This is a genomic window from Rubellimicrobium rubrum (assembly GCF_006152115.1).
Lineage (GTDB): Bacteria > Pseudomonadota > Alphaproteobacteria > Rhodobacterales > Rhodobacteraceae > Rubellimicrobium > Rubellimicrobium rubrum.
On record NZ_VDFU01000003.1, the window covers coordinates 54,797 to 110,882 of the forward strand.

Genomic DNA, 56,086 nt, shown 5'->3' on the forward strand with positions numbered 1-56,086 from the left:
TCGAGGCGGCCTTGGCCTCAGCCGCGCGGGCCCAGAAAGAATGGGCGGCCCTGCGGGGCGTGGAGCGGGGGCGGGTGCTCCGTCGCGCCGCCGACATCATCCGCGAGCGGAACCGCGACCTGTCCGTGCTGGAAACCTACGACACCGGCAAGCCCTTGTCGGAAACCCTGGTGGCCGACGCCATGAGCGCGGCGGACGCGCTCGAATACCTTGGCGGCCTCGCGGCGACCCTGTCGGGAGAGCACATCCAGCTCGGCTCCGACTTCGTCTACACGCGACGCGAGCCGCTGGGTGTCTGCGTCGGCATCGGCGCTTGGAACTACCCGACCCAGATCGCCGCCTGGAAGGGGGCCCCGGCGCTCGCTTGCGGCAATGCGATGGTGTTCAAACCATCCGAGACCACGCCGCTCGGCGCGTTGAAGTTGGCCGAGATCCTGATCGAGGCGGGGGCCCCGGCGGGTCTCTACAACGTCGTGCAGGGCATGGGAGCCGTAGGCTCGGCCCTGATCGCCGATCCGCGCGTGGCCAAGGTGTCGATCACCGGGTCGGTGCCGACCGGGACCAAGGTCTACGAAGCCGCTGCCCGAGGCATGAAGCATGTCACCCTGGAGCTTGGCGGCAAGTCGCCGCTGATCGTGTTCGAGGACGCCGACATCGACAATGCCGTGTCGGGCGCGATCTTGGGCAACTTCTACTCCTCGGGGCAGGTCTGCTCCAATGGGACGCGGGTCTTCGTCCAGCGCGGGATCAAGGACGCCTTCCTGAGCCGCCTGAGAGAGCGCCTCGACGGCGTCGTCATGGGCGACCCGCAGGACGAGGCCACGAACTTCGGCCCCATGGTCAGCCAGCGCCAGCGTGAGATCGTCGAAGGCTTCATCCGGACAGGGATCGAGGAGGGCGCGAGGTTGGTCGCCGGCGGAGGGCGGCCCGACCGTCCCGGCTTCTGGATCGAACCCACGGTGTTCGCTGACGTGACCGACACCATGGCCATCGCGCGGGACGAGATCTTCGGGCCGGTCATGTCCGTTCTCGACTTCGACACCGAGGAGGAGGTGCTGGCGCGGGCCAACGCCACCGAGTTCGGGCTTGCCGCCGGGGTGTTCACGCGCGACCTCGCGCGCGGGCACCGGGTCGCGGCCGGGTTCGAGGCCGGAACCTGCTTCATCAACGCCTACAACCTCACGCCCGTGGAGGCCCCGTTCGGGGGCATGAAGCGGTCCGGGATCGGCCGTGAGAACGGCAAGGCCGCCATCGAGCACTATTCGCAACTCAAGTCCGTCTATGTCGGCATGAACCGCGTAGAGGCGCCCTTCTGATGTTGGAAGCGGATTACATCGTCGTCGGCGCGGGAAGCGCGGGCTGCGCCATCGCGTACCGCCTGTCGGAGGCCGGACGCTCCGTGCTGGTCATCGAAGCCGGAGGCTCCGACTGGGGCCCGTTCATCCGGATGCCCGCCGCGCTGTCCTATCCCATGAACATGGCCCGCTATGACTGGGGCTTCCGCACCGAGCCCGAGCCTCATCTGGGCGGGCGCGTGCTGGCCACCCCCCGGGGTCGGGTGATCGGCGGGTCATCCTCGATCAACGGCATGGTCTATGTGCGCGGCCACGCCAAGGACTACGACCACTGGGCCGAGAGTGGGGCCACGGGATGGTCCTATGCCGACGTGCTGCCTTACTTCCGGCGCATGGAGAACTGGCACGGGCAGACCGGCGATCCGTCATGGCGCGGTCAGGACGGTCCGCTGCATGTCACCCGCGGTCCGGCGGACAACCCGTTGGCGCAAGCCTTCCTCAAGGCCGGTCACGAGGCGGGCTACCCTCTCACCGACGATCCGAACGGCCACCAGCAGGAAGGGTTCGGCCCGATGGAGGCGACCATCTGGCGCGCCCGCCGCTGGTCCGCCGCCTGGGCCTATCTGCGTCCCGCCCTGCGTCGGGTGAACTGCGACCTTGTGAACGGCATTGCGCGCCGCGTGGTGATCCGCAACGGGCGCGCGGTCGGCGTGGAGATCGACAGCTTCAACGGGGTGCAGACCATCAAGGCGCGGCGCGAGGTCATCGTGGCGTCGTCCTCCATCAACTCCCCCAAGCTCCTGATGCAGTCGGGCATCGGGCCCGGACGGCACCTGCAGGACCTGGGCATTCCCGTCGTGGCGGATCGGCCCGGCGTGGGACAGAACCTTCAGGACCATCTGGAGATCTACGTCCAGCAGGCGGCGACACAGCCGGTGTCGCTGTTCCGCTACTGGAGCCTGCACGGCAAGGCGATGGTTGGCGCCCGGTGGCTGTTCACCGGCAGCGGCGTCGGCGCCTCGAACCAGTTCGAGGCCGGCGCCTTCATCCGCTCGCGACCCGGGGTGGAATATCCCGACATCCAGTTCCATTTCCTGCCTATCGCGGTCCGCTACGACGGACGGGCGGCGGCCGAGGGGCATGGATTCCAGGCGCATGTGGGACCGATGCGGTCCCCGTCGCGCGGCTCTGTCACCCTACGGTCGCCCGACCCGACCGCCGCGCCCAGGATCCTGTTCAACTACATGTCCACCGAGGAGGACTGGCGCGACTTCCGGACCTGCATCCGCCTGACCCGCGAGATCTTCGGGCAGGACGCGTTCAAGCCCTTCGCAGGCCGCGAGATCAGCCCCAGCGCCGACGTGGTGAGCGACGAACAGCTCGACGGGGTCATCCGCGACCATGTGGAAAGCGCCTATCATCCCTGCGGGACCTGCAAGATGGGCGCGGTGGACGATCCCATGACGGTCGTGGACCCGGAATGCCGCGTCATCGGGGTGGACGGGCTGCGCGTGGCCGACAGTTCCATCTTCCCGCGCGTGACCAACGGCAACCTCAACGCGCCCTCGATCATGACCGGGGAAAAGGCCGCCGACCACATCCTCGGGCGGCAAGCCTTGCCCCGAGACGAGCGGCAGCCCTGGATCGATCCCGATTGGTACGCAGGGCAGCGGCCCCTGCGCCGTCCCAGCGCAGCCGCAGCCGAGTAGCTCAGCCCAGAGCTCCTCGGGCCGCTGGGTTTCTCGGCCTGAGCCGTCGTCTTTGGCGCAGATCCGCAGGCTCGCTTGCCTCCAAGCTGTCCCGCTGAGCAGAGTACTGGCTTGCAGATTGCAGCGCGCCGGTGGCAGACGTCTGAGGTCATAGTGCCGTTCGGCCCACCTTGGTCGCCTCGAACTGGCTTGCGCCACTATCATTTGCGGAACCATTCGCGCTCTGGACCGCGGGTCCATAAATTTGGAGCATCGGCCGCTGACGTGGGACCGACCACTCCAGATCGAACTGCTGCAAGGTGAGGGTCGGAGCTAAGCGACCCCCACTGGGTCCAGGCCGAAACAAGGCAGGGGTGTGATGGGGCGGGCAGGGATGTGACCCGGCCCGCTGCCTCCGATTGACGGCTTCAGGTCCGCCTCAGGCGTGGATCGCCCCGTCGCCGCAGGCCAGAGCCGCCTCGCGCATCGCCTCCGAGAACGTCGGGTGAGCGTGGCAGGTGCGGGCCAGATCCTCGGCCGCTGCACCGAACTCCATGGCCACCGCGACCTCATGGATCAGATCGCCGGCCATCGGGCCGATGACATGCGCCCCAAGGATCCGATCTGTGGCCTTGTCCGCCAGGATCTTGACGAAGCCATCGGCCTGGAAGACGGCCTTGGCGCGGGCGTTGCCCATGAAGGGGAACTTGCCGACCTTGTAGGCGCGTCCCTCGGCCTTGAGTTGCTCCTCGGTCAGCCCCACCGAGGCGACCTCGGGCGTCGTGTAGATGACCGAGGGGATCACGGCATAGTTCACATGGCCATGCTGCCCCGCCAGGACCTCGGCCATCGCCATGCCCTCGTCCTCGGCCTTGTGGGCGAGCATGGGACCTTCGCGAACATCGCCGATGGCATAGACACCCGGGATGTTCGTGGCGAAGCGTGCATCGGTGGCGATCTGGCCGCGCTGGGTCATCTGAATACCAAGCGCATCGAGCCCCAAGCCATCGACATAGGGCTTCCGGCCCGTGGCCACGAGGACGACGTCGGCCTCGATCCGAGCTTCCTCCTCGGACTTGCGAGACTTGTGGACGACGATCGCGCCGGTGGCGGTGCGCTCGACCCCCTGCACTGCGGTGCCCAGGACGAAGGTCAGGCCCTGCTTCTGGAGGATGCGCTGAAACTGCTTCGCGACCTCTCCATCCATGCCGGGGGTGATCTGGTCGAGGTATTCCACCACCGTCACCTTGGCCCCGAGGCGGGCATAGACCGACCCCATCTCCAGCCCGATCACCCCCGCGCCGATCACCACAAGGGTCTTGGGGATGGCCCCAAGGGTCAGGGCACCGGTCGAGGTGATAATGACCTCCTCGTCCACGGTGACGCCGGGCAGGGTGGAGGACTGTGACCCGGAGGCGATCACGATGGCCTTAGCCTCGTGCACGTCGTCGCCGACCCTGACCTGGCCGGGGGACGGGATGCTGGCGAAGCCCTTGATCCAGTCGATCTTGTTCTTCTTGAACAGAAACTCGATCCCGCCGGTGTTCCCGGCGATGACCTCGTCCTTGTAGGACAGCATTCTGGCCCAGTCGACCTGGGGCGGCTGAACCATCAGGCCCATCTTGGCAAAGTTATGGTTCGCCTCGTGTAGTTCGTGGGTCGCATGAAGAAGCGCCTTTGAGGGGATGCAGCCTACATTGAGGCAGGTGCCGCCCAGGGTCGCCCGCCCTTCGGCCACGCCGACCTTGAGCCCCAGCTGCGCGGCACGGATCGCGCACACATAGCCACCCGGGCCCGCGCCGATCACGATGAGGTCGTAGGTGGCCATCAGTTCACTCCAAGTCAGAAAAGGGCTGCCAGGATCATCAGCAGCGTCGAAACCCAGCCCACGCCCCAACAGGCCGACCTGAGCCGGGCCAAGCCGAGGACGTAAGCCGGCACATAAAGGACGCGCGCGATCACATAAAGCCACGCGCAGACCGCCGTTAGGCGGCTGGTCTCTTCGCCCAGCGACACCACAACGACCGCTATGGCGAAAAGGATCAAGTTCTCGGTGTGGTTCGACATGGCCCGCTGGGCGCGTGCAGCCCGGCCCCGATGAGGCGGAGGCTCGTCGCGGTTCGACACCTGATAGTCGATGTTGCCCTGCTGGCGTACGAAATAGCCGAACACGCCCAGTTGCCCGAACTGGACGAGTGCAGCGAAGGCCAAGGCCGTGAGTTCCGCCGTCATGTCAGACCGTTTCCAGGAAATGCGCCGTCATCGGCCCGCCGAACCCCTGCTCCTTGCGAAGCCAGACCTTTGCTCGCGCCACGTCGCCGACCTCGAACAGCATGAGCACGCGGCTCCGGGTGTCCGAGTCCCGCCACATCTGGAGCAGGGTGAGCCCTGCTTCCATACGTTCAGTGCGCTCAGAGTCGAAGTCACGCTTCCAGCCGCTGAAGTCGGATGTGTCGAGCTGGCACAGGAGCTGCATCATGGCGTCATCCTTCCGGAGTTTGGGTCACGCCAACCATGTAGGTTGCGTGACCCGAGCCTCCATCAGAGGTCCATGAGCAGGCGGCGCGGATCCTCCAGCGCGTCCTTGACGCGGACGAGGAAGGTCACGGCGCCCTTGCCGTCCACGATCCGGTGATCGTAGCTCAGGGCCAGGTACATCATCGGGCGAATGACGATCTGACCACCGACCACGACCGGGCGGTCCTGGATCTTGTGCATGCCCAGGATGCCGGACTGGGGCGGATTCAGGATCGGGGACGACATCAGCGACCCATAGACGCCGCCGTTCGAGATGGTGAAGCTGCCACCTTGCATGTCGGCCATCGACAGCTTGCCGTCGCGCGCCCGGAGACCCAGCTCGGCGATCTCCTTCTCGATCTGGGCAAAGCCCTTCTGGTCGGCATCGCGCACCACGGGCACGACGAGGCCAGTGGGCGTGCCCACGGCGACCCCCATGTGGACGTAGCGCTTGTAGACTACCTCGTCTCCGTCGATCTCCGCATTGACTTCGGGCACTTCCTGAAGGGCGTGGACGCAGGCGCGGACGAAGAAGGACATGAAGCCGAGCTTCACCTTGTGCTTCTTCTCGAAGGCGTCCTTGTATTCGTTCCGGATCGCCATGATGGCCGACATGTCGGCCTCGTTGTAGGTGGTCAGCATCGCCGCGGTGTTCTGCGCCTCCTTGAGGCGACGGGCGATGGTCTGGCGCAACCGGGTCATCTTGACCCGCTCCTCGCGCCCGACGTCCTGGGCGGCGGTGGGTGCGCGGGGCGCCTGCGAAACAGGAGCCGGAGCAGCCTTGGGCTGATCGAGGGCGCGCAAAACGTCCTCCTTCATCACACGCCCATCACGGCCGCTGGCCTGGACGGCGTCGCGCGACAGGTCGTTGTCGGCCATGAGCTTTTTGGCCGACGGGGCATCTTCCGGCGCGCGGGGTGCGCCAGCACTGGCTGGGGTCGTGGGCTCCGGGCCGTAGTTGGCCGGGCCCGAGGGCGCGCCGACCGGAGCCGGATGCGTGGCGGGCGAATCCTGAGGCGCAGTGGCGACGCCCGCAGGTTCGGCCGCCTTGGAGGGGGCGGCACCCGCCCCTTCCGAGATCGTCGCAAGAAGCGCATTGGGACCGACGGTCGTCCCCTCGGCTGCGACGATGTCGCCCAGCGTGCCAGCGGACGGAGCCGGAACCTCGACCGTGACCTTGTCGGTTTCCAGTTCACAGAGCATCTCGTCCGCGGCGACCGTGTCGCCCGGCTTCTTGAACCAGGTCGCGACGGTCGCTTCGGTGACGCTTTCGCCCAGCGCGGGCACGCGGACTTCGATGGCCATGTGACTTACTTTCCTTCGATGGTCAGCGCTTCGTCCACGAGCGCCTGTTGCTGGGCCTTGTGCGAGGAGGCGAGACCGGTGGCCGGGCTCGCCGAGGCCGGACGGCCGACATAGGCCGGCCGCTTGTGAGCCGCGTCGATGCGGCCGAGGACCCATTCGATGTTGGGCTCGATAAAGGTCCAGGCCCCCTGGTTCTTGGGCTCTTCCTGGCACCAGATCATCTCGGCGTTCTTGAAGCGCGACAGTTCCTTGACGAGGCTCTGGGCCGGGAACGGATAGAACTGCTCGACGCGCAGCAGATAGACGTCATCGATGCCGCGCGCGTCCCGTTCCTCCAGCAGGTCGTAGTAGACCTTGCCCGAGCAGAGCACGACCCGGCGGATCTGGTCATCGGACTTGAGGGTCGTGGCCGAGTTGCCCTTCTCCGCGTCATCCCAGACGATCCGGTGGAAGCTGGAGTTCGTCGTGAAATCCTCGGCCTTGGACACGGCGAGCTTGTGCCGCAGGAGCGACTTGGGCGTCATCAGGACCAGCGGCTTGCGGAAGCCGCGATGGATCTGCCGCCGCAGGATGTGGAAGTAGTTCGCGGGGGTGGTGCAGTTCGCGACAATCCAGTTGTCCTGGCCGCAGGACTGGAGGAACCGCTCCAGGCGCGCCGAGGAGTGTTCGGGCCCTTGCCCCTCGAACCCGTGGGGCAGGAGCATGACAAGGCCCGACATCCGCAGCCACTTGGATTCGCCGCTGCTGATGAACTGGTCGAACATGATCTGCGCGCCGTTGGCGAAGTCGCCGAACTGCGCTTCCCACATCACGAGCGCGTTGGGCTCGCTCAGTGAATAGCCGTACTCGAAGCCGAGCACCGCATATTCCGACAGCATCGAGTCGATGACCTCGTAGCGGGCTTGACCCTCACGGATGCTGTTGAGCGGGTAGTGCCGTTCCTCGGTCACCTGGTCGATGAACGCGGAATGACGCTGGCTGAAGGTGCCGCGCGTGGAGTCCTGGCCCGAAAGACGGACAGGATAACCCTCTGTCAGCAGGCTCCCAAAGGCCAGGGCCTCGGCGGTCGCCCAGTCGAAGCCTTCGCCAGTCGCGAACATCTGCTTCTTGGATTCGAGTTGCCGCTCCACGGTCTTGTGGATCGCGAACCCTTCGGGGATCCGGGTCAGTGCGGTGCCGATCGCACGCAGGGCTTCGGGGGTGATCGCCGTTGCGCCGCGCTCGTACTCCTTGTCGTTCTGCCGGTCGATGTGGGACCAGCGTCCGTCGAGCCAGTCCGCCTTGTTCGGGCGGAACTGCTTGCCGGCCTCGAACTCCTCGTTCAGCTTGGCTTGGAACTGAGCCTTCATCTCCTCGACCTCACCCTCGGGGATGAGGCCGTCCTTAACCAGCCGCTCGGTGTAGAGGGTCAGCGTGGTCTTCTGCTTCTTGATCCGGTTGTACATGGCCGGATTGGTGAACATGGGCTCATCGCCCTCGTTGTGACCGAAGCGCCGGTAGCAGAAGATGTCGATGACGACATCCTTGTGGAACTTCTGCCGGAACTCGACGGCCACCTTGGCGGCATGCACCACCGCCTCGGGGTCGTCGCCATTGACGTGGAAGATCGGCGCCTCGACCATGAGCGCGATGTCGGTCGGGTAGGGCGAGGACCGCGAGAAGCTGGGCGCGGTCGTGAAGCCGATCTGGTTGTTCACGACGATGTGGATGGTGCCGCCGGTGCGGTGGCCCTTGAGGCCCGACAGGCCAAAGCATTCCGCGACCACACCCTGGCCCGCGAAGGCTGCATCACCGTGCAACAAGATCGACAGCACGCGGGTACGGTCGGAGTCATGAAGCTGGTCCTGCTTGGCGCGGACCTTGCCGATGACCACAGGGTTGACCGCCTCCAGGTGGGACGGGTTGGCCGTCAGCGACAGGTGCACCTTGTTGCCGTCGAACTCGCGGTCCGACGAGGCCCCGAGGTGGTACTTCACGTCGCCCGAGCCGTCCACGTCGTCGGGCTTGTACGAGCCGCCCTGGAACTCGTGGAAGATGGCGCGATAGGGCTTGCCCATCACGTTCGCCAGGATGTTCAGGCGGCCCCGGTGGGGCATGCCGATCACGATGTCCTGGATGCCCAGCGCGCCGCCGCGCTTGATGATCTGCTCCATCGCGGGGATCAGCGCTTCACCACCGTCAAGGCCGAACCGCTTCGTGCCCGTGTATTTCACGTGCAGGAACTTTTCGAAGCCTTCAGCTTCGACGAGTTTGTTCAGGATCGCCTTGCGCCCGTTCTGGGTGAAGCTGATCTCCTTGCCGTAGCCTTCGATCCGCTCCTTGAGCCACTGCGCCTGGGCCGGGTCCGAGATGTGCATGTACTGCATCGCAAAGGTGCCGCAGTAGGTGCGCTTCACGATGTCGAGGATCTGCGACATGGTCGCGACCTCGAGCCCCAGAACATTGTCGATGAAGATCGGGCGCTTCATGTCCGCCGGTGCGAAGCCGTAGGACGCGGGGTCGAGTTCCGGGTGCCGATCCTCGTTCCGCATGCCGAGCGGGTCGAGGTCGGCGATGAGGTGACCGCGGATCCGATAGGCGCGGATCAGCATGAGCGCGCGGAGAGAGTCGAGGACCGCCTGACGCACCTGGGCGTCGGTGATCTGGATGCCCTTTTCCTCGGCCTTGGCCCGGACCTTGTCTCCGGCGGCCTTGGCCTCGGACGCGGGCCACTGGCCGGTGAGCGCCGCAGTGAGATCGTCGGTGGGCATGGGTGGCCAATCGGCGCGCGCCCAGGATGGGGACGGCGCGGCCGGCTCGGCCAGAGCCGCGAAGAACTGCCGCCAGCTTTCATCGACCGAGGCTGGGTCGCGCTCGAAGGCTTCGTGCAGCCCTTCGATGTAGGCCGCGTTGCCGCCCTGGAGGAACGAGGAGGCGCGGAACTGGTCGTTGGAGGATTGATCGGTCATTGGGTCACCTCGAAGGGTTACCGGACATGTCGCGGCAGGGTTCAGGAATGCTGCCTACAGATAAATAGCCACCAACCCGTGAACGACCCGTAGATCGTTCACGTTGGCGCGCGCGGCTCAGCCGATGGCCTTCAGAACGGCCTCGCCCAGCCCGGCGGGGCTGTCGGCGACGACGATGCCTGCGGATTTCATCGCCTCGATCTTGCTCTCCGCGTCGCCCTTGCCCCCCGAGACGATGGCCCCGGCGTGGCCCATGCGGCGGCCCTTGGGCGCCGTCCGGCCTGCGATGAAGCCGGCGGTGGGCTTCCAACGGCCGCGCTTCTTTTCGTCCGCAAGGAACTGTGCGGCTTCCTCCTCGGCCGAGCCGCCGATCTCGCCGATCATGATGATCGACTGCGTCTCGGGGTCAGCCAGGAACATCTCGAGGACGTCAATGTGCTCCATGCCCTTGATCGGATCTCCCCCGATCCCAACGGCGCTGGACTGGCCCAGCCCCACGTCGGAGGTTTGCTTGACCGCCTCATAGGTCAGCGTACCGGAGCGGGACACGACGCCTACAGAGCCCTTCGAGAAGATCGAGCCCGGCATGATGCCGATCTTGCATTCGCCGGGGGTCATGACGCCGGGGCAGTTCGGTCCGATGAGCCGGGTGCGGGAGCCCGCGAGCGCACGCTTGACCCGCATCATGTCGAGGACGGGGATGCCTTCGGTGATGCAAACCACCAGCGGGATCTCGGCGTCGATGGCCTCGAGGATCGAGTCGGCGGCGAAGGGCGGCGGGACGTAAATCACCGAAGCGTCGGCACCGGTCTGGGTGACGGCTTCATGCACCGAGTCGAAGACCGGAAGGCCGAGGTGCGGCGAGCCGCCCTTACCGGGTGTCACGCCGCCGACCATCTTGGTGCCGTAGGCAATGGCCTGCTCGGAATGGAAGGTGCCTTGGCTGCCGGTAAAGCCCTGGCAGATGACCTTGGTGGATTGGTTGACGAGAATGGACATCCGCTTAGCCCCTGACTGCCTTAACGACCTTCTCGGCCGCATCTGATAGATCATCCGCCGGGATCACGTTCAGCCCCGAGTCGCGGATGATCTGCTTGCCGAGGTCGACATTGGTGCCTTCCAGCCGGACGACGAGGGGAACCTGAAGGCCCACCTCCTTGACGGCGGCGATGATGCCCTCAGCGATGATGTCGCAGCGCATGATGCCGCCGAAGATGTTGACGAGGATGCCCTTCACGTTCGGGTCGGAAGTGATGATCTTGAAGGCTTCGGTGACCTTCTCCTTGGTGGCGCCGCCACCCACGTCGAGGAAGTTCGCAGGCTCCGCGCCGTAGAGCTTGATGATGTCCATCGTCGCCATGGCGAGGCCCGCGCCGTTGACCATGCAGCCGATCTCACCGTCCAAGGCGATATAGTTCAGGTCGAACTTCTGGGCCGCGAGTTCCTTGGGATCGACCTCGGTCTCGTCGGCCAAGGCCGCGATGTCGGGATGGCGGTAGAGCGCATTGTTGTCGAAGCCCACCTTGGCGTCGAGGCAATGGAGCTGGCCCGCCTTGGTCACGATGAGCGGATTGATCTCCAGCATCTCCATGTCCTTGGACACGAAGAGCTTGTAGAGCGTCCCCATGAGCGAGACGCACTGCTTGACCTGCCCGCCCTCAAGGCCCAACGCATAGGCGATGCGGCGGCCGTGGAAGGGTTGGTAGCCGGTCGAGGGATCGATCGTCAGGGTCAGGATCTTCTCGGGGGTCGAATGGGCGACCTCCTCGATGTCCATCCCACCTTCGGTCGAGCAGACGAAGCTGATGCGCGACGTGCCACGGTCCAGGAGGAGCGCGAGGTACAGTTCCCGCGCGATGTCGGCGCCGTCCTCGATGTAGACGCGGTTGACCTGCTTGCCGGCTTCGCCCGTCTGGATGGTCACGAGGGTGCGGCCCAGCATGCGGCGGGCCTCCATCTCGGCTTCCTCGACAGAGCGGGCAAGGCGGACACCGCCTTTTTCGCCAGCGTCGGCTTCCTTGAAATGACCCTTGCCGCGGCCGCCGGCGTGGATCTGCGCCTTGACCACCCAGACAGGCCCGTCGATCTGGCCCGCGGCGGTCTTGGCCTCCTCGGCGCGCAGCACGACTCGGCCATCGCCGACAGGGGCCCCGGCCGCACGAAGCAGCTCCTTGGCCTGATACTCGTGGATGTTCATGTCAGGATCCCGTGTTGGTCGCAGCGCGGCCCTTGAACCACAGCTTCCTGAACGACGACATAACGAAATGAGCGATGGCCCCGAAAAACCGACGCTTGTGATCACACCCTTTTCACCTGTGATCGCACGCTTTTGCCGGCTTCAGTTCAGCAGCACGGCATAGAGCGGCGAATCACCCTGCACCAGTTCGCCAAACAGCTGCAGGCTTTGGCCGTCCGCAATCGGACCTTCTTCGAGATAGGGGAGCAATGTCGCCCCCTGGATCACTCCCGCGATATCGATCTCGGGCGGGTTCTCAAACAGGGCAGCGAGGTTGAGGCCTGCCTGGGATCCTACGCGCCAGTAGGGGATCAGCAACTCCCCCTGCAGGATCCGTTCCCCGTCCCGAAGCACCGCCAGCCAGCGCGCCCCGGTGCCGGGCGGAAAGGGCAGGCCAGTGGCCGAGGTCTGATTCTTGTTGGGAATCCATTCCTGGTTGTTGTCCTGCTCCCGAGGGACAAGGGACCAGAACCGGCGGTTCTCGCTCACCACGGCCAGAAGATGGTCGCGGAGCGCTCGGGTGTGAACCGGGTCGGGCTGCCCCTCGATCGCCATGATCCACATGGCGGCAAGGTCGACCCACTGGCCCCCTTGGGCTTCCAAGGTGAACTCCGTTCCGCTCTTGGGGCGGCCCAGGGAGTCGAAGGTCGCTCGGGCTTCAAGGACGCGAGCGATCCCATCTGTCGGACCAAGGGCCAAGACAGCCTCGGACATGGCGGACAGGAGATGGGCGTAGGCTGACAGCCAAGCCGAGTCGGCCGCATCGAAGCGGATCGTGGTGGACGGAAGGCCAGCTAGGTCGTTGCCCGCCGACAGGGTCCATCCCGTGATCTCCAGAACCCCCTCGCCGGGCTGACGGGTGCCGTCCGAGTCGATGTCGAACCAAAGGTCTTCGGTCCGGATCTCGACCGCGACGGCATCGCTGTCGCCGATCCCTGACAAGGCGTCCAGAGCGCCGGCCATGTCCAGGCCGATGTCCCGGAACAGCGCTTCGATCATCGCCGGCTCGAACGGCTCGGGCTGCGGGTTCTCTTCGATGGGGAGCCTGAGGATGGGCAGCCCCGAGGCTTCGGCCATATCCGTCCCCAGGCCGACGCGGTACCGGAGCTGGAGCGCCCTCTCGATCCCCGCAAGGAAGCGCACTCCACCCAGGGCGAAGCGCTCGGACGGCGTTGGGGCGGTCCGTGTGGCGAGGTCGGCTTCCGTGGCGCGGAGACCATGGGCCGCTATGGCGGACGAGATGTCATCCTGCGCCACCACTGGGGTGGCGAGCACGAGCAGGACAAGGGCGAGCAGTCGATGCATGAACAAAGGCTCCGGAGCATGTGCCCCGGAGCCTACTCATCCTAACAGCAAACAGGGTAGTCAGGAAAACCCTCAGGCGGCCAGTGAGGCGTCGATACCCTTGCAGGCGTCGACAAGGCCCTTCACCGCATCGACCGACTTCTGGAACATGGCCTGCTCGGCGTCGTCCATCGCGATCTCGATGACCCGCTCGATCCCGCCTGCGCCGATCACGGTCGGCACGCCCACATACATGTCCGAAACGCCGTACTGGCCACCAAGATGAGCAGCACAGGGCAGGACGCGCTTCTGGTCCTTGAGGAAGGCTTCGGCCATCTCGATCGCGGACTGCGCCGGAGCGTAGAAGGCGGAGCCAGTCTTGAGCAGGCCCACGATCTCGGCCCCGCCGTCACGGGTGCGCTGGACGATGCCGTCGAGCTTGTCCTGCGTGGTCCAGCCCATCTTGACGAGGTCGGGCAGGGGGATGCCCGCAACCGTCGAGTAGCGCACGAGTGGCACCATCGTGTCGCCGTGGCCACCCAGCACGAAGGCGGTCACGTCCCTCATGGACACGCCGAACTCGGTGGACAGGAAGTGGCGGAAGCGGGCGGAGTCCAGCACCCCCGCCATACCGCAGACCATGTGCGCGGGCAGGCCCGAGAACTGCTGCAGCGCCCAGACCATCGCGTCGAGCGGGTTGGTGATGCAGATGACGAAGGCGTTCGGAGCATGGGCCTTGATGCCTTCGCCGACCGATTTCATGACCTTGAGGTTGATGCCCAGGAGGTCGTCGCGGCTCATGCCCGGCTTGCGGGGAACACCGGCGGTGACGATGCAGACGTCGGCGCCCGCGATCTCCTCGTAGAAGTTCGCGCCCTTGAGCGACGCATCGAAGCGCGCGGACGGACCGGACTGGGCGATGTCGAGCGCCTTGCCCTGGGGCGTGCCCTCGGCGATGTCGAACAGGATGACGTCGCCCAACTCCTTGAGCGCGACGAGGTGCGCTAGCGTGCCGCCGATCTGTCCGGCGCCGATGAGGGCGATCTTGGGTCTGGCCATGGCGAGATGTTCCTTCGCGCGGGTGGGTCGCGCGAGTGCGTAGCCAAGCCGTCCCGACCGCGCAAGGGCGCGGGAGCGCTACCGGCGCTCCCGTTCGAACTGTTTGCGCTAAAGTGGAAGGCGCCTCAGCTTTGAAGGCCGTCCACGGGCGGCTCGGCCCCTTCGGCACTCAGGTCCACGACGAGGCGGGTCTCGCCGCCTTGGGCGCGGATCAGATGGACACGGTCCATGCCAAGCTGCACATCCTGCGCGCCGATCCCCCAAAGGCCGCCCACGGACACCACGAGGCCTTGGGCCTCTCCGGTGGCGGAGGTGATGACCTCGGACACGAGGCCCAGATCCTTGAGCGATAGATCCTCAGCCCGGACCGGCGGGCCCCAGGAGACGATGTGGTCCTCGGAGGCGTAAAGATGCTCACCGACCAAGGCCGCCACGCCTTCGGCCTTGTGTGGAGCCGTCGCCGAGCCTATTCCGTCCGTCATCGACACAACGGTCAGGCCGATCACGGCCGCGCTGATGATGGGAAGATCCATCGTAGACCCCTGCCTCTGGGCGGCCCGCCAGCCGCCTCGTTGGCCCCGGTTCGAAGTCGTCCAGGGCGGTTCAGAAAGTCAACACGGAACGCCGCGCGCGGGTTCCGTGATAGGTGTCAAGCGGTTTCACGCCCCCTCGTCGATGACCGGGAGCGGGTCCTTGGTCAGTTCGAAGGCATGGCCCGAGGCGACCATGCAGGTCTGCCCGTCAGGGCTCGTCACCGTGAGGGTCCAGGTTCCCGTCTCCTCGGATGCGAACAACTCGACGACCGAGTTGGCCGCGTCCAATGCAATGGTCTGACGGCTTTCCCCCCAGTTTTCGGCAAGGTGGCGTGACATCTCGGCATGAGCGGAGCACTGGGCGCCTTGGGCGCTCGCCGCCCCAGCCGTCAGAAGGACGAGGGCCGTCGTCAGTCGGATCATGATCGTCACCTTTCTCCTGGGGCCGCCCGCGACGGGGCGTGGTCCTCCGTGCGTTGCTGCAGATCTGCCACGTTCGTCAGAAATTGCTTGACGTGGCACGCGGTGCTGAGAGCCCAACACCGAAGCGCGCGAATCGTTGCAACGGCACACGTTCCGGGTGAGTTTTTCCGCGCAGCTTGAGGATGCCGTCTTGATTCAGCTTCCCCTCGGACTCTTGGCGTTCAGCGTGCCGCATCTTTGGAAGCGGCTATTTCCCGGATCGCGCCTTCGCTGGGGTGATCCGGGCAAGGGAGTGGTCGCTCTCTTGTCCATTGCCGGGATCTGGCTGGCGGCCCGGGGGTACGGAGCCTGGGACGACGCGCCCCAGATCTGGAACCCGGCACCCTGGACCCGCCATCTCAACAACCTGCTCGTGGTACTGGGCTTCTATTTCTTCGTCGCATCGGGGATGGGAGTCTGGGGTGCTCGGGTGAACCGGCATCCCCAACTGACCGGCGTCATCCTCTGGGCCGTCGCGCATTTGCTGGTGAACGGTGATGCGGCGTCCATGGTCCTGTTCGGCGGCTTCCTGGTCTGGGCCATGGCCGAGATCGTGCTGATCAACCGTGCCGTCCCGCTCTGGGTGCCGCCGCCCCGGCCCCCCGTCGGCAAGGAGATCACGGCCGTCGTCCTTGCGCTGGTTCTGGTCGCCGTGGTCGGTTACATCCACGGCTGGATTGGACCCTGGCCTTTCGGAGCGTGACCCCATGCGCCTTTACCGCTTCCTGACCGAGGATGACACCGCCGCCTTCTGCCACAAGGTGTCGGAAGCGCTGTCCAAGGGTTGGGAACTCCACGGCGCGCCGGCCTATTCGTTCGACGCGTCGCGTGGCGTGATGCGATGCGGGCAGGCCGTCACCAAGGAGGTCGAGGGCACATACTCCCCCGACCTCAAGCTTGGGCAGCAATAGCTACTCCTCGGCGGCCAGCGCCAGGGTAATGGGGGCCTGCTTCAGGTCCTCGATGCCTAGCGGCTCCTTTGGGCGGGCCAGGCGGTTGGCCACCACCCAGCGCAGTTCCCGGGCCGCGCGGGTGATCGCGACATAGGCGAGCCGTTTCCACAAGGGCTGGCCAGCCTCGATCCGTCCCACGCGGGCGGCCACAAAGATGTCGGGGGCGAAGACCTGCACCACGTCCCATTGGGAGCCTTGCGCCTTGTGGATCGTCACGGCCGCCCCATGGAGGAAGGTCGCACCCATCTGGGCGGCGAAGGGGATGAAGGGTTCTTCTTCGCCTTCCTTCTCGATCTTGACGATCGACGCCGCCGAGACCTGCGGCTCCTCGGCGCCGATGACATGGAGGCGCGAGAAGCCGGGCTTCTTGCCGGGGCCGAGATAGATCACCTGCGCGCCCTTGATCAGGCCACGGGCCTCAAGGTCCAGGCGCTTCTTGCGGTGCTTCAGGGGCAACTCGATCCCGTCGCAGATCAATGGCTCGCCGGGCAGAAGCTCCGTTTCCGGGGCGCCGTAGGCGGCACGAAAGGCGTGGATGAGCTTGATCCGCGTGGCGTTGCGCCAGACCAGCACGGGCGAGCGGGCCATGAGGTCGCTGTCCACCCGGCCCGTCACATGCACGCGCGGGTCGCGGCGGGCGGCCTCCTGCACCATGTCCTCGAAGGTCTCGAAGTCCAGCGCGGGGTCGGCCAGCGCATGGGCAAGATCGAGGATCGGGGAATCGGCCTCCTGCCTATGGACGCGGGTCAGGCTTTTCACGCGGTCCTTGGGGAGGCGGTCGAACACCATGCCGCCGCCCTGACCCTGCACCGGGGGAAGCTGCGCTGGATCGCCGAACAGCACCAGCGTCGGGAAGATCTCCTTGAGGTCGTCGAACTGGCGTTCGTCCAACATCGAGGATTCGTCGATGAAGCCCAGGTCCAGGGGCTCCTCGCGCCGTTTCCAGCCGGTGATGAAGTCCGAGCCGCGCAGTCCCGCCGCTGCCAGCGCCGCGGGGACCGAGCCGTGCTGCCCATAGGCGTCCTTCGTGCGGTCGAGCTGGATGTCGGTGAGAGTTCCGACCGTGGGCCTGTCGCCCTGACCGGTCAGCCACTCCGCGACCTTCTCGAACTCGGGGTCATAGACCGGCGTATAAAGGATGCGGTGGATCGTCGTGGCCGGCACACCCTTGGCGCGCAGCACGCTGGCCGCCTTGTTGGTTGGCGCGAGGATGGCGAGGGTACGCCGTTCCTTCTTTCGCCGCCCCTCCCAGTCGGGCGAGACGATCTCCACGCCGGCGCTGCGAAGGTTCCGTGTCAGCGTGGCCAGCAGCATCGTCTTCCCGGACCCCGCCTTGCCGGTGATGGCCAGAACGGTCGGCGCGCGGTCTGGGATCGCGGGGGCGAGTTGTCCGTCCTCCAGGCCAACGCCGGCTTGGGCGAGCGTGTCGGCAACGGCCGACCAGGCGGCGTGTTGGTCGGGAGACAGGGCGGGGAGGTCGGCCATGCCCGCCTACCTAGCGGGGGATGGGGGCAGGGGCCAGAGGCCGCCTCAGCCACGCAGCGCCCGGAAGCCCAGGGATGCGCCCCATCCTGCCAGCATTGCCAGGGCGAGGGCCATCAAGCCATAAAGAAGCGGCTGTTCGTGAGCGAGGGCATACAGCCAGCGCTCCAGGCCGACCTTGCGGACATAGATGCTGGCCTCATAGGTATCGACCACGCGGCCATCGCGCGTCAGGAAGATGCGCGTGGCGTACTCCCCCTCCGTCAGGTTCGCCGGTAGGCCGACCTCGGTGCGGAACAGCGTCTCCTGCTCGAAGTCCACCTCGCCTTCCAGCATCTGATAGCGCCCTTCCTCTGTGCGGATGCGGATCAGGGCTTGCAGGAAGTCCTCGCGATTCCCGACGTCGTTGCCGACGGCTCGGATGGCGCGGGGGATGGAGACGGAATGGCGCAGGTCCTCGGTGTCGCGAAGGATGCGGTCGAGAGGGCCTGTGGTGGCGACCGCATAGAACGTCGGGGCGGCATCCACCTCGACTGCGGCAGTATTGACCCAGATGCCCAGCCGTCGCCCCGCCTCACGCACGGTGAGGGGCTGGAGGGGGCCCGAAACGGTGATGATGACCTGCAACGGCGCGGGCTGCGGAGCCGGTGCCGCGCGCTTGACCGCGCCGAAGATCAGGATGTCCGATCCGTCGAAGGTCGCGGTGATCGCAACCTCGTCGCTGGAGAGGCCCAGCACGATCTCCTCGGCGCGCGCGGGCAGCACGAGAAGGGCCAGCGCGAGGATGGCGGCCCAGACCCTCATTCCACAGGCTCGACCGAGAACATCTCCTCGGGGCGCAGCAGCAACGTGGTGGCAAGCTGCCCGCAGACGGCAAGCACAAGAAGGGCCAGCAGGATCCGCAGATGCTCGGGCCGGAGCTTCGTGCCGATTTGCGCGCCGATCTGCGCGCCGATGACGCCCCCGACGATCAGGAGCAGCGCAAGGACGACATCGACGGTCTGGTTCGTCGTGGCGTGCAGAAGGGTAGTAAAGGCGGTCAGGAAGATGATCTGGAAGGTCGATGTCCCGATCACGACCTTGGTGGGCATTCCCAGCAGGTAGATCATTGCCGGCACGAGGATGAAGCCGCCTCCCACCCCCATGATGGCCGACAGGAGCCCGACGAGGAGCCCGACGAGGATCGGCGGGATGACCGATATGTAAAGGCCCGAGATGCGGAACCGCGTCTTGAAAGGCAGCGCGTGGACCCAATTGTGCCTGCGCCGCTGTGGCACCACGCCGCTGCGGGTGCGCCACACCGAACGGAGCGATTCCCACAGCATGAGACCGCCCACGGTCCCGAGGAAAACCACGTAGCAGAGCCGCACCAGCAGATCGACCTGGCCCAGCGCCTTGAGCGTGTTGAACGCCATCACGCCCAGGGCCGAGCCGAGCAGGCCGCCGATCAGCAGGACGGTTCCCATCCACATGTCCACCGTGCGCCGGCGAAGATGCGCGAGGAGTGCCGAGAACGACGACGCGACGATCTGATTGGCGGAGGTCGCCACCGCCACGGCCGGAGGAATGCCCACAAGGAACAGGAGTGGCGTGATCAGGAAGCCGCCGCCAACCCCGAACATGCCCGACAGCAGGCCCACGAGCCCACCAAGGCCCAGCAGGAGGAAGGCGTTGACCGAAACTTCGGCGATGGGAAGATAAAGCTGCATGGGCGTTCCTGCGACCGCCGCTCCACTGAACACAGCGTGGTTAAGATTGCCAACGCCACCGGGCGCGTCGTGGAAGAAAACTGTTCCAGCCGACGCTTTTTGCATGTGCCGTTGCCACTAAGCCATGTCGCGCAGCGCCCTCCGCAGCACCTTTTCCAACTTGGCAGCGCCCAAGGGGGCCATGGCCTTGGTATGCTCGTGGCTGATGGCCTCGGACGACATTCCAGCGGCCATGTTCGTCAACACCGACACGGCGGCCACGCGCAGGCCCAGGAAGCGGGCAAGGATTACCTCGGGGACAGTCGACATCCCCACCGCGTCTGCGCCCAGCATCCTGATGGCCCGGATCTCGGCAGGGGTCTCGAAGGACGGGCCGGAGTACCAAGCGTAGACGCCCTCGTGCAGGTGGACCCCTTCGGCTGCCGCAGCATCGCGAAGCTGCGTTCGCAGGGCGGCGTCATGCGCGTCCGTCATGGGGACGAAGCGGGTGTCCGTCGCCTCTCCGATCAGGGGATTCAGGCCCGAGAAGTTGATGTGGTCCGACAGCAGCATGACCGACCCCGTGGGCATGTCCGGCCGGAGGGAACCGGCTGCGTTGGTCAGGACCAGCGCTTCGGCCCCGAGGTGCTTCAGAACCTCCAGCGGTAGGCGCATGGCAGCCGGGTTGCCGGATTCGTAGTAATGGGCCCGGCCCCCGAAGGCTGCGACACGCACGCCTTCCAAGGTTCCTATCACCAGATGGGGGTTGTGTCCCGACACGCCGGCATGGGGAAATCCGTCCAGATCGGAATAAGGGATCGAGGTCCCTTCGACCTGCCCAGCGATGTGGCCTAACCCCGATCCCAGGACCAGGCCGAGGCGGACGGGTTCGCGACCCGCGCGGGCCTGGATGATCGCGGCGAGATCAGCGCTCTTTGACATAGGGTTCTCCTCCCGCGCGGGGCGGGATCGCTCGGCCGACGAATCCGGCAAGGATGATGACCGTGAGGATGTAGGGCAGGGCACTGAGCAGGGCCGAGGGGACGCGGAGGTTGAAGAGCGTCACGAACAAGTCTGGCCGCGCCTCGAGCGCCTGGAAAAAGCCGAACAGCAGGCAGGCCCCCAGCGCCGGATAAGGGCGCCACTTGGCGAAGATCAGCGCGGCCAAGGCGATGTAGCCCCGTCCCGCCGTCATGTCGCGCGTGAAGCCCGCTGCCGGTTCGGCCACTGCCAGTTGCGCCCCGGCCAAGGCGCAAAGGACGCCCGCGATCCCCACGGCCGCGAAGCGGAGGCGCGTGACCGAGATGCCGGCGGTGTCCACCGCGGCCGGATTCTCGCCCACCGCGCGCAGGCGCAGGCCGAAGCGGGTCCGGTAAAGCACCCACCAGGTCAGCGGCACCACGAGCGCGGCGAGGTAGACCAGGATCGAATGCCCAGAGATCACATCCGAATAGAACCGCTGCAGCAGTGGCAGATCCCGCTGCTCGGCAATCGTGAAGGTCCGCAGGTCCAGCGCGCCCGGCAACACGATCCCGGAAAAGCGCTCCCCGTCCCCGAGTTGGGGCGTGCGCCCCCCTTCGGCGAACCAGTCCTGGGCCACCACGACCGTGAGCCCGGCTGCCAGGAAGTTGATGGCCACGCCCGAGATGAGCTGGTTGCCGCGAAAGGTGATCGAAGCGAGCCCATGGATGGCCGACAGCACGAGCGAGCCCGCCACACCCATCAGCAGCCCGAGCCAGACCGACCCGGTTACCGATGCGAAGGCCGCCGAGAGAAAGGCCGCGACCAGCATCTTTCCTTCGAGCCCGATGTCGAAGATGCCCGCGCGTTCCGAGAAGAGCCCCGCAAGGCAGGCGAGCAGCAAGGGCGTCGCCGTGCGGATCGTGGAGTCGAGGAGCAGGATGACGGTCGTCCAGTCCATTGCGCCCTTACTCCGCGGCCGGGGTGCTGGGAGGGGCCATGCGCCCCGGCGGATGCAGCGTGGGCCCCGGAGGCGCCAGCGGCGTGCTTCTTGTCCGGCGGGCAAAGAGCCGCTCCAGAGGCATGCGCACCATGTTGTCGAGAGCGCCGGTGAACATGATCACGAGGGCCTGGATCACCACGACCATCTCGCGCGGGATGCTGGTCCAAAGCGACAGCTCTGCCCCGCCCTGATACAGGAAGCCGAACAGGATCGCCGCCAGGAACACGCCGAGCGGGTGGCTGCGGCCCATCAGCGCCACCGCGATTCCGATGAAGCCCGCCCCCTCCACCGCGTTCAGGATCAGGCGCTCGGCCTCGCCCATGGTGTTGTTGATGGCCATGAGCCCGGCGAGCCCGCCCGAGATCAGCATGGTCACCATGATGATCTTGGTGGCCCCGATCCCGGCGTAGCGGGCCGCCCCTTCCGAGAAGCCGAAGGCCCGGATCTCGTAGCCCAGCCGAGTCTTCCAGATCAGCAGCCAAACGAGCACGCAAAGAAGGACCGCGACGAAGAACGTGACATTCGCCGGCGTCCCGCGGAACAGCGGCGTGTCGGCGGTCGAGAACATGTCCTGGAACGACGGGAGATGCGTGCTGGGCGGGAACGGGGCCGTTGCCGTTTCCATGGTCCCGCTGGGCTTGAGGGGCCCCACAAGAAGGTAGTTCAGCAGCGCCGCCGCGATGAAGTTGAACATGATCGTCGTGATGACGATGTGGCTGCCCCGCTTGGCCTGCAAGAAGGCCGGAATCGCCGCCCAGGCCGCCCCGAACAAAGCAGCCGCCGCAGTGGCGCCCAGAAGCGCCAGGGTCCAGTGCGGCCAAGGCAGATACAGGGCCACCAGCGCCACGCCGAGGCCTCCGATCGCGGCCTGCCCCTCGGCCCCGATGTTGAACAGGCGCGCGTGGTTCGCGAGCGCGACCGCCAACCCCGTGAAGATGAAGTTCGTGGCGTAGTAGAGCGTGTAGCCCCAGGCGTAGGTGGAGCCTAACGCCCCCGTCACCATGATCTTGAGCGCATTCCAGGGGTTCTCCCCGATGGCGAGGATCACGAGAGCCGAGATCGCGGCGGCCAGGATCAGCGAGATCAGAGGGACGAGGAGGATGTCGGCCCAACGCGGCATCTTGTCCATCAGGCGGCCTCTCCGGTCACGCCGGCCATGAGTAGGCCAAGCTCGTTGGCGTTGCTCTGGCTCGCCACGCGTTCGCCCATGATGCGGCCGTCGAACATGACCGCGATGCGGTCCGACAACGACAGGATCTCGTCCAACTCGACGCTCACCAGCAGGATCGCCTTGCCTTGGTCTCGCAAGGCCACGATCTGCTTGTGGATGAACTCGATAGCCCCGATGTCCACGCCCCGCGTGGGCTGGCCGATGAGCAGGAGATCGGGTCTGGCCTCGATCTCACGGGCCACAACGATCTTCTGCTGGTTGCCGCCCGAAAAGTTCTTGGCCGCCAGAAGGGGGTTCGGCGGACGGACGTCGAAGCGCCCCATCTTGGCAACTGTGTCGGCCCTCATGGCGGCCTGATCCATGAGCAAGCCTTTCGAATAGGTGTCGCGGTGGTGATAACCCAGGGCGATGTTTTCCCAGGCCGCGAAGTCGAGGATCAGGCCCGCCTGTTGACGGTCCTCGGGCACATGGCCGATCCCTACCTCGCGCCTGGCGCGGGCGTCCTGCCGCCCGGACAGGTCCAGCGGCTGGCCGTTCATGCGAACCGCTCCCGTGGCCCGCATCGTTCCCCCCAGCACTTCGAGAAGTTCGGACTGGCCGTTCCCGGCCACCCCGGCCAGACCCAGGATCTCGCCTTGGCGGAGACTGAACGACACGCCCTTGAGCCGTTCGACCCCCTTGGCATCGACGACCCGCAGGTTCTCCACCTCAAGCACGTGACGGCCGGGTTTGGCTGGCTTCTTGTCCACCCGGAGGAGGACCTTGCGTCCGACCATCAGCTCGGCCAGCTGCGGAGGGCTGGTGTCGCGGGTCGCGACCGTGGCGGTCATCTCGCCCCGCCGCATGACCGACACGGTGTCAGTGATCTCCATGATCTCGCGCAGCTTGTGGGTGATCAGGATGATCGTCTTCCCCTGCTCCCGCAGGTTGTGAAGAATGCGGAACAGGTGGTCGGCCTCGGGCGGGGTTAGCACACCCGTCGGTTCGTCCAGGATGAGGATGTCCGCCTTGCGATACAGCGCCTTGAGGATCTCGACCCGCTGCTGGAACCCGACGCCGATCTCCTCGATCACCGCATCGGGGTTCACGTCGAGCTCGTACTCATCGGCCAGTTGGCGCAGCTCGCGGCGGGCGCGGGCAAGAGAGGGTCGGAGCAGCCCCGAGTCCTCGGCCCCGAGGATGATGTTCTCGAGCACGGTGAAGTTCTCGACCAGCTTGAAGTGCTGGAAGACCATGCCGATTCCGGCACGGATGGCGGCCTGGGAATCGGTGATGGTTGCCCGCTGGCCGTTGATGAAGATCTCGCCCGCGTCAGCGTGGTAGAAGCCATAAAGGATTGACATCAGGGTCGATTTCCCGGCCCCGTTTTCGCCGATGATGCCGTGGATCGTGCCCGGCATCACGCGAATGGAGATGTCCTTGTTCGCCTGAACCGGCCCGAACGCCTTGGATATCCCTCGCAGCTCGATGGCCGGGATGGTCTCTGGGGACTGATGCTGGGCCTGGGACGCGACGGCCATGAGGCCCCCCCTGTCTTACTGAGAGGGGGCCGCGACCGGCCTTCGGCGCGGCCCCCCTGGTCAGGTCATGCACTATGCGCCGGAGCGCGGATCAGAACGTCAGAGCCGGGCAGGACTCGTCGGCGGTGTAGTCGTGGACCTGCAGGGCACCCGAGGCGATCTGGGCCGCCGCCTCGTCCACGGCCGTCTTCATCTCGGGCGTGATGAGGTCCTGGTTGAACTCGTCGAGGGCGAAGCCCACGCCTTCGTTGGCGACGCCCATGACCTGCACGCCGGTCTCCACCGCCTCGCCGGCGGTCATGGCGTCATAAACGGCGTTGTCCACCCGCTTGATCATGGAGGTCAGGACCTCGCCAGGGTGGAGGTAGTTCTGGTTCGAATCCACACCGATCGACTTGATATCCTGGTCCGCAGCGGTCTGGAGCACGCCCACTCCGGTCGCCCCGGCGGCGGCATAGACGACGTCCGCGCCCTGGCCGATCTGGGCGAGCGCCAGTTCGGCCCCCCGGGCCGGGTCGTTCCAGGCAGCGGGCGTGGTGCCGGTAAAGTTCGCGATCACGGTGGCATCGGCATTGGCGGCCTTGACACCCTGGGCGTAGCCACAGCCGAACTTGCGGATGAGGGGGATGTCCATCCCGCCCACGAAGCCCACGGTGCCGGACTCCGAGGCCAAGCCGGCCAGGAGACCCACGAGGTAGGAGCCTTCATGTTCGTTGAAGACGACGGAGCGGACGTTGGGCTGCTCCACGACGGCATCGACGATGACGAATTTGGTGTCGGGGTAATCGGGCGCGATTTCGCCCAAGGGGGTGGCGCTCATGAAGCCCACCATGATGATCGGGTTGTAACCCTGCTCGGCAAAGCGGCGGATCGCCTGTTCGCGCTGCGGCTCTGCGGTCAGCTCGAACTCGGCATAGGTGCCGCCGGTTTCCTCGGCCCAGCGCTGTGCGCCGGTGAAGGCGCTTTCGTTGAACGACTTGTCGAACTTGCCGCCCAGGTCGAAGATCACCGCCGGATCGGCGATCGCTGCCCCCGCGCCCAGCGCCAGGAGGGCGGTCGCGCCGAGGAAAGTCGAAAGGTTCGTCATGCGTCTCCCAGTCCTTTGTTGGGGGCCTGTCCGGCCCCGATGCTTGCGCGATCAAGCAATGCGCTGACGGGAGGGTCAACTGGTATTTCCGTGCGTTTCCCGCGACGGAGCGTCAGCGAAGCGGACACGAGAGAACCAGCGCCGCCACAGGAGCATTGGCACCGCGGAGGTAGTAGCCCGGCCGCCGCCCCGCTTCGGAATACCCGAAACCGGAGTAGAGCGCGCGCGCGCCTGCATTGTCCTCCGCCACTTCGAGGAACGCGCGGTCCGCGCCCCTCGCCGCGGCCTCCTGCTCGAAGCGGGCGAGAAGCATGGCGGCCAGCCCCAGGCGGCGGTGATCGGGATGGGTGGCAAGGGTCAGGACCTCGGCTTCATCAAGGATGACGCGGCCAAGAATGGAGGCCCGTTCATCACCCAGGAGAAGTGTGCCGGGATGTGCCAGCAGGGACGCGAACTCATCGGAGTTCCAGGGCCGGTCCTGTTCGAAGGCCGCCGCATGAAGGCGGGCCAGCGCGTCCGGGGTCATTCCTGCAGGATCGTGGGGGCCGGATCGCGAGGCGGTGCTGCATCCGGCGCACGAAGATAGAGCGGGGCGGGGCGGGGTAGATCCTGATCACGGCGTTCCATGGCAATCCGTGCGATCGCCTCGGCCAGCGGTGCCATCGCTGCGACCTCATGGCCCCCGATGCGGGCCGCCAGGTTCCCGGCAAAGTCGCCTAGGCAGGGAAGGCCGGCCGGCAGGGGCGGAAGCGCCTCACCAAGTGGCTGGGTCACCGGCCCGAAGGCATGCGGCCCGAACGCCTGCAGATGGACTTGGCCCAACCGCGCATCGCGGGCCACGAGCGCGGCGTTCCGGCCCCAAGCCAGAGCTTCGAAGACGGTTACGCCGATGGCTTTGCAGCCTAAGCCCAAGGCCAGTCCCCGCGCTGCGGCAACTGCGATGCGGACGCCGGTGAAGTTCCCAGGTCCCGTGCCGACGCCAAGAGCGGTAAGATCGCGCCAGGAAACCCCCGCGTCGCGCAGCACCTCTTCCAGCATAGGCATCAGCCGCTCGGCCTGACCGGTGGCCATGGGTTCTTCGGTCTGGACCAGGACGCGGTCCCCTGACAGCAAAGCGGCCGCGCAATGCGCGGCCGATGTGTCGAAGGCGAGGATCAGTGGTTCAGGCGGCAACCGGTCGAACCTCTGTCACCTCGGGAATGTAATGCCGTAGCAGGTTCTCGATCCCCATCTTGAGAGTCAGGGTCGAGGACGGGCATCCGGCGCAAGCGCCCTGCATGTGAAGATAGACCACCCCCCGCTCGAACCCGTGGAAGGTGATGTCACCGCCATCCTGCGCAACGGCCGGACGGACCCGGGTGTCGAGCAGTTCCTTGATCTGCTCCACGATCGCGTGGTCTTCGCTATCATGGGCGGCGTGACCGGATGCGGCCGGGGCTTCGCCTTCCATGACCGGCTGTCCGGACTGGAAGTGGTCCATCACGGCACCAAGAATGGCGGGCTTGATGTGATCCCACTCGATCTCGGGTGCCTTGGTGACGGTCACGAAGTCAGACCCGAGGAACACACCCGTCACGCCATCGACTGCGAATATTCGGCGGCCCAACGGTGATTTCTGGGCGGAACCGGCATCCGGAAAGTCCGCAGTGCCCTGGCCCAGCACGCTCTCGCCGGGGAGGAACTTCAAGGTGGCCGGGTTGGGCGTGGATTCGGTCTGGATGAACATCGGGAGCCCTCTGAATCAGGATCCCGATATGCGCCTTGTTGGCCGCAACGTCAAGGTTTTGGAACGATTCTAAAGTGAGCAGGCGCGGGAACAGCCCGACCCCCTGTACGGCACAAGGTCGAGGGGCGCCCAGCGGGGCACCCCTGTCAGTTCGGTTTTAACCTTAGCCGTTGGTGCCGGAGCCGGCCTCGCCGTCGTTGCTGTCGTTGTCGCCCGAGTTGTCGCTGTCGTCATCGTTATCGCTCTCGCCGCCCTGGGGCGACAGTTCGATCTCCTGCTGGGCGACTGCTTGCCCATCGATCACGAGCACCGCCAGAACTGCGTCCGCGATGGGACGGGTCGTCAGGGTGATGCGCACGTTCTCGTTGGCTCCGGCAGTGACAGGGCCGGTGCCCAGCGGCTCGCCCTGGCGCTCGTCCACGATCGAATAGATCTGCACTTCGCCGTCGGTCGTGGCGGTGACGAGCGGGATCTCGATCAGGAGGTTGTTGCCGTCCTGGACCGGGATGATGCCGAAGGCGTTCTCGGTCGCCGTGGTTTCCTGGGCGGTGACGAGGGTGGCCGAACCGATCATCGCGGCGGCCACGAGAATGACGAACTTGTTCATCTGGCGTTCCTTGTGTCTTAACCCGCGTTCACCGCGGTCGGGCGCCCAACGCGGCGAACAAGGAATTGGTTTCCCTCATCCCGCGTGCTGGCAGGAATAGCCTGTCCCTAGGTCAAGCTGCGGGTTGGGCCAGCGCGGCGATGGCGACGAACGCGAACAGGTTGAAGCTCGCATGGGCCATGATCCCGCTCCCCAGCGTGCCAGAGGCTAACCGGGCCGCCGTCCATGCGCCGCCCAGCGCCAGCGGGCCGAGGACCAGAAGCGCAGGGCCAACGCCCACCTCCAGAGGGGCCAGACCCAGCCACGCCGCGTGAAAGATCCAGTAAAGAAGCAGGGCCAGCGCGGCTGGCCTGTCGCCCGCGCTCGGGATGAGAGCACCGCGCCAGAACATCTCCTCGAGGAGGGCGTGGAGCAAGGCGGCCATTGCGGCGGCGAGGATGACATGCGGGGGCAGGATGACACTCCCCAGTATCCGGAACGTGGCGGCGCCGACCAGGATCACGGGTAGCGCGAGGGCAAGGTTGATCGGGCGTCCCGGCGACTGCAGCGGCAGGAGGTCGTAAAGGAAGTCACGGTCGATTCTGGAAAGGGCCGTCCCCAGGAAGATCCAGTAGGCCACCAGCCCTAGCCCGGCCGCCACCAGCGGCTGAACCCGCCCTGACAGCCAAACGTTCACGGCATAAAGCACCGGCACCGCTAGGATCGCAGCCAAGGCAAGCCGCCGGTCCATGGGTCAGGTGATCGCCTCGAGCCGTTCCTTGGACAGGTCGCCCGGTACGATGGTGATGGGCACCGCAAGCGTGCCCGCCTGCTTGGTCAGCGCCGTTACGAGCGGGCCCGGGCCCTTGTTGTCCGTTCCCGCGCCAAGGACCAGAACGCCGATCTCCTGGTCGTCGCGAATCTGGGCCATGATCTCGGGCACCGCCTCGCCTTCGCGGATGATCAGTTCGGGGTCGATGCCCTGACGGTCCCGCATCCACTTGGCATAGACCTCAAAATGAACCTCGATCCGCTCACGGGCTTCTTCGCGCATGATGTCGCCCACGCCGATCCACGCGCCGAAATCGGCGGGCGAGATCACGGACAGGACCTGCACCGCTCCCCCCGTCTTGGCTGCGCGCATGGCGGCAAACCGCATGGCATTCAGGCATTCGCGCGTGTCGTCCAGCACGACGAGGAATTTCCGCACGCACCGTCCCCCTTGGCTGCGTGAGAGGCAGTGTGGCGGATGGGTCCGGCCGTTGCAACGGCCGGGCTGGGCTCAGCCCCGGACCATGCCCACGATGTCCAGCGTCCGGCTCAGGACCGGCTGCGCGATCGCGCGGGCCCGCTCGGCGCCGCGGGCCAGGATGCGGTCGATCTCTGCCGGGTCAGCCATCATGCGGGCCATCTCGCCCGAGATCGGGGACAGCCGCTCGACCGCGAGGTCCGCCAAGGCCGGCTTGAAGGTGCCCCAGCCCGCGCCGGGATAACGCGCCAGCACCTCGGCCGGGGTGATGTCGGCCAGCGCCGCATAGATCTCCACGAGGTTGCGCGCCTCGGGGCGGCCGTCCAGCCCTTCGACGGACTCGGGCAGCGGCGCGGCGTCGGTGCGGGCCTTCTGGAACTTGCGGGCAATGGTGTCGGCGTCATCGGTCATGTTGATCCGCTCCATGTCCGACTCACCGGACTTGGACATCTTCTTGGTGCCGTCGCGCAGGTTCATCACACGCATGGCAGGCCCTTCGATCACGGGCTCGGCCATCGGGAAGAAATCGACCTTGTAGTCATGGTTGAACTTGGCCGCGATGTCGCGCGTCAGCTCCACATGCTGCTTCTGGTCCTCGCCCACGGGAACGTGGGTCGCGTGGTAGAGCAGGATGTCGGCGGCCATGAGCGACGGATAGGCATAAAGGCCCAAGGACTGCGCCTCGGCGTTCTTGCCAGCCTTTTCCTTGAACTGCGTCATCCGGTTCATCCAGCCCAGGCGGGCCACGCAGTTGAAGATCCACGCCAGCTCCGCGTGCTGGGAAACTTGGGACTGATTGAAGAGGATGGACTTTTCCGGGTCGATGCCCGAGGCGAGGAAGCCCGCCGCGACCTCGCGCGTGGCTGACCGCAGTTCCTTCGGGTCCTGCCAGACGGTGATGGCGTGAAGGTCCACGACGCAGTAGATCGTCTCGAAGCCGCCGCCCTGCATCTGCACGAAGCGCTTGATTGCGCCCAGGTAGTTGCCGAGCGTGAGCCCGCCCGAGGGCTTGATGCCCGAGAAGACACGGGGCGTGAAACGGGCGTCTTGCATGGGAATGGTCCGCTGGCCTTGGGGGTCCGGGTGGATTATCGGGGGCTCTGCTGTCCGTCAAGGAGACCGCCCGTGGCCCGATCGTTCCAAAAGCGCCTGCCCGAGCCGGTACCGGGAGAAAGCCCCGTCAACCCGGTGCCTGCCGTGATCCTCGCCCTGTTCCTGGCCATCGCCGGAATCGAGGCGATTCTGAGCCTGGGCGGCATGGGCCTTGCCGGAGGCCCGGCTGCGGTCGGATGGCGTGTGGGTCTGCTCGAACGGTTCGCCTTTTCTCCGGCGGTGTTGGAGCAGGTCCTTCAGGGACACTGGGGGGACATGAGCCTTCTCCTGCGCTTCGTCAGCTACGCCTTTCTCCACGGCAGCGTGACCCACGCCCTGTTCGCGGGAGCGCTCCTGCTGGCCCTGGGCAAGTTCGTCGGCGAGGAGATGGGGCAGGGCGCGACACTGGCCGTGTTCATCGCGGCCACCATCGGCGGCGCGCTGGCGTTCGGCGCCTTTGCGGTCGATACGCAGCCGCTGTTCGGCAGCTATCCCGGCATCTACGGATTGATCGGGGCGTTCACCTATCTGCTCTGGCTAAGGCTGGGCCGGACCGGGGAGAACCGCCTGAAGGCGTTCCGGCTGATCGGTGGCCTGTTGGCTGTGCAGCTGCTGTTCGGCGCCCTGTTCGGGGCAAATCCGCAATGGATCGCGGATATTGGAGGGTTCGTCGCGGGGCTGGCCGCAGCCACCGTGTTCGCCCCCGGTGGATGGGCCGCCCTGCGCCAGCGGCTCCGCGCCCGCTAGCGACGCAGCGCGCCCCGAAGATCCGAAAGGCGAAACGCCCCAAGACCGACGCCTGCTCCGAAGTAGGTCACGATGCCCACCACGCACAGCAGCGCAAGCGCCGGATAGCGCAGGCCAGGTGCATGGAGCGGTCCATCCAAGGCCCAAGCCACGAGCCCTAGGACGACCCCCATGACGGCGGCGGATGCCCCGATCCGGGGCAGGCGGCTCAGAAGGCGCGCGTCGAGGCGGGCCGCATCGCCCATGTTGCGGGCTCCGCGCCAAAGCTGCCAGACCATGGTCCAGCCTGCGACGGTAGTCCCGAGGGCGGCCGCCACGAAGCCCACGACCGGCGCCAAGCCGACCGCGACGGCGGCATTCACGACCATGGCCCAGACAGCATAGCGGAACGGCCTCCGGGTGTCCTCGCGTGCATAGAACAGGGGTTGAAGCACCTTGTGCAGCGTGAAGGCCGGGAGGCCGGCCCCATAGACGGCCAAGGTCAGGGCAGTGGCCACTGTGTCCTCACGCTCAAAGGCCCCCCGTTCGAACAGCACCGAAATCAGGGGATAGGCGATCACGATCAACGCAGCGGCGGCCGGAACGGTCAGCGCAAGGCTGATCTCGGCCGCACGGTTCAGGGCGTCGCGCCCCCCAGTCTCATCGCCGGCGCGCAGCCGGCGCGACAGGTCCGGCAGCAGCACCGTGCCGATGGCGATCCCCACCACGCCAAGAGGCAACTGATACAATCGGTCGGCATAGGACAGCCAGGCCACGGCGCCTTCGAAGAAGCTGGCCACCTGCCGCCCGACGAGCAGGTTGATCTGCACGACCCCGCCCGCCAGCATTGCCGGTCCCGCGATGCGGGCCAGTCGGCGAAGGTCGGGCGTGATGTGGGGCCAGGCCAGGCTCGGCGCGTAGCCCGCGCGGTGCGCTGCATGCCACGTGAAGGCCAGTTGCGCGATGCCGGTGACCGGCACCGTCCAGGCGAGCGTAAGACCCATGTCCCACCCCAGCCAATCCCCCAGGAGCATGGCGGCGATGAACATGAGGTTCATGAGCACGGGGACGAGGCTGGCCTCGGTGAACTTGCCGAACGCGTTCAGCACGCCCGACAGCAGCGCCACGAGGCTGATGAACAGGATGTAGGAAAAGCTGATCCGGCCATACAGCACCGCAAGCCCGAAGCGTTCATCCCCGGCAAAGCCAGCCGCCATGGCCCAGACCAGCCAGGGCATCAGAAGCGTACCCAGGAGAGAAAAGGCAATCAGGACCGAGGCCAACCCGTTGAAGGCGTCGCGCGCGAAGCCTCGGGCGTCCTCGCCGCCTTCGAGCTTCTTGGCGAAGATCGGCACGAAAGCCATGTTGAAGGCGCCCTCGGCGAAGAACCTCCGGAACATGTTGGGCAGGGAGAAGGCGACGAGGAACGCTTCGGCCGTGGGCCCCGTGCCCAGATAGGCTGCCATCATCACATCGCGCGCAAAACCCACGACGCGGCTCAGCAGCGTCCAGGCGCCCACGGTGAGAAAGCCCCGGACGAGGCGAATCGGTGCGGCCATGGTCAAGAACCTCTCACTCCCGGGCGCGGGCGGCCCCTTGCTCGATGGCCTCCCGGAGCTTCTTCTCCAGGGCGCGCTGACGGCTTTCCGCGTGGAACTTCAGGCCGAACATGTCCTTCACGTAGAAGGTATCGACCGCCTGCTCCCCGTAGGTCGCAACGACGGCCGAGGCAATATAGACGTTGTTGGCGGCCAGCGTCCGCGTGAGGTCATAAAGCAGACCAGGACGGTCGCGGGTGTCCACCTCGATCATCGTGTAGATGTCGGAGCCGGTGTTGTCGAACGAGATGCGGGTCGGCACCTCGAAGGCCGCCTCGCGCTTCTTGAGCTTGTCGCGGTCCTTGAGGGCCTCGCGCGCGACGACCTCTCCGGCAAGGGTACGGACGATCATCTGGCGAAGGCGCGGTAGTCGGGTTTCCTCGAACGGCTTCCCTTCGCCGTCCTGGATCCAGAAGATCGCGGTCGCATAGCCGTCCTTGGAGGTGTAGGTCCGCGCATCGCGGATGTTCGCGCCGACCAGGGCCAGCGCCCCCGTCATGCGGGAGAACAGGCCCGGATGGTCCACCATGGCAAAGGCGGCGCGCGTGGCGGCGCGTCCTTCGTCCGGCTTGATGTCGATGCGGAGCTCGTCGTCCTGGATGCCACGCAGCAGATGAGCGAAGACCACCTGCAGGTCGGTGGGCAGGCCCAGCCAGTAGGGGCCGTAATGCCGCTGCAGCTCGGCCTCGATCTCGGGGCGCGGCCAGCCGTTGAGAGCCTGCGCGAGGCTGCGCTTGGCCTCCTCCTCAAGCGGGGAGCGGTCGCGATCGGCCGGACCCTCGGCCTGGCGGGCCAGAAGAGCCGTCTCGGTGGCCAGATACACCGCCCGCAGAAGCATGGCCTTCCAGTTGTTCCAGGTGCCCGGCCCGACGCCCCGGATGTCGCAGACCGTCAGAACGGTCAGGAGGTCGAGCCGTTCCTTGGTCTCCACGCGCGCCACGAAATCGCGCACCGTCCGGGGCTCGGCGATGTCGCGCTTCTGCGCGACGTCCGACATGAGGAGATGGTTGCGCACCAGCCAGACGGCGGTCTCGCTTTCCCGCGGGGTGAGGCCCAGGCGGGGTGCCACGCGGGCGGTGACTTCGGCCCCGATCACCGAGTGATCCCCGGCCCGGCCCTTGCCGATGTCATGGAGCAGAAGGGCCACGTAAAGCACGCGCCGGTTCACCCCGGCCTTCAGGATGCCCGACGCCACGGGCAACTCCTCGATCAGTTCTCCCCGCTCGATCCGGGCAAGGTGGCTGATGCATTGGATCGTGTGCTCGTCCACCGTGAAGTGGTGGTACATGTTGAACTGCATGAGCGCCACGACAGGCTCGAACTCGGGGATGAAGGCGGCCAGCACGCCCAACTCGTTCATCCGGCGCAACGCCCGCTCGGGGTTGCCGTGCTTGAGCAGCAGATCGAGGAAGATCGCATTGGCGCGGGGATCGGACCGCAGCCGGTCGTCGATCAGGCCGAGATTGGCGGCGAGCAGCCGCATGGCGTCGGGATGCAGCAACGTCCCCGTGCGCAGCGCTTCCTCGAAGATCCGCAGGAGGTTCAGCGGGTCGGCGAGAAACGTCCGTTCGTCGGCGACGGTCAGGCGGTTGTGCTTGATCGCATAAGGAGGCCGCGCCCGAGGCTTCCTTGAGAACATCCGCATGAGGGACGGGGCGGCCTTGAGGTGGCTTGTCTCCAGGGCGGTCAGGAAGATGCGGGTCAACTCGCCCACGCGGTTGGCATGGCGGAAGTAGTCCTGCATGAACCGTTCGACGGCGCGACGGCCGTCGTCCCCCTCGTAACCCATGCGTCCCGCCACCTCGACCTGCAGGTCGAAGGTCAGCTGGTCCACCGGACGCCCGGTGAGGAAGTGCATGTGGCAGCGCACCGCCCAGAGGAAGTTCTCGGCTCGTCGAAAGGTCGCGAACTCCTCAGGCGTAAACACGCCCATGTTGACCAGCTCGTCGCGGGTCTCGACACCCTTGACGTACTTGCCGATCCAAAAGAGCGACTGGAGATCCCGGAGGCCGCCCTTGCCTTCCTTGACGTTGGGCTCCACTACATAGCGCTGTCCGCCCTGCTTCTGATGCCGGGCTGCGCGCTCGGCGAGCTTGGCCTCGAGGTAGCCGGCCGCCGAGCCCGGAACCAGGTCACCCCAGAACCGCTCGCGCAGCGCGTCCGTCAGGGCCTCGTCGCCCGACAGGTGCCGCGTCTCGAGCAGGGTGGTGCGGATGGTCATGTCTTCCTTGGCGAGCGCCAGCGCCTCCTTGACCGTCCGCGTCGCGTGGCCGACCTTCAGCTTGAGATCCCACAGAAGGTACAGGACGCACTCAACGAAGCCCTTTTGTCCTTGGGTCAGGGCGGCCGGCAGAAGCACCAGGAGATCGATGTCCGACTGGGGCGCCATCTCGCCCCGGCCGTAGCCGCCGACCGCCAGCAAAGCCAAGCGGCCTTCGCTTGCGGAAAGGGGTTGCAACGCGCGCGCCACGTCGCAGGCCGCGCTGACGAGCCGGTCACTGAGCCAGGCGATGGCGTGCGTCGTCTCGCGTCCGGCGAGGGGCTTTCGGGCCAGTCCGTCGCGGATCACGGCCATTCCGTGCTTGCGGGCGTCCGAGAGGACCCCCACCGCCTCGCGCCGGATGGCCTTTGGATCGGCGTCCGGCGACGCCAGCCCCGCAAGGATTCGCGCCAGCCTGGCTTCGGTGGTCGAGGCGTCCCAAATGGACGACGCCGGACAGATCAGGCTGTCCGGCGCCGGGATCGTCAGGGAGCCTACGTCAGGAGCCGGCGCCGGCGAAGCTGCGGGGAGCGGGGTCAAGGATCACCACTTGGTTGTTGCGGACCGTCGCCACGGCCAATCCGCGCTGATTGGTCCCGTCGGGCAGCAGCCGGAAGATCCCCGCCGTTCCCTGGAAGCCCTGGCCCTGCACAAGCGAGCTACGTGACAACGCCTGCGGCCCGCCACGCTGCGCCAGGGCGCCGATGGCCGCGATACCGTCATAAGCCAGGGCGGCGATCGGGATGGGCGCCGCGCCGTAAGCTGCTTCGTAGCGGCTCTCGAAGGCGCGGGTCAGGGTTTCGTCCGGAATGGCGAACACGCCCTCCTGCAGGATCGGCTGGCTCAGGACTTCTGGCGTGATGTCCCATCGGGTCAGGCCGACCAGCCGGATCGTGCCGGGCTGAAGCCCTGCCTCGGCCAAGGCTGCGGCAAGGAACGGAAGATCCACTGTGGAGTCTGCCGTCGTGAAGATTGCCTGCGCGCCGCTTGCAGTCGCGGCTGCGGCGATCCGGGGCGCGGCGGCCTGGATGCCCTGCTGGGACAGCGGGTAGGTCTCGACCCCGGCGACCGTGGCGCGGTTCTGGGCGGCCGAGGCCTGGATCGCGTCCCGTCCCAGGGTGCCGCCCAGGTCGGTCCCATGGACGACGAAGTACCGGTCGATGCCAACGCCGCGTCCGTACCGGATCAGCCGGTCCGCCGTGTTCTGGAAGGTCGGGCCAAGGATGAAGACGTTGCCCCCTGCGATGGTCGGGTTGTTGGAGAACGCCATCACGTTGACACCGCTGTCCGCGACGGCGACGCCCACCGCGTTGGCCTCCTCGGCGCGCAGGGGGCCGAGGATGATGGCCGCACCCTCGGCCACGGCCGTCTGCGCCACGGTCGCGGCCCGAGTCGGGTTCCCGCCGGTCGCATAAACCCGAAGGTCCACTTGGACGCCGTTCAGGTCGGCGATCGCCAGCCGGGCCGCGTTCTCGAGATTCTGCGCGACGAAGTTGTCGGATTCGTTTGGAGAGCCCGCCGGAACCAGAAGTGCAACGGGAACGGGTGCTCCGGCCTGCAAGGTTGGCGCTTCCGGCCCTCCGCCGGTGGTCGCCACGGGCGCACAGGCCGAGGCGAGCGCCAGGGCCCCCAGGCCGATAACCTGCCCGAGCACCTTGCGGCGGCTGAGAACCCTTGCGAACATGCGCGACACTCCCCTGGGTTTATGGCCTGGCGGGATACCGGACGCGGCCCGCGCCGTGGCCGCATCATAGGCAAGGGGTGAGGGTGGTCCAGCCATGAACGACGCGCGGACGCCACTTTCCGCCGGCCTCTACCTCGCGGCGACGCCCATCGGGGCTGCGCGCGACATCACGTTGCGGGCGCTCGACCTGCTGCGGGACGCGGACATCGTGGCCGCCGAGGATACCCGGTCGGCCCGCAAGCTCATGGACATCCACGGCGTCCCGTTGAATGGCCGTCGGCTTGTGGCCTGCCACGATCACTCGGGCGAGGGCGTCATCACGGGCCTTGTGGAGGCCATCGCGGGCGGCGCCTCGGTCGTCTATGTTTCCGAGGCGGGGACGCCACTCGTCTCCGACCCGGGCTTCACGCTCGCCCGCGCGGCCATTGCACGGGGCCTGCCCGTGACGGCCGCGCCGGGACCCTCGGCCCTTCTGGCCGCCCTGGCCGTGGCGGGCCTGCCAGCCGACCGGTTCCTATTCGCCGGGTTCCTGCCCAGCGCCGAAACCGCCCGGCGTGCCGCCATAGCTGAGTTGGCAGCCGTGCCCGCGACCCTGGTCCTTTACGAGTCGCCCAAGCGCATCCATGGATTGTTAACCGACCTCGCCGACATTCTGGGCGAGCGCGAGGCTGCGCTCTGTCGTGAGTTGACCAAGCGTTTCGAGGAGGTGCTCCGCGGCACGCTCGGGCAACTGGCGGCGGGGCTTCGGGACGACGTGCGTGGCGAGATCGTCGTGGTGATCGGGCGGGGCAGCCCGCGCGAGGTGACCGAGGAGGACATCCGCGCAAGGCTCGCCGAGGCGATGCACTCGATGCGCCTCAAGGATGCTGCGACGGCGGTTGCAGGCGCGCTCGGTCTGCCCAGGCAGCGGGTCTACCAGCTTGCCTTGGGAATGAAGGAGGACTGACGGCAATGACCCATGCAGCCAACCCCGACGAGGCCCGCCGCTTGCGGGGCGGCAGCGCCTGGCGCAGCGGAGTGGCTGCCGAGGAGGCCGTCGCGCGCCACTACGAGGATCGTGGCCTCGCCGTGGCCGCGCGTCGATGGCGGAGCCCTTGGGGTGAGGTCGATCTGATTGCCCGGCAAGGTGCGACGGTGATCATCGTGGAGGTCAAGAAGGCGCGCAGCCTCGATCTGGCAGCGCACCGCCTGAGCCGCCGACAGATGGACCGGCTGTGCGCCGCTGCCCAAGCCTTCTGCGAAGGCGAGCCCAGGGGATCGCTGACTGACCTGCGCTTCGACCTGGCCCTGGTGGACGGAATGGGTCGGGTCGCCGTCATCGAGAACGCCTTCGGCGAGGATTTCTGACACGCCTTTGCGGCCCGCTCAGGCCGTCCGCATCGCGCCGCACCTTGTCTTGCCCTGCGCCACTGCGCCATGAAGCGGCAGGCACAACGAAGGAGGATCACCCATGGGTCTCAAGGTCGCGTTCCAGATGGACCCGATCGGGGCGGTCAACATCGACGCCGACTCCACCTTTCGCATCGCCCTCGAAGCGCAAGCCCGGGGGCACCAGTTGTTCTACTACACGCCCGACCGTTTGTCTTATCAGGAAGGGCGCGTCCTAGCGCGGGGATGGCCCTTGACGGTCCAGCGGGTCAAAGGGGACCATTTCGCCCTCGGAGCCGAGCAGGAGCTGGATCTGTCCACTGTGGATGTCATCTGGCTGCGCCAGGATCCGCCTTTCGACATGGGCTACATCACGACGACGCATCTTCTGGACATGATTCACCCGCGCACTCTGGTGGTGAACGACCCCGCATGGGTTCGGAACTCGCCCGAGAAACTGCTAGTCCTGAGCTTCCCCGACCTGACCCCGCCGACCGCGATTGCCCGAGACCTCCAGACCCTGCGCGACTTCCGCGCGCGGCATGGCGACATCATCCTGAAGCCGCTTTATGGAAACGGCGGGGCAGGGGTGTTCAAGCTGGGGATGGACGACGGCAACCTGGCCTCGCTGTTCGAGCTGTTCACCGGCTTCTCGCGCGAGCCGCTGATCGTCCAGAAGTACCTGCCCGAGGTGACGAAGGGCGACAAGCGCGTCATCCTCGTGGATGGCGAATGCGTGGGAGCCATAAACCGCGTTCCTGCCCAGGGCGAAACGCGTTCGAACATGCATGTCGGCGGGCGGCCCGAGCCTGTTGCCCTGACCGATCGTGACCGCGAGATCTGCGCCCGCATCGGCCCCATGCTGCACGAGAAGGGGCTGATCTTCGTCGGCATCGACGTCATCGGCGACTGGCTCACAGAGATCAACGTGACCTCGCCCACGGGCATACAGGAGCTGGAACGGTTCGATGGCACCAACGCCGCGGCCCTTATCTGGGAAGCCGTAGAGCGGCGTCGCCCGGTCTAACCGGCAGGCACGCCCAAGAAAAATCCTTGTCGTTGCCGCAATGTTGAACGGATTCGCAACGACCCTTTCACCATGTTATGGGCGAGGGCCACGGCTCTCGGACCACCCTTCATGGCCGGGAGTAACGCGCATGTTCGAGATCGGGGCCGGTGTCGGCCTTGTGGGGGCGGTCGGGGCATCGGCGGCGATCTATGCGTCTGTCCACGTTGCGCGGCGGTCCAAGGCGGCCCGGCGCAAGGCCGATGCTGGTTTTCTGCCCGACGAACCGATCGAGATCCTGCCCGCCCAGGTCGCCATGCTCCAGCCGCTCGTGCTCGAGGGTGCCGTCCGCCCCTTCCATGCCGAGCCTGGCCCGATCCTGGGCGCACCACCGACCGTAAAGGTCCGGAAAGTCGTCTCCACCGGAAAGCCCAGGACCGTGAGGCCAGTCGCAGCGCTCGCGCCCGATCCGGCTGCGCCTCATCTGTCCGACGACCAGAAGGCTGAACTTCTGTCCCTGATCGGAACCATGCAGTGGGATCGTGCCTTGGCCGTCGTGCAGGGGCACGCCTCTCGCGGCTGCCCCCTTGCGAGTCTCGCGGCAGTGGCGGAGTCCCCCACGCTCGAGCGTGTGCGCGCCCTGCCCGAGAAGGACGGGCCGCTGAGCCTTGGCGGATATCGCGTGCTGGCGGCGCTTGTTCCGGGCAATGCGGGCTACGCCGAGAAGGTCGCCCAGAAGGAAGGGGCCGCAGCCGGTCGGCGCGACACCCTGCTCGCCGCTCTGACCCGCGACGAGGATCGGTTCGATCCCGGAACGGTCTGGTACAACCATCCCTACAATCCCCGGTTCGACGACGTGCGCCTGCCGATCTGGCTCTATATCGGCTGCAAGGCGAACGGACAGCCATGGTTTCGTCTGCGTACCAACTGGCTTGGCGACATGCGCATCTCGGTCCAGGGGATCGAGGCGATCTACGACGGCATGACTGAAACGCTGACCAGCGGTGCCTACAAGATCGATGCGGACGCGTTGGGTTGGGAATGGCGCGATGAACAGGTCGACGTTTACCAGATCGAGGTCCTCCGGTCCCTGGCCAGTGCCCGCGAGGTCAGGCTGCGATACAAGGGCGATCCATACTTCGTGGAAGTCGAACTGACCGCAGAGGAGCAGCAGGCCATAGCCGACATGATCGAGCTGTACGATCTGATGCGCGCCTCCGTTCCCGAGCACGAGCCCATCGCGGCCTAGACCTCTCGGGACAGGGCAAGACGATAGCCGACCGCCTCGGCCACATGCGGACGCCGGACCCGCTCGGACCCGTCGAGGTCGGCGATCGTGCGCGCGACCCGCAGGACGCGATGATAGCCCCTGGCAGACAGGCCGATGCGTGCTGCGACCTTGCCAAGAAGGTCGCGCCCCTCGGGGCAGGGCTCGGCGATTTCCTCCAGCAGCCGCCCTTCGGCATCGGCATTCAGTCGTGCGCTCTCGTGGCCGGCGAAGCGCCTCTCCTGGGATGCACGGGCCTTTGCTACGCGCACCGCCACGTCCTTCGACGACTCCCCCGAGGCTGGCAGGTCTAGGTCCTGAAACGAGACCGGGGGCACCTCCACCCTCAGGTCGAAACGGTCCATGAGGGGTCCCGAAATTCGGCCCAGGTAGTCCCCGCCGCAGGCCGGCGCCTTGGCGCAGGCGCGGGCCGCGTCCGTCATGTGCCCGCAACGGCAGGGGTTCGCTGCGGCCACCAGCATGAAGCGGCACGGATAGCGCACATGGGCATTCGCGCGGGCTACCACGACTTCCCCAGTCTCGACAGGCTGGCGAAGGGTTTCCAGCACCGTCCTGGGGAACTCCGGGAACTCGTCCATGAAGAGCACGCCGTTATGGGCAAGGCTCACCTCTCCGGGCCTTGCTCCGCGGCCACCCCCTACGATGGCGGCCATGCTGGCCGTGTGATGCGGTTCACGGAACGGGCGGGTGCGGCTGATCCCGCCCTCGGTCAGCAGTCCGGCCAAGGAGTGGATCATGGACGTTTCCAGCGCCTCCACGGGCGAGAGCGGCGGCAGGATTCCCGGCAGTCTCGCGGCCAGCATCGACTTGCCCGAGCCGGGTGATCCCACAAGGAACAGGTGGTGCCGGCCGGCTGCCGCGATTTCCAAGGCGCGCTTGGCCCTTTCCTGTCCCTTCACGTCCCGCAGGTCGCGCCCGAACGCCTCCTGCGTCACCTCGCCGGGCGTGGCGGGCTGCAAGGGTGCGTCGCCCGTGAAATGACGGATCACCTCGGCCAAGGACCCCGCCCCGATCACCTCGACGGCCCCGACCCAGGCAGCTTCCGAACCCGATGCACGCGGGCAGAGAAGAGTGCGGCCTTCCTCGGCTGCGGCCATGGCGGCTGGAAGCGCTCCGATGACCGGCACCAGGGCGCCGCCCAGGGACAACTCACCAAGGGCGACGGTTCGGGCGACCTCCTCCTGCGGGATGATGTCCAAGGCGGCCAGCAGCGCCAGCGCGATCGGAAGGTCGAAATGCGACCCTTCCTTGGGCAAGTCGGCAGGGGACAGGTTGACGGTGATCCGCTTGGATGGGAGGGCGATGGCCATTTCCGTCAGCGCCGCTCGGACCCGTTCGCGAGCTTCGGACACCGCCTTGTCAGGAAGGCCCACGATGGCAAAGGCCGGCATGCCCGGTGATACGGTGCACTGCACCTCCACGAGCCGAGCCTCGACGCCCTCGAAGGCCACCGTATAGGCCAGCGCAACCATGCCACCCGCTCCCCGTTCCGACGAACAGCATCGGCTGGAATGGTTAGCTGCTGGTTAATGCCTGTCCCATGCCGTCACGAAGGCAGGCCAAGCCAAGGGGTCGGCCACTGTCTTGTCCCGACAGAACGCGTTGCAGAACCCGAACACCCGACCTTCCGCCTCCATGAGATGGGTGACCGGCTTGCCGGAGTAGAGACAAGTCTCGTTCTCTGGCGTGCCTGACTCCAGGGCGCGGGCGGAAAGCGGCTCTGGACCAGGCCATGGACGCAGGGGTTGGTCGCGCGCATAGATGGGCTGGTCGGGTCCATCCACCAGGGCCATGGCTCTCCACCGCCGGAAGGATGGATGCGCCAGATGGGCCTCGACATAGGCCCATGCCTCCGGCGAGACGGGCAGGCCGTAGGTCGCGATCCGGCTGGCCACAGGGGCGAAGAACGCATCTGCCACGCTGTAGGTCCCGCACAACCATGGGCCATCCTGTCCCGCCATCCGACGCGCCCAAGCCCAGATCTCCTCAAGCCGGTCGAGGTCGGCCTGCAGGTCGGGTGTGACGGTCCATTCCCGGTAGGCCACCCGCAGGTTCATGGGGCACTCCCCCCGCAGGTGCCGGAATCCCGCATGCATCTCTGCCGCAAGGGAACGCGCGACGGCCCGACGCCGCTGGTCCGCCGGCCACAACCCGGCTTCCGGATGGCGGGAGGCAAGTTCCTCCGCGATGGCAAGGCTTTCTTGGATGACTGTGCCGTCGTCCAACCGAACGGCCGGCACGGTGCGCGCGGGTGCAAAGGCGCGCAGCAAGTCCGGCAGTTCGGCGCTGTACAATCGTGCGACGTGGGTCCGCACCGGAATGCCGAAGGCGTCGAACAGCAGCCAGCCCCGAAGGGACCAACTCGAATATGCGCGGTCGCCGATGGCAAGGTCGTAGGTCATGCCGAGTCTCCATTGATCGATCCCACGCTAGGCGAGCCGGCCCAATTCCCGAAATGACCTTTCCTGTAAGCCCCGATCACGGATGGTGATCGACCAGGTCAACCGACCAGCCCGCGTCCCCCCGGGCCAGCACAGTCAGGGAGAGAGGCTCGATCTTCTGGGCGAAGACCTCGGTCGCCCCGACGCCGCGCGCGCGCTGGAGCGCAGCAAGGATCGGACCGAAATGACAGACCACGATGATCTCCGGATGCTCGGACAGCAGTCGGTCGAGCGCTCGCTCCACCCGCAGGCGGAGTCCGTTCCAGCTTTCCCCGCCCGGCGGGGCATGGTCCCCCGGCTCAGCCCAGAGAGCGCGCGCCAGGACGGGTGCTTCGGCCTCGATCTCCGCAAAGGTGCGCATCTCCCAGGCGCCGAAATGCACCTCGCGCAGATCGGGGTTGTGGGGCAGGCGGGTCCGTTCCTCGGCCAAGGCATCGGCGGTCGTCACGGCGCGCCGAAGGTCGGATGACACCACCGGCGCCCAAGGCAAGGCCAGGGACAGGCGATTCAGGGCGGTCGTGTCCGACAGATCGGCGGGCAGGTCGGTCCAGCCACACATGCCCTTGGCTCCTGTCGGGCCATGCCTCACCAGCCAGAGCCGCCTCATGCGAGGGTTCCCTTGAGCACGAGCGGCAAGCCTGCGGCCACGAAGACCACCAGGTCGGCCTGGGCTGCAAGCCTTTGGTTCAGGCGTCCCTGGGCGTCCCGGAAGCGTCGTCCCAAAGCATTGTCGGGCACGAGGCCCAGCCCTATCTCGTTGGAAACCACGACCACCGGGGCGCGACAATCGCCGAGGGCCTGTAGCAGCCGGTCCTCCTCCGCGTTCAGGTCCGCGTCGGCCAGCATATGGTTGGTCAGCCATAGAGTTGCGCAATCGAGCAGCACGGCCTCGGTCGGCGGAATGTCGCGCAGGATCTCTGCCGCGTCCCGAGGCGTTTCGACTGTTCGCCAACCCGCGTCCCTGCGTTCCTTGTGTCTGTCGATTTTTGCTTGCATTTCAATGTCCCAGGCCTCAGCGGTGGCCAGATAAACCTTTGATCGATCCAAGGCCGCGACCAAACTTTCCGCATATGCCGACTTTCCGGATGCCGCGCCTCCTAGGACCAGAGCGAGTTTTTGCAAGGGCATGGGGGGAACTTCCTCGTTCCGGGTTCGTTTTGGGGACGTATCGACAATGGGCGACGGGGAGAAGCCCCGAGGGCCAGGAATAAGGGACCCGAGGCACAATGGCATTGGACGGCTACGCGGATCAGCACCTTTCCCGCACGGCGATGAAGGCGGAACTCCTGGACGCGGAGACTGAGCTCAAGCTCGCTTATGCGTGGCGGGACCATCGCGACGAACGAGCGCTTCATCGTCTTATCACCGCCTACATGCGGCTGGCGATCTCCATGGCGGGCAAGTTCCGTCGCTACGGCGCGCCCATGAACGATCTGATCCAGGAAGCGAGCCTGGGCCTGATGAAGGCGGCCGACAAGTTCGACCCCGACCGGGGCGTACGTTTCTCGACCTATGCGGTGTGGTGGATCAAGGCGTCCATCCAGGACTATGTGATGCGGAACTGGTCGATGGTGCGGACGGGGTCGACCTCGTCGCAGAAGTCGCTGTTCTTCAACATGCGCCGCGTCCAGGCCCGGATCGAGCGCGAGGCCCAGGCCGAGGGGATCACTCTCGCCCCCCACCAGGTGCGCGCCATGATCGCCAAAGAGGTAGGCGTGCCGCTTGCCGATGTGGAGATGATGGAAGGGCGTCTGTCCGGGTCGGACTATTCCCTTAACGCAACCCAGTCGGCCGAGGAGGAAGGGCGCGAGTGGATCGAGGCCCTGGAGGACGATGGCGTCCAGGCCGCCGAGCGCGTCGAGGCGCACCATGACACCGACACGCTGCGCCAGTGGCTCCTGACCGCTCTGTCTGGGCTCAACGACCGTGAGCGGTTCATCGTGCGTGAACGCAAGCTGCGTGACGAGCCACGCACCCTCGAGTCGCTGGGCGACGAACTTGGCCTTTCCAAGGAACGCGTCCGGCAACTCGAAGCCGCCGCCTTCGGCAAGATGCGCCGCAGCCTCGAGACGCAGTCCCGCGAGGTGATGCACTTCTTCAACTGACCGGTTGAAGCAGGAACATCGAAGGGCCGTGCCACGAAGGCGCGGTCCTTGCGTTGACTCCGCCCCGCATACCGCCAAATGTCCGCCCATGCTTGCGGGACGTCATATCCTCCTCGTCATCGGCGGCGGCATTGCCGCCTACAAGTCGCTGGATCTCATCCGGCGGATCAAGGAACGTGGGGCGGAGGTAACTCCGGTCCTGACCGCCTCAGCGGCCGAGTTCGTGACACCTTTGTCGGTGTCCTCCCTTGCAGGCACAGAGGTTCACCGGACGCTGTTCGATTTGACGGCCGAGGCCAAGATGGGCCACATCGAACTATCGCGGGCCGCCGACCTCATCGTGGTGGCTCCTGCTACGGCGGACCTGATGGCCCGCGCCGCCCATGGATTCGCCCCGGACCTCGCCTCGACCCTCCTCCTGGCCACGGACAAGCGCGTCCTCCTCGCTCCCGCCATGAACGTGCGGATGTGGGAGCATCCGGCCACCCAACGCAACCTGGAAACGCTGCGACGCGATGGCATCCTGTTCGTCGGACCGAACCAGGGCTCCATGGCTTGCGGCGAGTATGGCTACGGGCGGATGGCCGAGCCGCTCGAGATCGTGGCCGCCATTGAGGCTGCGCTGTCGCCAACCTCCAGGGTGCTCGCTGGACGGCACGTTCTCGTGACCTCCGGCCCGACCCACGAGCCCATCGATCCGGTCCGATACATCGCCAACCGCTCCTCCGGCGCGCAGGGGACTGCCATCGCCGCAGCCCTTGCTTCACTCGGCGCACGGGTGACCTTTGTCACCGGACCGGCTTCGGTGCCGCCTCCGCCTGGCACGAATGTCGTGCCGGTCGAGACAGCCGCGCAGATGCTGGACGCCGTGCGTTCCGCAATGCCGGCGGATGCCGCCATCATGGCGGCGGCGGTCGCGGACTGGCGGGTCGTCTCGTCCTCTGTCCAGAAGCTGAAAAAGGGCGAATCTGGGCCGCCGACGCTGACCCTCGCGCAGAATCCCGACATCCTCGCCACCGTGGCCGGCCTCGGATCGGACCGGCCACGCCTCGTCGTGGGCTTCGCGGCCGAGACGGAGAACGTGGTCGAGAATGCGCGGGCCAAGCGGCTTCGCAAAGACTGCGACTGGATCGTCGCGAACGACGTCTCGCCATCAACCGGTATCATGGGAGGCTCTGAGAACGCCGTGACGCTGATCACGCCGCAAGGCGAGGAAACTTGGGAGCGGATGACCAAGGAGGCCGTGGCCGCCCGTTTGGCCGAGCGCATCGCGACGGTCCTGTCATGACCCATCCGGAAGTGCACGTCGCCTGGGCCGAAGGCGCGGACCGCTCGCTGCCGCTTCCGTCCTATAAGACCACAGGAGCAGCCGGGGCGGATCTTTGCGCTCATCTGCCCGCCGTCCACCGGGTGACGGGACTGAGCCTGCGGCCCGGCGAACGGGCGGCGGTGCCCACCGGCCTGCGCTTCGCCATTCCGGACGGCTTCGAAGGGCAGGTCAGGGGACGCTCCAGCCTCGGGCGTCGTGGATTGATCCTACCCAACGCCCCTGGCACCATCGATGCGGATTATCGCGGCGAGGTGCTGGTCCTCGTGCTGAACGCCGGGGATGAAACGGTCCACATCGCTCACGGAGACCGCATCGCGCAGCTTGTCGTAGCCCCCGTCGCACGCGCTGGCTTTGTCCTGGAGGACGAACTCGAGGCGACCAAGCGGGGCAGGGGCGGGTTCGGCTCCACGGGACGCGGGGCATGATCGTCGTTGCGGCCATGGCGGCGGTGATCTGGATCACGGGTTGGGCCATGGGTTCGCCGCGCCAGGCGCGGCTCCTGATGCTGGGCATCCTCCTGACGGCGATCCTCGCGCTGCATGTGGTCCTGCCGGATGGTCACCCCCTGCGGGAAGCGACCGGACAAGAGCCCGGGTTCTGGCTGCTTCTGGTCGGAGTGGTGGTCGCGGCATGGGGCTACATGCAACTGCTGGGTCGTGTCCGTGCCGAGGCGACACGCCGGCAGGCCCCACCTGCGGCTCCGGTCCAGGCGTCCCGGACCTTCTCGGACGCTGAACTCGGCCGTTACGCCCGCCATATCACCTTGCGTGAGATCGGCGGGATCGGGCAGCGGGCGCTCCATGACGCCAAGGTGCTGGTGGTGGGTGCGGGCGGGCTGGGCAGTCCGGCCCTCCTTTATCTCGGGGCCGCGGGGGTCGGCACCTTGGGCGTCATCGACGGGGATGCCGTCGAGGCGTCGAACCTTCAGCGTCAGGTCATCCACGGCGAGGCCGACCTCGGCCGTCCCAAGGCCCAGTCGGCAGCCGATGCCGTCGTGGCGCTCAACCCGCATGTGTCTGTCCGCACCTACTCCCGTCGGCTGACGCCGGACATCGCGGCGGAGCTGCTTGAGAGCTATGACCTCGTCCTCGACGGGTCGGACAGCTTCGAGACGCGTGCGCTGGTCAACCGTTCGGCCGTGCGGGCGGGCAAGCCCCTGATCGCGGCGGCTCTGACCCAGTGGGAAGGACAGATCAGCCTCTATGACCCGGCCCATGGAGGGCCTTGCTACGCCTGTCTCTTCCCCGAAGCGCCGGCGCCGGGACTTGCGCCCTCCTGCGCCGAGGCCGGGGTGGCGGGGCCGCTGCCGGGGATCATGGGCTCGATGATGGCGCTCGAAGCCGTCAAGCATCTGGCGGGAGCGGGAGAGACCTTGCGGGGCCGCATGCTCCTGTTCGACGGCCTCCACGCCGAGGCCCGGGTCGTGGCGATCGACGCGCGCCGGGATTGCCCAGTCTGCGGGGGCAGAGGTCTGCCGGGACGGGCTTGAAGGGGTGAGGCGGGCCGCTAGATGCGCGCCATGGCTGATACATCCTCCTCCCCCTCCTCCCTGGGTGCCTCGCTCCTCGAGTCCGGCGCCGAAGCCCGTCACCGTGAGCTGGCCACCGAGCACATGCTCTTCTGGACGCTTGTCTATATCGAGCGGCAGTTCCCGGGGCTTTACGATCACCTGGACCAGAGCATCGAGCGTCTGGGCGACCATGCCGACGACGACACCAAGGACGACGAGGCTGTGCGCGAGGTCGCCCGCCGTTTCGTCCAAGGCCTGCGGCGCAGCACGGCTGGCTAATCCGGCCTGCCTTGCAATGACAGGTCCGTGAGGCCAATCTCCCCGAAGCAGCAGCCGACAGGGAGTTTCCGCATGCACGTCCGCCTTCTCGCCTCCGCCGCCATCGTGGTCGCGGCGACCTCGGCCTTCGCGCAGGATCTTCCCGATCTGGGAGGGCGCGAGGTCGCCGTGGTGACCGAGAACGCCTATCCGCCCTTGCAGTTCATCGACGCGGAGGGCAACGCGGTCGGCTGGGAGTACGACTTCATGGCGGAGGCCGCGAAGCGGCTCAACATGCAGGTCGCCTATGAGAACACCTCCTGGGATGCCATGATCCCCGCCGTGTCCGAAGGGCAGTACGATCTGGGGATGACCGGCATCACCATCCGCGATGACCGCAAGGAGGTCGTGGACTTTTCCGAGCCGTACATGACCAGCGAGATGCGGATGATGGTCCGGGGCGACGAGGAGCGGTTCACCGACGCGGCCTCGTTCGCTGCCGATCCCGACCTGCTCATGGCGGCCCAGCCTGGCACCACGCCGTTCTATGTGGGTGTCTACGAGGTGCTGGACGGCGATGAGGCGAACGAGCGCATCATCAAGTTCGAGACCTTCGGCGCGGGGCTGGAGGCCCTCAGGTCCGGCGACGTGGACATGGTGCTGTCGGACTCGGCGGGTGCCAACGGCTATGTCGCGGCGTCGGACGGAGCCCTCAAGATTGTCGGGGAGCCGCTGGGGGCCGAGCAGTTCGGCTTCATCTTTCCCAAGGGCTCGGACCTCGTCGCGCCGATGAACGCGGCCATCGAGTCCATGCGAGCGGACGGGACGTTGGATGCGCTGAACCAGAAGTGGTTCGTCGATTACGCGATGGGGCAGTAAGCCCCTCCGTTGACGCCTCCGCCCGACAAGGATTTTCCCTGGTGGCTCGTCGTCGTGGGGGCGACGGGCTTTTGGCTGTTCTGGGAGGTGCTGTCCGCCGAGGTCTACCGAAACGTGCTGGGGAAACTCGCCCAGGGAATCTGGGTGACGATCCTCGTGGCGGTCGTGGCCTATGTCGCGGCCTGCGCGCTGGGGCTGGGGCTTGCGCTCATGGGCATGTCGCGGAACGTCGTGCTGCGGCAGGTCGCGCGCTTGTACGTCGAAGTGATGCGGGGCGTGCCGATCATCGTGCTGCTCCTGTACGTGGCCTTTGTCCTGGCTCCGGCGCTGGTCGCGGGGTGGAACGGGGTCATGACGGCGCTGGGCCTTGATCCCGTGAGGCCGCGCGACTTTTCCCTGCTCTGGCGCGCGGTGATCGCGCTGACGCTCGCCTATTCGGCCTTCCTGGCCGAGATCTTCCGGGCGGGGCTCCTGTCCGTGGACCGGGGCCAGATCGAGGCGGCGGAGGCGCTGGGGTTGGGGCGCTGGCACCGGTTTCGCCTTGTGACCCTTCCACAGGCGTTCCGCACCATCTTTCCGGCGCTGGGGAACGACTTCGTGGCCATGGTCAAGGACTCCTCGCTCGTGTCGGTGCTGGGGGTCACGGATGTCACGCAGCTGGGCAAGGTCACGGCGGCGGGGAACTTTCGCTACTTCGAGACCTACAACGTCGTGGCGCTGATCTACCTCACCATGACCATCGGGCTGTCGCTGCTGCTTCGTCGCCTGGAAGTGAGGCTGCGGAGCCGGGGCTGAGGCTGGCGGTCCCTTGCGGGCCGGTCTAGCTTCGCCCCGACCTTGCTGGAGAACGCCATGAACGCCCTTCTGTCCGACTGGACCACGCCCTTCGGCCTGCCGCCCTTTGACCTGATCCGTGACGAGGATTTCGGACCCGCCGTGGATGCGGCGCTGGAGGAAGCGCGGGCGAACATCAAGGCCATCGCGGAGAACCCGGAGGCGCCCACCTTCCAGAACACCATCGCGGCGCTGGAGACCGCCGACAAGCGGCTGAGCCAGGCGCTGTCGGCCTTTTGGGCGGTGGCCGGGGCGGACAGCAACGACGCCCGGCAGGTGCTGGAGCGGGAGTTCGCGCCCAAGCTGTCGGCCTATGGGTCCGAGATCACGTCGAACACCGCCCTGTTCGCGCGGATCGACGGGTTGTGGGAGCGGCGCGAGGCGCTGGAGCTGAGCCCGGAGGAGATGCGGGTGCTGCATCTGACCCATCGCGGTTTCGTCCGCGCGGGCGCCCGGCTGGAGGGCGAAGCGGCCGAGCGGATGAAGGCGGTCAAGGCGCGGCTTGCCGTGCTGGGGACGCAGTTCACGCAGAACGTGCTGGCCGACGAGAAGGAGTGGTTCATGCCGCTCTCGGAGGCCGATCTGGAGGGGCTGCCCGGTTTCGTGGTCGCTGCCGCCAAGGCTGCGGGCGAGGTGAAGGGCGCGGGCGGGCCGGTGGTGACGCTGAGCCGGTCGCTGATCGTGCCGTTCCTTCAGTTCAGCCCGCGCCGCGACCTGCGGGCCAAGGCCTATGAGGCCTGGACCGCGCGGGGGGCGAACGGCGGCGCGACCGACAACCGCGCCATTGCCGCCGAGATGCTGGCCCTGCGGGAGGAGCGGGCGCGGCTTCTGGGCTTTGCGAGCTTTGCGGACTGGAAGCTCGAGACCGAGATGGCGCGCAATCCGGCCAACGTGAAGGACCTGCTGATGCAGGTCTGGCAGCCCGCGCGCGATGCGGCGGAGCGGGACGCGGCCGTGCTGGAGCGGATGCTGCGGGAGGACGGGTTCGCAGGGCCGCTGGAGCCCTGGGACTGGCGCTACTACAGCGAGAAGCGTCGGGCGGCCGAGCACGACCTGGACGAGGCCGGGCTGAAGCCGTTCTTCCAGCTGGACCGGATGATCGAGGCGAGCTTTGCCGTCGCCTCCCGGCTGTTCCGGCTGGAGTTCCGGGAGCTGCCCGACGCCCCCCGTTACCACCCCGATGTCCGCATCTGGGAGGTGACCCGGCACGGCGCCCATGTCGCCGTGTTCCTGGGCGATTATTTCGCCCGGCCCGGCAAGCGGTCGGGGGCCTGGTGCAGCGCCATGCGGCAGCAGAGCCGGCTCGACGGCGAGGTGCGCCCGCTGGTGGTCAACGTGTGCAACTTTGCCAAGGCCGAGTCCGGGCCGTCGCTGCTGTCCTGGGATGATGCGCGGACGCTGTTCCACGAATTCGGCCATGCGCTGCACCAGATGCTGTCGGACGTGACCTTTGAGAGCATTTCGGGGACGAGCGTGGCGCGCGACTTTGTCGAACTGCCGTCGCAGCTCTATGAGCATTGGCTGGAGGTCCCGGAAGTCCTTGAGGACTTTGCCCTGCATGCGGAGACGGGCGAGCCCATGCCCCGCGACCTGCGCGAGCGCCTGCTTGCGGCGGGCACGTACGACATGGGGTTCCAGACCGTGGAATACCTGGCCTCGGCGCTGGTGGACATGGCGTTCCATGACGGGCCCGCGCCCGCCGACCCGATGCAGCGGCAGGCCGAGGTGCTGGAGTCCATCGGCATGCCCCGCGCCATTCGGATGCGCCACGCCACGCCGCATTTCGCGCATGTCTTTTCCGGGGACGGCTACAGCGCGGGCTATTACAGCTACATGTGGTCCGAGGTGATGGACGCCGACGCCTTTGCCGCCTTTGCGGAGGCGGGGAACCCCTTTGACGCGGAGCTGGCGCGGAGCCTGGAGGCCCACATCCTGAGCGCGGGCGGGTCCGAGGAGGCGGACGTGCTTTACACGCGGTTCCGGGGCCGCATGCCGGGGGTCGAGGCGCTGCTGCGAGGGCGGGGTCTGGTCGCCGCCTGAGGGTGGTTCGTACCAGTCCCAGTTGAGGGACAGCCAGCGCTGGAGGAAGTGCGTCATCAGGAGGGTGGCGTGCGCCTCGACCGCCGCGTCGCGGGCGGGCGAGGCCACGAGGGTCGCGAGCCGCCACGTCATCTCGTGTTCGTGCGGGGCGGCGTCGGGGTGGCCGGAGGCGAACTCGCGCAGGCGGTCGCGGAAGGCCCACAGCCGCGCGATGCGCGGGGAGTGATCGGCCGGCAGCGAAAGGGCGGTGAGCGGGTCCATGGGCGCAGGCTCCTGGCGGGGGCAGCGTCAGGGTCGCATGGGCGGGTGAAGGCCGCGTGGGGGGACCGGGCGTTGCGGGGGGTGTTTCCCTGGCCGGGGGCCGCCCCATGTCACCGGGCGATCCGGTTCAGGAAAGGAATGGTCCATGAGGGTGCTTCGGATGCGTGACGGCGGCGGGCTTGATAACCTGCGGATGGAGGAGATGGCGGACCCCGGCGCGCCGGGGCCGGGCGAGATCCGGGTGCGGGTGCGGGCGAGTTCGCTGAACTTCCATGACCTGGGGGTCGTGTCCGGGCGGATGCCGGTCGGGAACGGGCGCATCCCGATGTCGGACGGGGCCGGCGAGGTCGAGGCGGTGGGCGAGGGCGTGACCGACTTCGCCGTGGGCGACGCCGTGGTGTCGTGCTTCTTTCCCGACTGGCAGGAGGGCGAGAACGGCATGGCCGACAACTTTGCCCGCACGCCCGGCGACGGGATCGACGGCTATGCGCGCGAGGTGGTTGTCACGCCCGCCTCATGGTTCACGCGGGCGCCCAAGGGCTACAGCCACCAGGAGGCCGCGACGCTGACCACGGCGGGGCTGACGGCGTGGCGGGCCCTGGTCGTGGACGGCGGGATCAAGGCCGGGGACGTGGTGCTGGCGCTGGGCACGGGGGGCGTGTCGGTCTTTGCTCTGCAGTTGGCCAAGGCGATGGGGGCCACGGTGGTCATCACCTCGTCCTCGGACGAGAAGCTGGAGCGGGCCCGGGCCATGGGGGCGGATCACGTCGTCAACTACAAGGCCGTGCCGGAGTGGGGCGCGCGGGTGCGCGAGATGACCGGCGGGCGCGGGGCGGACCACGTGATCGAGGTCGGCGGGCCGGGGACTCTGCCCCAGAGCATCGAGGCCTGCCGGATCGGCGGGCACATCGCGCTGATCGGGGTGCTGACCGGTGCCTCGGGCGAGGTGCCGACCGCCGACCTGATGCGCCGGCACCAGCGGCTGCAGGGGCTGATCGTGGGGAGCCGGCGGCACCAGCAGGATTTCGTCCGGGCGCTGGACGGGCTGGCGCTGCGGCCGGTGATCGACCGGGTGTTCCCGCTGGAGGACGCCGCCGAGGCGTTCCGGCACGAGATGTCGGGCGGGCATTTCGGGAAGATCTGCCTGGAGATCTGAGGCGCGGGCCGGGACGAAGCGGCCCGTCCCGGTGGGGGCGGGCCTGTCGGACATCGGGGACCGGGCGCGTGGCGGGCTGAAGCCCGCCCTACGGGCTTACTCGGCCACGGCCTGTTGCGCGGGGGCGTTGGCCACGCCGAAGCCCTGGCGGCCCACCGAGTCGTAGGCGGTGAAGCCTGCGGCGCGGGCCTCCTCGGCGCCGTAGACGTTGCGGAGGTCGGCCATGCGCGGCTCGGCCATGGCCCCGGCGAGGCGGCGGAGGTCGAGGGCGCGGAACTGGTTCCATTCGGTCAGCACCGTGACGAGGTGCGCGCCCTGGGCGGCGGTGTAGGGGTCGTCCGCCCATTCCACGCCGGGAAGGAGATGCTCGCCTTCGCGGCGGCCCTGGGGATCGACGGCGCGGACCGTGGCCCCGGCCTTTTGCAGCGCGGGGATGATGGTGAGGGAGGGCGCCTCGCGCATGTCGTCGGTGTTGGGCTTGAAGGTCACGCCCAGGACGGCGACGGTCTTGCCCCGGAGGCTGCCCTCCGCGAGGGCGAGGATCTTGTCCACCATGCGGGTCTTGACGGCCTCGTTCACCTCGATGACGGCCTCGGTCAGGCGGAGGGGGACGCCGTAGTCCTGGCCGGTCTGGGCGAAGGCGTTGGTGTCCTTGGGGAAGCAGGAGCCGCCGTAGCCGGGGCCGGCATGGAGGAACTTGGCCCCGATGCGTCCGTCGAGGCCGATGCCCTTGGAGACGGCCTTGACGTCGGCGCCGACCTTTTCGCACAGGGCCGCCACTTCGTTGATGAAGGTGATCTTGGCGGCGAGGAAGGCGTTGGCGGCGTACTTGATCATCTCGGCCGATTCGAGATCGGTGTAGACGATGGGGAAGTCGCGCAGGAACAGCGGCTTGTAGATGTCGGCCATCACGGTGCGGGCATGGTCGCCGTTGCCGTCGAGGCCCACCACGACGCGGTCGGGCTTCATGAAATCCTCGATCGCGGCGCCTTCGCGCAGGAATTCGGGGTTGGATGCGACGGCGAAGGTGAGGTCGGGGCGCGTCTCGCGCAGGATGCGGGCGACCTCGCGGTTGGTGCCGACGGGGACGGTGGATTTCGTGACGACCACGGTAGGGGCGGTCGCGGCCAGGGCGATCTCCTTGGCGGCGGCGTAGACGTAGCTGAGGTCGGCGTGGCCGTCGCCGCGGCGGGAGGGGGTGCCCACGGCGATGAAGACGGCATCGGCGCCGGTCACGGCCTCGTGCAGGTCGGTGGTGAAGCTGAGGCGGCCCTCGGCCACGTTGCGGGCGAGAAGGGCGTCGAGGCCGGGCTCGTAGATCGGGATGCGGCCGTCGCGCAGGCCCGCGATCTTGCCTTCGTGCTTGTCCACGCAGACGACCTCGTGGCCGAAGTCGGAGAAGCAGAGCCCCGATACCAGGCCCACATAGCCTGTCCCGATCATCGCGATGCGCATGCGCGTCCCTTTCGCTGCCAGTGCGAAACCCCTGACCCAACCGGCCCCGGTGGTCAAGCGGGCGCACTTGCTCCTGCGGGAAGATGCCTGTTCTCTGGGCGGCATGTCCTTTACCCTGCGCCAGCTTCGGGCATTCGTCGCGGTGGCCGAGGCTGGCTCGGTCAGCCAGGCGGCGCAGACGCTCGCGATCTCGCAATCCGCGCTGTCGGAGGCGGTGCGGGACCTTGAGGCGGACCTGGGGGTGACGCTGTTCGACCGGCACGCGCGGGGGCTTGCGGTCACGCAGCGGGGGCACCTGTTCCTGCGGCACGCGCGGACGATCCTTGCGCAGGTGTCGGCGTCGCGCAGGGCGCTGCTGGCCGAGCGGGAGGCGCTGACGGGCACGCTGCAACTGGGCGTCACCAGCCTGATGGCGGGCTATGTCATGTCGGACCTGCTGTCGCGGTTCCGGCGCGCCAACCCGGAGGTCACGGTCACGGCGATCGAGGATTCCGGCGACTATCTGGAACACCTGCTGATCGGGGGTGAGCTGGACGCCGCCGTGATGGTCACGGGGTCCCTGCGGAACCGGGCGGCGCTGATGGTGGAGATCCTGGAAGTGTCGCCGTTCCGGCTGTGGCTGCCCGCCGGGCACCGGCTGGGGAGCCAGGATGCCATCCAGCTTGCCGATCTGGGGCCCGAGCCGCTGATCATGCTGATGGTGGACGAGATGGAGCAGGAAACCGGGAACCTGCTGTCGGCGCTGAGCCCGCGCCCGCGCGTGGCGTTTCGGACGCGGAGCGTGGAGGCGGTCAGGTCGCTCGTGGCGACGGGGGCGGGGGTGGCGCTGCTGCCGGACCTGATCTATCGCCCCTGGAGCCTGGAAGGCGACCGGATCGAGAGCCGCGACGTGTCCGGCGCGCTGCCGGTGGTGCAGGTCGGGATCGTCTGGCGGCGGGGCGCGCCGCTGTCGGCTGCAGCGCACGATTTCATCGCGCTGAGCCAGGCCGGGCGGGGGCGATGAGTGACGGTGGCGATGAGGGACGGGCCGGTGAATGACGGGGGCGGCGAGGTATCGGAAATTCCGAATGAGCGTTTCTGCGGATTGAAATTGCGAATGGTCGCGGGGCGGGTAAGCTGCCGTCAAGCCGGGCGAGCCATAACCCGGGCCGACAAACAGGGGAACATGCCGATGACCATCGCCGCGCGGGCCGCGTCCGCAATCGCCATCCTGTCCATGCTGGGAGCCACCGCCGCGCAGGCGCAGATGACCGAGGTCGGGGAGGGCGAGGGCGCCCTGTCGATCGTGGCCTGGGCCGGCTACATCGAGCGCGGCGAGACCGATCCCGCCTATGACTGGGTGACCTCGTTCGAGGAAGCGACCGGCTGCATGGTGAACGTCAAGACGGCCAACACCTCGGACGAGATGGTCGCGCTGATGAACGAAGGGGGCTTCGACCTTGTGACGGCCTCGGGCGACGCCTCCCTGCGGCTGATCGCGGGCGAGCGGGTGCAGCCCGTGAACATCGACCTCGTGCCGTCCTGGTCCAAGGTGGACGACCGGCTGAAGGACGCGCCCTGGCACACGGTGGACGGCGTGCATTATGGCGTGCCCTACCAGTGGGGGCCGAACGTGCTGATGTACAGCACGGAGGTGTTCCCCGAGGCGCCGACCTCGTGGAACGTCGTCTTCGAGCCGATGGACCTGCCGGATGGCCAGCCGAACGCGGGCCGCGTGCAGGCCTATGACGGGCCGATCTATGTCGCGGACGCGGCCATGTACCTGATGCATCACCAGCCCGAGCTGGGCATCACCTCGCCTTACGAGCTGAACGAGGACCAGTACAACGCCGCGCTGGAGCTGCTGCGCGGGCAGCGCGAGCTGGTCAGCCGCTACTGGCACGACGCCTTCATCCAGATGGACGACTTCAAGAACGAGGGCGTGGTCGCCTCGGGGTCTTGGCCGTTCATGGTCAACCTTCTCAAGGCCGAGGGGGCGCCCATCGCCTCGACCATTCCCGAGGAAGGGGCGACGGGCTGGGCGGACACGCTGATGCTGCATGT

Annotated in this window: 55 protein-coding genes (2 of these 55 cut by a window edge); 21 read left to right on the forward strand and 34 right to left on the reverse strand. The window is 67.1% G+C overall.

What is annotated here, in order from left to right; all coding sequences use genetic code 11:
• Together betB and betA are read left to right on the forward strand one after the other, a co-directional pair.
• On the forward strand, positions 1-1,316 hold the 3' portion of the coding sequence (gene betB, locus FHG66_RS03360; protein WP_139075285.1) for a betaine-aldehyde dehydrogenase. The gene continues 139 nt to the left of window position 1, outside the view; 1,316 of the gene's 1,455 nt are visible here — the last part of the coding sequence; its start codon lies beyond the left edge, outside the window; its stop codon occupies positions 1,314-1,316.
• A gap of 2 nt (positions 1,317-1,318) precedes the next feature.
• Positions 1,319-3,004 (forward strand): choline dehydrogenase, encoded by a 1,686-nt coding sequence (gene betA / locus FHG66_RS03365; RefSeq protein WP_176556124.1) that lies wholly within the window; start codon positions 1,319-1,321, stop codon positions 3,002-3,004.
• A 418-nt stretch (positions 3,005-3,422) separates the two neighbouring features.
• Here the strand turns inward: betA and lpdA are convergent, their stop codons facing one another.
• From lpdA to FHG66_RS03420, 11 genes are all read right to left on the reverse strand, one after another.
• Positions 3,423-4,811 carry a dihydrolipoyl dehydrogenase gene (lpdA, locus tag FHG66_RS03370; RefSeq protein ID WP_139075287.1) on the reverse strand — a complete coding sequence of 463 codons (1,389 nt, stop codon included), beginning with the start codon at positions 4,809-4,811 and terminating at the stop codon, positions 3,423-3,425.
• A gap of 14 nt (positions 4,812-4,825) precedes the next feature.
• A complete protein-coding gene (locus FHG66_RS03375) occupies positions 4,826-5,215 on the reverse strand; it encodes an MAPEG family protein (RefSeq protein ID WP_139075288.1) in 390 nt (129 codons plus the stop codon).
• 1 nt (position 5,216) lies between these two features.
• A complete protein-coding gene (locus tag FHG66_RS03380; RefSeq protein WP_246082441.1) occupies positions 5,217-5,462 on the reverse strand; it encodes a hypothetical protein in 246 nt (81 codons plus the stop codon).
• Between the two features lie 62 nt (positions 5,463-5,524).
• Positions 5,525-6,805, reverse strand: coding sequence for a 2-oxoglutarate dehydrogenase complex dihydrolipoyllysine-residue succinyltransferase (gene odhB / locus FHG66_RS03385; RefSeq protein WP_139075289.1), 1,281 nt, complete (start codon positions 6,803-6,805; stop codon positions 5,525-5,527).
• Positions 6,806-6,810: 5 nt separating this feature from the next.
• Complete coding sequence (locus tag FHG66_RS03390; protein ID WP_139075290.1) at positions 6,811-9,753, reverse strand: 2-oxoglutarate dehydrogenase E1 component; 2,943 nt, start codon at positions 9,751-9,753, stop codon at positions 6,811-6,813.
• 117 nt (positions 9,754-9,870) lie between these two features.
• Positions 9,871-10,752: a succinate--CoA ligase subunit alpha gene (gene sucD, locus FHG66_RS03395; protein ID WP_139075291.1), complete on the reverse strand. Its 882-nt coding sequence runs from the start codon at positions 10,750-10,752 to the stop codon at positions 9,871-9,873.
• A 4-nt stretch (positions 10,753-10,756) separates the two neighbouring features.
• Positions 10,757-11,950 (reverse strand): ADP-forming succinate--CoA ligase subunit beta, encoded by a 1,194-nt coding sequence (gene sucC / locus FHG66_RS03400; protein ID WP_139075292.1) that lies wholly within the window; start codon positions 11,948-11,950, stop codon positions 10,757-10,759.
• Between the two features lie 141 nt (positions 11,951-12,091).
• Positions 12,092-13,294 (reverse strand): hypothetical protein, encoded by a 1,203-nt coding sequence (locus FHG66_RS03405; protein ID WP_139075293.1) that lies wholly within the window; start codon positions 13,292-13,294, stop codon positions 12,092-12,094.
• 72 nt (positions 13,295-13,366) lie between these two features.
• A complete protein-coding gene (gene mdh, locus FHG66_RS03410) occupies positions 13,367-14,332 on the reverse strand; it encodes a malate dehydrogenase (protein ID WP_139075294.1) in 966 nt (321 codons plus the stop codon).
• A gap of 125 nt (positions 14,333-14,457) precedes the next feature.
• On the reverse strand, positions 14,458-14,865 hold the full coding sequence (locus FHG66_RS03415) for a PRC-barrel domain-containing protein (protein ID WP_139075295.1): 408 nt from the start codon (positions 14,863-14,865) through the stop codon (positions 14,458-14,460).
• 126 nt (positions 14,866-14,991) lie between these two features.
• A complete protein-coding gene (locus tag FHG66_RS03420) occupies positions 14,992-15,288 on the reverse strand; it encodes a hypothetical protein (RefSeq protein ID WP_139075296.1) in 297 nt (98 codons plus the stop codon).
• A 190-nt stretch (positions 15,289-15,478) separates the two neighbouring features.
• Between FHG66_RS03420 and FHG66_RS03425 the strand changes: the two genes are divergently transcribed.
• Positions 15,479-16,030, forward strand: a complete 552-nt coding sequence (locus tag FHG66_RS03425; protein ID WP_139075297.1) for an NnrU family protein — start codon at positions 15,479-15,481, stop codon at positions 16,028-16,030.
• Positions 16,031-16,034: 4 nt separating this feature from the next.
• Positions 16,035-16,238, forward strand: coding sequence for a DUF1737 domain-containing protein (locus tag FHG66_RS03430; RefSeq protein ID WP_139075298.1), 204 nt, complete (start codon positions 16,035-16,037; stop codon positions 16,236-16,238).
• Here FHG66_RS03430 and FHG66_RS03435 read toward each other — a convergent pair whose 3' ends face one another.
• The 15 genes from FHG66_RS03435 to trpS form a co-directional block, all read right to left on the reverse strand.
• On the reverse strand, positions 16,239-17,765 hold the full coding sequence (locus FHG66_RS03435) for an ATP-dependent DNA helicase (protein ID WP_139075299.1): 1,527 nt from the start codon (positions 17,763-17,765) through the stop codon (positions 16,239-16,241).
• A gap of 45 nt (positions 17,766-17,810) precedes the next feature.
• The gene (locus FHG66_RS03440; RefSeq protein WP_139075300.1) at positions 17,811-18,566 is read right to left on the reverse strand and encodes a TIGR02186 family protein; all 756 of its coding nucleotides are present in this window, start codon (positions 18,564-18,566) and stop codon (positions 17,811-17,813) included.
• The gene (locus tag FHG66_RS03445) at positions 18,563-19,471 is read right to left on the reverse strand and encodes a sulfite exporter TauE/SafE family protein (RefSeq protein WP_139075301.1); all 909 of its coding nucleotides are present in this window, start codon (positions 19,469-19,471) and stop codon (positions 18,563-18,565) included. Before FHG66_RS03445 ends, FHG66_RS03440 begins: the two co-directional genes overlap by 4 nt.
• Positions 19,472-19,588: 117 nt before the next feature.
• The gene (locus FHG66_RS03450) at positions 19,589-20,392 is read right to left on the reverse strand and encodes a purine-nucleoside phosphorylase (protein WP_139075302.1); all 804 of its coding nucleotides are present in this window, start codon (positions 20,390-20,392) and stop codon (positions 19,589-19,591) included.
• Positions 20,376-21,371, reverse strand: coding sequence for an ABC transporter permease (locus FHG66_RS03455; RefSeq protein ID WP_139075303.1), 996 nt, complete (start codon positions 21,369-21,371; stop codon positions 20,376-20,378). The genes FHG66_RS03450 and FHG66_RS03455 overlap by 17 nt, the downstream gene beginning before the upstream one ends.
• Positions 21,372-21,378: 7 nt before the next feature.
• Positions 21,379-22,542, reverse strand: a complete 1,164-nt coding sequence (locus FHG66_RS03460; RefSeq protein ID WP_139075304.1) for an ABC transporter permease — start codon at positions 22,540-22,542, stop codon at positions 21,379-21,381.
• Positions 22,542-24,104 (reverse strand): ABC transporter ATP-binding protein, encoded by a 1,563-nt coding sequence (locus tag FHG66_RS03465; protein ID WP_139075305.1) that lies wholly within the window; start codon positions 24,102-24,104, stop codon positions 22,542-22,544. Before FHG66_RS03465 ends, FHG66_RS03460 begins: the two co-directional genes overlap by 1 nt.
• Positions 24,105-24,195: 91 nt before the next feature.
• Positions 24,196-25,191: a BMP family lipoprotein gene (locus tag FHG66_RS03470; protein WP_139075306.1), complete on the reverse strand. Its 996-nt coding sequence runs from the start codon at positions 25,189-25,191 to the stop codon at positions 24,196-24,198.
• Between the two features lie 112 nt (positions 25,192-25,303).
• A complete protein-coding gene (locus tag FHG66_RS03475; protein WP_139075307.1) occupies positions 25,304-25,717 on the reverse strand; it encodes a GNAT family N-acetyltransferase in 414 nt (137 codons plus the stop codon).
• Complete coding sequence (tsaB, locus tag FHG66_RS03480) at positions 25,714-26,364, reverse strand: tRNA (adenosine(37)-N6)-threonylcarbamoyltransferase complex dimerization subunit type 1 TsaB (RefSeq protein WP_139075308.1); 651 nt, start codon at positions 26,362-26,364, stop codon at positions 25,714-25,716. Before tsaB ends, FHG66_RS03475 begins: the two co-directional genes overlap by 4 nt.
• The gene (locus FHG66_RS03485; protein ID WP_139075309.1) at positions 26,354-26,917 is read right to left on the reverse strand and encodes a NifU family protein; all 564 of its coding nucleotides are present in this window, start codon (positions 26,915-26,917) and stop codon (positions 26,354-26,356) included. Before FHG66_RS03485 ends, tsaB begins: the two co-directional genes overlap by 11 nt.
• 163 nt (positions 26,918-27,080) lie before the next feature.
• Complete coding sequence (locus tag FHG66_RS03490) at positions 27,081-27,524, reverse strand: hypothetical protein (protein WP_139075310.1); 444 nt, start codon at positions 27,522-27,524, stop codon at positions 27,081-27,083.
• Positions 27,525-27,636: 112 nt separating this feature from the next.
• A complete protein-coding gene (locus FHG66_RS03495) occupies positions 27,637-28,254 on the reverse strand; it encodes a CPBP family glutamic-type intramembrane protease (protein ID WP_139075311.1) in 618 nt (205 codons plus the stop codon).
• A 3-nt stretch (positions 28,255-28,257) separates the two neighbouring features.
• Complete coding sequence (locus tag FHG66_RS03500; protein ID WP_139075312.1) at positions 28,258-28,713, reverse strand: universal stress protein; 456 nt, start codon at positions 28,711-28,713, stop codon at positions 28,258-28,260.
• A gap of 72 nt (positions 28,714-28,785) precedes the next feature.
• Entirely contained in the window at positions 28,786-29,805 is a 1,020-nt protein-coding gene (trpS, locus tag FHG66_RS03505) for a tryptophan--tRNA ligase (protein WP_139075313.1), read from the reverse strand.
• 72 nt (positions 29,806-29,877) lie between these two features.
• Here trpS and FHG66_RS03510 point away from each other — a divergent pair, with 72 nt between their 5' ends.
• Positions 29,878-30,591, forward strand: coding sequence for a rhomboid family intramembrane serine protease (locus FHG66_RS03510; RefSeq protein ID WP_246082442.1), 714 nt, complete (start codon positions 29,878-29,880; stop codon positions 30,589-30,591).
• Here FHG66_RS03510 and murJ read toward each other — a convergent pair.
• From murJ to FHG66_RS03525, 3 genes are read right to left on the reverse strand one after another with little or no spacing between them, the layout of a single operon-like run.
• Positions 30,588-32,129, reverse strand: a complete 1,542-nt coding sequence (gene murJ / locus FHG66_RS03515) for a murein biosynthesis integral membrane protein MurJ (protein WP_139075314.1) — start codon at positions 32,127-32,129, stop codon at positions 30,588-30,590. The genes FHG66_RS03510 and murJ overlap by 4 nt on opposite strands.
• A gap of 13 nt (positions 32,130-32,142) precedes the next feature.
• Positions 32,143-34,968: a [protein-PII] uridylyltransferase gene (locus FHG66_RS03520; RefSeq protein WP_139075315.1), complete on the reverse strand. Its 2,826-nt coding sequence runs from the start codon at positions 34,966-34,968 to the stop codon at positions 32,143-32,145.
• Positions 34,928-36,112, reverse strand: a complete 1,185-nt coding sequence (locus FHG66_RS03525) for an ABC transporter substrate-binding protein (RefSeq protein WP_139075316.1) — start codon at positions 36,110-36,112, stop codon at positions 34,928-34,930. The genes FHG66_RS03520 and FHG66_RS03525 overlap by 41 nt, the downstream gene beginning before the upstream one ends.
• Before the next feature lie 94 nt (positions 36,113-36,206).
• On the opposite strand from FHG66_RS03525, the gene rsmI reads away from it, so the two are divergent.
• From rsmI to FHG66_RS03545, 4 genes are all read left to right on the forward strand, one after another.
• On the forward strand, positions 36,207-37,058 hold the full coding sequence (rsmI, locus tag FHG66_RS03530; protein WP_139075317.1) for a 16S rRNA (cytidine(1402)-2'-O)-methyltransferase: 852 nt from the start codon (positions 36,207-36,209) through the stop codon (positions 37,056-37,058).
• Between the two features lie 5 nt (positions 37,059-37,063).
• On the forward strand, positions 37,064-37,459 hold the full coding sequence (locus tag FHG66_RS03535) for a YraN family protein (protein WP_425471693.1): 396 nt from the start codon (positions 37,064-37,066) through the stop codon (positions 37,457-37,459).
• Positions 37,460-37,562: 103 nt separating this feature from the next.
• Positions 37,563-38,507, forward strand: a complete 945-nt coding sequence (gene gshB / locus FHG66_RS03540) for a glutathione synthase (protein WP_139075318.1) — start codon at positions 37,563-37,565, stop codon at positions 38,505-38,507.
• A 130-nt stretch (positions 38,508-38,637) separates the two neighbouring features.
• Positions 38,638-39,735: a hypothetical protein gene (locus tag FHG66_RS03545; protein WP_139075319.1), complete on the forward strand. Its 1,098-nt coding sequence runs from the start codon at positions 38,638-38,640 to the stop codon at positions 39,733-39,735.
• Here the strand turns inward: FHG66_RS03545 and FHG66_RS03550 are convergent.
• From FHG66_RS03550 to cobU, 4 genes are all read right to left on the reverse strand, one after another.
• Entirely contained in the window at positions 39,732-41,246 is a 1,515-nt protein-coding gene (locus FHG66_RS03550) for a YifB family Mg chelatase-like AAA ATPase (protein WP_139075320.1), read from the reverse strand. The genes FHG66_RS03545 and FHG66_RS03550 overlap by 4 nt on opposite strands.
• A 54-nt stretch (positions 41,247-41,300) precedes the next feature.
• Positions 41,301-42,176: a glutathione S-transferase gene (locus FHG66_RS03555; RefSeq protein ID WP_139075321.1), complete on the reverse strand. Its 876-nt coding sequence runs from the start codon at positions 42,174-42,176 to the stop codon at positions 41,301-41,303.
• Positions 42,177-42,252: 76 nt separating this feature from the next.
• On the reverse strand, positions 42,253-42,822 hold the full coding sequence (locus tag FHG66_RS03560) for a histidine phosphatase family protein (protein WP_139075322.1): 570 nt from the start codon (positions 42,820-42,822) through the stop codon (positions 42,253-42,255).
• Positions 42,819-43,343, reverse strand: a complete 525-nt coding sequence (gene cobU / locus FHG66_RS03565) for a bifunctional adenosylcobinamide kinase/adenosylcobinamide-phosphate guanylyltransferase (RefSeq protein WP_139075323.1) — start codon at positions 43,341-43,343, stop codon at positions 42,819-42,821. The genes FHG66_RS03560 and cobU overlap by 4 nt, the downstream gene beginning before the upstream one ends.
• A gap of 98 nt (positions 43,344-43,441) precedes the next feature.
• On the opposite strand from cobU, the gene FHG66_RS03570 reads away from it, so the two are divergent.
• The 10 genes from FHG66_RS03570 to FHG66_RS03615 all read left to right on the forward strand — a co-directional run bounded on the left by FHG66_RS03570 (position 43,442) and on the right by FHG66_RS03615 (position 52,588).
• A complete protein-coding gene (locus tag FHG66_RS03570; protein WP_139075324.1) occupies positions 43,442-44,320 on the forward strand; it encodes an RNA polymerase factor sigma-32 in 879 nt (292 codons plus the stop codon).
• A gap of 88 nt (positions 44,321-44,408) precedes the next feature.
• The gene (gene coaBC, locus FHG66_RS03575; RefSeq protein WP_139075325.1) at positions 44,409-45,608 is read left to right on the forward strand and encodes a bifunctional phosphopantothenoylcysteine decarboxylase/phosphopantothenate--cysteine ligase CoaBC; all 1,200 of its coding nucleotides are present in this window, start codon (positions 44,409-44,411) and stop codon (positions 45,606-45,608) included.
• On the forward strand, positions 45,605-46,075 hold the full coding sequence (dut, locus tag FHG66_RS03580) for a dUTP diphosphatase (protein ID WP_139075326.1): 471 nt from the start codon (positions 45,605-45,607) through the stop codon (positions 46,073-46,075). The genes coaBC and dut overlap by 4 nt, the downstream gene beginning before the upstream one ends.
• Positions 46,072-47,139 (forward strand): HesA/MoeB/ThiF family protein, encoded by a 1,068-nt coding sequence (locus tag FHG66_RS03585; protein ID WP_139075327.1) that lies wholly within the window; start codon positions 46,072-46,074, stop codon positions 47,137-47,139. Before dut ends, FHG66_RS03585 begins: the two co-directional genes overlap by 4 nt.
• A 30-nt stretch (positions 47,140-47,169) precedes the next feature.
• On the forward strand, positions 47,170-47,439 hold the full coding sequence (locus FHG66_RS03590; RefSeq protein ID WP_139075328.1) for a hypothetical protein: 270 nt from the start codon (positions 47,170-47,172) through the stop codon (positions 47,437-47,439).
• Positions 47,440-47,511: 72 nt separating this feature from the next.
• Positions 47,512-48,297, forward strand: coding sequence for a transporter substrate-binding domain-containing protein (locus FHG66_RS03595; protein WP_139075329.1), 786 nt, complete (start codon positions 47,512-47,514; stop codon positions 48,295-48,297).
• Positions 48,298-48,306: 9 nt separating this feature from the next.
• Positions 48,307-49,092, forward strand: a complete 786-nt coding sequence (locus FHG66_RS03600; RefSeq protein WP_139075330.1) for an amino acid ABC transporter permease — start codon at positions 48,307-48,309, stop codon at positions 49,090-49,092.
• A gap of 57 nt (positions 49,093-49,149) precedes the next feature.
• Entirely contained in the window at positions 49,150-51,171 is a 2,022-nt protein-coding gene (locus FHG66_RS03605) for a M3 family metallopeptidase (protein ID WP_139075331.1), read from the forward strand.
• A 69-nt stretch (positions 51,172-51,240) separates the two neighbouring features.
• Entirely contained in the window at positions 51,241-51,600 is a 360-nt protein-coding gene (locus FHG66_RS03610) for a hypothetical protein (protein WP_139075332.1), read from the forward strand.
• Entirely contained in the window at positions 51,578-52,588 is a 1,011-nt protein-coding gene (locus tag FHG66_RS03615; RefSeq protein WP_139075333.1) for a zinc-dependent alcohol dehydrogenase family protein, read from the forward strand. The genes FHG66_RS03610 and FHG66_RS03615 overlap by 23 nt, the downstream gene beginning before the upstream one ends.
• Positions 52,589-52,684: 96 nt before the next feature.
• Here the strand turns inward: FHG66_RS03615 and FHG66_RS03620 are convergent, their stop codons facing one another.
• A complete protein-coding gene (locus FHG66_RS03620) occupies positions 52,685-54,043 on the reverse strand; it encodes a UDP-glucose dehydrogenase family protein (RefSeq protein WP_139075334.1) in 1,359 nt (452 codons plus the stop codon).
• A 67-nt stretch (positions 54,044-54,110) separates the two neighbouring features.
• Between FHG66_RS03620 and FHG66_RS03625 the strand changes: the two genes are divergently transcribed.
• Positions 54,111-55,046, forward strand: coding sequence for a LysR substrate-binding domain-containing protein (locus FHG66_RS03625; RefSeq protein WP_246082443.1), 936 nt, complete (start codon positions 54,111-54,113; stop codon positions 55,044-55,046).
• Between the two features lie 168 nt (positions 55,047-55,214).
• A protein-coding gene (locus FHG66_RS03630; protein ID WP_139075510.1) for an ABC transporter substrate-binding protein crosses the window boundary here: on the forward strand, positions 55,215-56,086 show its 5' portion. The gene runs 289 nt beyond the window's last position; 872 of the gene's 1,161 nt are visible here — the first part of the coding sequence; the start codon lies at positions 55,215-55,217; the stop codon falls past the right edge of the window.

Coding starts and splice junctions, on each gene's coding strand:
- trpS (WP_139075313.1), bottom strand. CDS start 29,805: ATGCAAGACGCCCGTTTCACGCCCCGTGTCTTCTCGGGCATCAAGCCC.
- FHG66_RS03415 (WP_139075295.1), bottom strand. CDS start 14,865: ATGGATCTTCCCATCATCAGCGCGGCCGTGATCGGCCTGACCGTTGTG.
- FHG66_RS03375 (WP_139075288.1), bottom strand. CDS start 5,215: ATGACGGCGGAACTCACGGCCTTGGCCTTCGCTGCACTCGTCCAGTTC.
- FHG66_RS03445 (WP_139075301.1), bottom strand. CDS start 19,471: ATGCAGCTTTATCTTCCCATCGCCGAAGTTTCGGTCAACGCCTTCCTC.
- FHG66_RS03405 (WP_139075293.1), bottom strand. CDS start 13,294: ATGCATCGACTGCTCGCCCTTGTCCTGCTCGTGCTCGCCACCCCAGTG.
- FHG66_RS03450 (WP_139075302.1), bottom strand. CDS start 20,392: ATGTCAAAGAGCGCTGATCTCGCCGCGATCATCCAGGCCCGCGCGGGT.
- FHG66_RS03545 (WP_139075319.1), top strand. CDS start 38,638: ATGTTCGAGATCGGGGCCGGTGTCGGCCTTGTGGGGGCGGTCGGGGCA.
- coaBC (WP_139075325.1), top strand. CDS start 44,409: ATGCTTGCGGGACGTCATATCCTCCTCGTCATCGGCGGCGGCATTGCC.
- dut (WP_139075326.1), top strand. CDS start 45,605: ATGACCCATCCGGAAGTGCACGTCGCCTGGGCCGAAGGCGCGGACCGC.
- FHG66_RS03570 (WP_139075324.1), top strand. CDS start 43,442: ATGGCATTGGACGGCTACGCGGATCAGCACCTTTCCCGCACGGCGATG.
- FHG66_RS03470 (WP_139075306.1), bottom strand. CDS start 25,191: ATGACGAACCTTTCGACTTTCCTCGGCGCGACCGCCCTCCTGGCGCTG.
- FHG66_RS03605 (WP_139075331.1), top strand. CDS start 49,150: ATGAACGCCCTTCTGTCCGACTGGACCACGCCCTTCGGCCTGCCGCCC.
- FHG66_RS03465 (WP_139075305.1), bottom strand. CDS start 24,104: ATGGCCGTCGCGTCCCAGGCCCAGCATCAGTCCCCAGAGACCATCCCG.
- FHG66_RS03615 (WP_139075333.1), top strand. CDS start 51,578: ATGAGGGTGCTTCGGATGCGTGACGGCGGCGGGCTTGATAACCTGCGG.
- lpdA (WP_139075287.1), bottom strand. CDS start 4,811: ATGGCCACCTACGACCTCATCGTGATCGGCGCGGGCCCGGGTGGCTAT.
- FHG66_RS03460 (WP_139075304.1), bottom strand. CDS start 22,542: ATGGACAAGATGCCGCGTTGGGCCGACATCCTCCTCGTCCCTCTGATC.
- FHG66_RS03590 (WP_139075328.1), top strand. CDS start 47,170: ATGGCTGATACATCCTCCTCCCCCTCCTCCCTGGGTGCCTCGCTCCTC.
- FHG66_RS03440 (WP_139075300.1), bottom strand. CDS start 18,566: ATGAGGGTCTGGGCCGCCATCCTCGCGCTGGCCCTTCTCGTGCTGCCC.
- FHG66_RS03380 (WP_246082441.1), bottom strand. CDS start 5,462: ATGATGCAGCTCCTGTGCCAGCTCGACACATCCGACTTCAGCGGCTGG.
- FHG66_RS03595 (WP_139075329.1), top strand. CDS start 47,512: ATGCACGTCCGCCTTCTCGCCTCCGCCGCCATCGTGGTCGCGGCGACC.
- FHG66_RS03485 (WP_139075309.1), bottom strand. CDS start 26,917: ATGTTCATCCAGACCGAATCCACGCCCAACCCGGCCACCTTGAAGTTC.
- FHG66_RS03435 (WP_139075299.1), bottom strand. CDS start 17,765: ATGGCCGACCTCCCCGCCCTGTCTCCCGACCAACACGCCGCCTGGTCG.
- cobU (WP_139075323.1), bottom strand. CDS start 43,343: ATGCCCTTGCAAAAACTCGCTCTGGTCCTAGGAGGCGCGGCATCCGGA.
- FHG66_RS03555 (WP_139075321.1), bottom strand. CDS start 42,176: ATGACCTACGACCTTGCCATCGGCGACCGCGCATATTCGAGTTGGTCC.
- FHG66_RS03430 (WP_139075298.1), top strand. CDS start 16,035: ATGCGCCTTTACCGCTTCCTGACCGAGGATGACACCGCCGCCTTCTGC.
- FHG66_RS03525 (WP_139075316.1), bottom strand. CDS start 36,112: ATGTTCGCAAGGGTTCTCAGCCGCCGCAAGGTGCTCGGGCAGGTTATC.
- FHG66_RS03535 (WP_425471693.1), top strand. CDS start 37,064: ATGACCCATGCAGCCAACCCCGACGAGGCCCGCCGCTTGCGGGGCGGC.
- FHG66_RS03620 (WP_139075334.1), bottom strand. CDS start 54,043: ATGCGCATCGCGATGATCGGGACAGGCTATGTGGGCCTGGTATCGGGG.
- FHG66_RS03560 (WP_139075322.1), bottom strand. CDS start 42,822: ATGAGGCGGCTCTGGCTGGTGAGGCATGGCCCGACAGGAGCCAAGGGC.
- FHG66_RS03455 (WP_139075303.1), bottom strand. CDS start 21,371: ATGGACTGGACGACCGTCATCCTGCTCCTCGACTCCACGATCCGCACG.
- FHG66_RS03390 (WP_139075290.1), bottom strand. CDS start 9,753: ATGACCGATCAATCCTCCAACGACCAGTTCCGCGCCTCCTCGTTCCTC.
- FHG66_RS03585 (WP_139075327.1), top strand. CDS start 46,072: ATGATCGTCGTTGCGGCCATGGCGGCGGTGATCTGGATCACGGGTTGG.
- odhB (WP_139075289.1), bottom strand. CDS start 6,805: ATGGCCATCGAAGTCCGCGTGCCCGCGCTGGGCGAAAGCGTCACCGAA.
- FHG66_RS03475 (WP_139075307.1), bottom strand. CDS start 25,717: ATGACCCCGGACGCGCTGGCCCGCCTTCATGCGGCGGCCTTCGAACAG.
- sucC (WP_139075292.1), bottom strand. CDS start 11,950: ATGAACATCCACGAGTATCAGGCCAAGGAGCTGCTTCGTGCGGCCGGG.
- FHG66_RS03420 (WP_139075296.1), bottom strand. CDS start 15,288: ATGATCCGACTGACGACGGCCCTCGTCCTTCTGACGGCTGGGGCGGCG.
- FHG66_RS03550 (WP_139075320.1), bottom strand. CDS start 41,246: ATGGTTGCGCTGGCCTATACGGTGGCCTTCGAGGGCGTCGAGGCTCGG.
- mdh (WP_139075294.1), bottom strand. CDS start 14,332: ATGGCCAGACCCAAGATCGCCCTCATCGGCGCCGGACAGATCGGCGGC.
- murJ (WP_139075314.1), bottom strand. CDS start 32,129: ATGGCCGCACCGATTCGCCTCGTCCGGGGCTTTCTCACCGTGGGCGCC.
- rsmI (WP_139075317.1), top strand. CDS start 36,207: ATGAACGACGCGCGGACGCCACTTTCCGCCGGCCTCTACCTCGCGGCG.
- sucD (WP_139075291.1), bottom strand. CDS start 10,752: ATGTCCATTCTCGTCAACCAATCCACCAAGGTCATCTGCCAGGGCTTT.
- FHG66_RS03490 (WP_139075310.1), bottom strand. CDS start 27,524: ATGAACAAGTTCGTCATTCTCGTGGCCGCCGCGATGATCGGTTCGGCC.
- gshB (WP_139075318.1), top strand. CDS start 37,563: ATGGGTCTCAAGGTCGCGTTCCAGATGGACCCGATCGGGGCGGTCAAC.
- FHG66_RS03495 (WP_139075311.1), bottom strand. CDS start 28,254: ATGGACCGGCGGCTTGCCTTGGCTGCGATCCTAGCGGTGCCGGTGCTT.